The sequence below is a fragment of the Marivita lacus genome (assembly GCF_014637725.1).
GTDB classification, from domain to species: Bacteria; Pseudomonadota; Alphaproteobacteria; order Rhodobacterales; family Rhodobacteraceae; genus Marivita; species Marivita lacus.
This window is the reverse complement of record NZ_BMFC01000009.1, coordinates 56108-112807: the sequence shown is the minus strand read 5'-3', so window position 1 is coordinate 112807 and position 56700 is coordinate 56108. Positions and strand designations below refer to the sequence as shown.

General features: G+C 62.8%; 55 protein-coding genes, 1 pseudogene and 1 riboswitch (2 of these 57 only partly in view). Of the genes and pseudogenes, 24 read left to right on the top strand and 32 right to left on the bottom strand.

What is annotated here, in order from left to right:
• From IEV82_RS15980 to IEV82_RS15970, 3 genes are all read left to right on the top strand, one after another.
• Positions 1-946, top strand: partial view of a site-specific DNA-methyltransferase gene (locus tag IEV82_RS15980; RefSeq protein ID WP_188483032.1) — the 3' portion only. It extends 158 nt beyond the left edge of the window; only the last 946 of its 1104 coding nucleotides appear in the window; the start codon falls outside the window, past its left edge; its stop codon occupies positions 944-946.
• 254 nt (positions 947-1200) lie between these two features.
• Positions 1201-1935, top strand: a complete 735-nt coding sequence (locus IEV82_RS15975) for a fumarylacetoacetate hydrolase family protein (protein ID WP_229747864.1) — start codon at positions 1201-1203, stop codon at positions 1933-1935.
• Positions 1936-2128: 193 nt separating this feature from the next.
• Complete coding sequence (locus tag IEV82_RS15970; protein WP_188483030.1) at positions 2129-2773, top strand: L,D-transpeptidase; 645 nt, start codon at positions 2129-2131, stop codon at positions 2771-2773.
• An 11-nt stretch (positions 2774-2784) separates the two neighbouring features.
• Here IEV82_RS15970 and IEV82_RS15965 read toward each other — a convergent pair whose 3' ends face one another.
• A complete protein-coding gene (locus IEV82_RS15965; RefSeq protein WP_188483029.1) occupies positions 2785-3063 on the bottom strand; it encodes a hypothetical protein in 279 nt (92 codons plus the stop codon).
• A 266-nt stretch (positions 3064-3329) separates the two neighbouring features.
• Here IEV82_RS15965 and IEV82_RS15960 point away from each other — a divergent pair, with 266 nt between their 5' ends.
• Positions 3330-4202, top strand: a complete 873-nt coding sequence (locus IEV82_RS15960) for a DMT family transporter (protein ID WP_188483028.1) — start codon at positions 3330-3332, stop codon at positions 4200-4202.
• Between the two features lie 8 nt (positions 4203-4210).
• Here IEV82_RS15960 and aroC read toward each other — a convergent pair whose 3' ends face one another.
• Positions 4211-5311, bottom strand: coding sequence for a chorismate synthase (gene aroC, locus IEV82_RS15955; RefSeq protein WP_188483027.1), 1101 nt, complete (start codon positions 5309-5311; stop codon positions 4211-4213).
• Between the two features lie 183 nt (positions 5312-5494).
• Positions 5495-5596: riboswitch (TPP riboswitch) on the top strand.
• 35 nt (positions 5597-5631) lie between these two features.
• Between aroC and IEV82_RS15950 the strand changes: the two genes are divergently transcribed.
• Genes IEV82_RS15950 through IEV82_RS15940 form a run of 3 tightly spaced genes read left to right on the top strand, consistent with a single transcriptional unit; the run spans position 5632 to position 8814 of the window.
• The gene (locus tag IEV82_RS15950; RefSeq protein WP_188483026.1) at positions 5632-6621 is read left to right on the top strand and encodes a thiamine ABC transporter substrate-binding protein; all 990 of its coding nucleotides are present in this window, start codon (positions 5632-5634) and stop codon (positions 6619-6621) included.
• Positions 6597-8126: a thiamine/thiamine pyrophosphate ABC transporter permease ThiP gene (locus IEV82_RS15945; RefSeq protein WP_188483025.1), complete on the top strand. Its 1530-nt coding sequence runs from the start codon at positions 6597-6599 to the stop codon at positions 8124-8126. The genes IEV82_RS15950 and IEV82_RS15945 overlap by 25 nt, the downstream gene beginning before the upstream one ends.
• Entirely contained in the window at positions 8110-8814 is a 705-nt protein-coding gene (locus tag IEV82_RS15940) for a thiamine ABC transporter ATP-binding protein (RefSeq protein WP_229747863.1), read from the top strand. Before IEV82_RS15945 ends, IEV82_RS15940 begins: the two co-directional genes overlap by 17 nt.
• A 77-nt stretch (positions 8815-8891) precedes the next feature.
• On the opposite strand, the gene IEV82_RS15935 is transcribed toward IEV82_RS15940, so the two are convergent.
• Genes IEV82_RS15935 through petA form a run of 3 tightly spaced genes read right to left on the bottom strand, consistent with a single transcriptional unit; the run spans position 8892 to position 11635 of the window.
• Entirely contained in the window at positions 8892-9680 is a 789-nt protein-coding gene (locus IEV82_RS15935; RefSeq protein ID WP_188483024.1) for a cytochrome c1, read from the bottom strand.
• Positions 9681-9697: 17 nt separating this feature from the next.
• A complete protein-coding gene (locus IEV82_RS15930; protein ID WP_188483023.1) occupies positions 9698-11044 on the bottom strand; it encodes a cytochrome b in 1347 nt (448 codons plus the stop codon).
• Positions 11045-11056: 12 nt separating this feature from the next.
• On the bottom strand, positions 11057-11635 hold the full coding sequence (petA, locus tag IEV82_RS15925; RefSeq protein WP_188483022.1) for a ubiquinol-cytochrome c reductase iron-sulfur subunit: 579 nt from the start codon (positions 11633-11635) through the stop codon (positions 11057-11059).
• 216 nt (positions 11636-11851) lie between these two features.
• Between petA and IEV82_RS15920 the strand changes: the two genes are divergently transcribed.
• Positions 11852-12520: an outer membrane protein gene (locus IEV82_RS15920; protein ID WP_188483021.1), complete on the top strand. Its 669-nt coding sequence runs from the start codon at positions 11852-11854 to the stop codon at positions 12518-12520.
• Here the strand turns inward: IEV82_RS15920 and pssA are convergent.
• The 7 genes from pssA to fsa form a co-directional block, all read right to left on the bottom strand.
• Complete coding sequence (gene pssA, locus IEV82_RS15915) at positions 12517-13284, bottom strand: CDP-diacylglycerol--serine O-phosphatidyltransferase (protein ID WP_188483020.1); 768 nt, start codon at positions 13282-13284, stop codon at positions 12517-12519. The two genes, IEV82_RS15920 and pssA, sit on opposite strands and share 4 nt — an antisense overlap.
• Complete coding sequence (locus IEV82_RS15910) at positions 13281-13943, bottom strand: phosphatidylserine decarboxylase (RefSeq protein ID WP_188483019.1); 663 nt, start codon at positions 13941-13943, stop codon at positions 13281-13283. The genes pssA and IEV82_RS15910 overlap by 4 nt, the downstream gene beginning before the upstream one ends.
• 88 nt (positions 13944-14031) lie before the next feature.
• Positions 14032-14637 (bottom strand): glutathione S-transferase, encoded by a 606-nt coding sequence (locus IEV82_RS15905; protein WP_188483018.1) that lies wholly within the window; start codon positions 14635-14637, stop codon positions 14032-14034.
• A gap of 60 nt (positions 14638-14697) precedes the next feature.
• Positions 14698-15318: an FMN-binding negative transcriptional regulator gene (locus IEV82_RS15900; protein WP_188483091.1), complete on the bottom strand. Its 621-nt coding sequence runs from the start codon at positions 15316-15318 to the stop codon at positions 14698-14700.
• An 84-nt stretch (positions 15319-15402) separates the two neighbouring features.
• Positions 15403-16329 (bottom strand): tyrosine recombinase XerC, encoded by a 927-nt coding sequence (locus IEV82_RS15895; protein ID WP_188483017.1) that lies wholly within the window; start codon positions 16327-16329, stop codon positions 15403-15405.
• Positions 16326-17030 carry a DUF484 family protein gene (locus IEV82_RS15890; protein WP_188483016.1) on the bottom strand — a complete coding sequence of 235 codons (705 nt, stop codon included), beginning with the start codon at positions 17028-17030 and terminating at the stop codon, positions 16326-16328. Before IEV82_RS15890 ends, IEV82_RS15895 begins: the two co-directional genes overlap by 4 nt.
• A 122-nt stretch (positions 17031-17152) precedes the next feature.
• Positions 17153-17806, bottom strand: coding sequence for a fructose-6-phosphate aldolase (gene fsa / locus IEV82_RS15885; protein ID WP_188483015.1), 654 nt, complete (start codon positions 17804-17806; stop codon positions 17153-17155).
• Positions 17807-17885: 79 nt separating this feature from the next.
• Between fsa and IEV82_RS15880 the strand changes: the two genes are divergently transcribed.
• From IEV82_RS15880 to uvrC, 5 genes are all read left to right on the top strand, one after another.
• On the top strand, positions 17886-20084 hold the full coding sequence (locus IEV82_RS15880; protein WP_188483090.1) for a primosomal protein N': 2199 nt from the start codon (positions 17886-17888) through the stop codon (positions 20082-20084).
• Between the two features lie 261 nt (positions 20085-20345).
• On the top strand, positions 20346-21143 hold the full coding sequence (locus IEV82_RS15875; RefSeq protein ID WP_188483014.1) for a S49 family peptidase: 798 nt from the start codon (positions 20346-20348) through the stop codon (positions 21141-21143).
• A gap of 170 nt (positions 21144-21313) precedes the next feature.
• On the top strand, positions 21314-22267 hold the full coding sequence (locus IEV82_RS15870) for a calcium/sodium antiporter (RefSeq protein ID WP_373285238.1): 954 nt from the start codon (positions 21314-21316) through the stop codon (positions 22265-22267).
• Positions 22268-22282: 15 nt separating this feature from the next.
• Positions 22283-23062 (top strand): SDR family oxidoreductase, encoded by a 780-nt coding sequence (locus IEV82_RS15865; protein WP_188483013.1) that lies wholly within the window; start codon positions 22283-22285, stop codon positions 23060-23062.
• Positions 23063-23372: 310 nt separating this feature from the next.
• On the top strand, positions 23373-25241 hold the full coding sequence (uvrC, locus tag IEV82_RS15860) for an excinuclease ABC subunit UvrC (protein ID WP_188483012.1): 1869 nt from the start codon (positions 23373-23375) through the stop codon (positions 25239-25241).
• Positions 25242-25326: 85 nt separating this feature from the next.
• Here uvrC and IEV82_RS15855 read toward each other — a convergent pair whose 3' ends face one another.
• The 14 genes and pseudogenes from IEV82_RS15855 to trpS form a co-directional block, all read right to left on the bottom strand.
• A complete protein-coding gene (locus IEV82_RS15855) occupies positions 25327-25755 on the bottom strand; it encodes an acyl-CoA thioesterase (protein ID WP_188483011.1) in 429 nt (142 codons plus the stop codon).
• Positions 25755-26513 carry a TIGR02186 family protein gene (locus tag IEV82_RS15850; protein WP_188483010.1) on the bottom strand — a complete coding sequence of 253 codons (759 nt, stop codon included), beginning with the start codon at positions 26511-26513 and terminating at the stop codon, positions 25755-25757. Before IEV82_RS15850 ends, IEV82_RS15855 begins: the two co-directional genes overlap by 1 nt.
• Positions 26513-27427: a sulfite exporter TauE/SafE family protein gene (locus IEV82_RS15845; protein WP_188483009.1), complete on the bottom strand. Its 915-nt coding sequence runs from the start codon at positions 27425-27427 to the stop codon at positions 26513-26515. Before IEV82_RS15845 ends, IEV82_RS15850 begins: the two co-directional genes overlap by 1 nt.
• 161 nt (positions 27428-27588) lie before the next feature.
• Positions 27589-28554 (bottom strand): ABC transporter permease, encoded by a 966-nt coding sequence (locus tag IEV82_RS15840; protein WP_188483008.1) that lies wholly within the window; start codon positions 28552-28554, stop codon positions 27589-27591.
• Positions 28554-29645, bottom strand: coding sequence for an ABC transporter permease (locus IEV82_RS15835; RefSeq protein WP_188483007.1), 1092 nt, complete (start codon positions 29643-29645; stop codon positions 28554-28556). Before IEV82_RS15835 ends, IEV82_RS15840 begins: the two co-directional genes overlap by 1 nt.
• 498 nt (positions 29646-30143) lie before the next feature.
• Positions 30144-31704 (bottom strand): annotated as a pseudogene (locus IEV82_RS15830) (ABC transporter ATP-binding protein); the annotation flags it as partial.
• 96 nt (positions 31705-31800) lie between these two features.
• Positions 31801-32796 carry a BMP family lipoprotein gene (locus IEV82_RS15825; protein WP_188483006.1) on the bottom strand — a complete coding sequence of 332 codons (996 nt, stop codon included), beginning with the start codon at positions 32794-32796 and terminating at the stop codon, positions 31801-31803.
• Positions 32797-32891: 95 nt separating this feature from the next.
• Complete coding sequence (locus IEV82_RS15820) at positions 32892-33359, bottom strand: GNAT family N-acetyltransferase (protein WP_188483005.1); 468 nt, start codon at positions 33357-33359, stop codon at positions 32892-32894.
• Positions 33356-33931 carry a tRNA (adenosine(37)-N6)-threonylcarbamoyltransferase complex dimerization subunit type 1 TsaB gene (gene tsaB / locus IEV82_RS15815; RefSeq protein WP_188483004.1) on the bottom strand — a complete coding sequence of 192 codons (576 nt, stop codon included), beginning with the start codon at positions 33929-33931 and terminating at the stop codon, positions 33356-33358. The genes IEV82_RS15820 and tsaB overlap by 4 nt, the downstream gene beginning before the upstream one ends.
• The gene (locus IEV82_RS15810; protein ID WP_188483003.1) at positions 33921-34484 is read right to left on the bottom strand and encodes a NifU family protein; all 564 of its coding nucleotides are present in this window, start codon (positions 34482-34484) and stop codon (positions 33921-33923) included. Before IEV82_RS15810 ends, tsaB begins: the two co-directional genes overlap by 11 nt.
• 99 nt (positions 34485-34583) lie before the next feature.
• Positions 34584-35039: a universal stress protein gene (locus tag IEV82_RS15805; protein WP_188483002.1), complete on the bottom strand. Its 456-nt coding sequence runs from the start codon at positions 35037-35039 to the stop codon at positions 34584-34586.
• A 78-nt stretch (positions 35040-35117) separates the two neighbouring features.
• On the bottom strand, positions 35118-35981 hold the full coding sequence (locus IEV82_RS15800) for a branched-chain amino acid aminotransferase (protein WP_188483001.1): 864 nt from the start codon (positions 35979-35981) through the stop codon (positions 35118-35120).
• A gap of 83 nt (positions 35982-36064) precedes the next feature.
• The gene (locus tag IEV82_RS15795) at positions 36065-36547 is read right to left on the bottom strand and encodes a VOC family protein (protein WP_188483000.1); all 483 of its coding nucleotides are present in this window, start codon (positions 36545-36547) and stop codon (positions 36065-36067) included.
• A gap of 93 nt (positions 36548-36640) precedes the next feature.
• Entirely contained in the window at positions 36641-37687 is a 1047-nt protein-coding gene (gene trpS / locus IEV82_RS15790) for a tryptophan--tRNA ligase (RefSeq protein WP_188482999.1), read from the bottom strand.
• 78 nt (positions 37688-37765) lie between these two features.
• On the opposite strand from trpS, the gene IEV82_RS15785 reads away from it, so the two are divergent.
• Entirely contained in the window at positions 37766-38455 is a 690-nt protein-coding gene (locus IEV82_RS15785) for a rhomboid family intramembrane serine protease (RefSeq protein WP_188482998.1), read from the top strand.
• Here the strand turns inward: IEV82_RS15785 and murJ are convergent.
• Positions 38452-39996 carry a murein biosynthesis integral membrane protein MurJ gene (murJ, locus tag IEV82_RS15780; RefSeq protein WP_188482997.1) on the bottom strand — a complete coding sequence of 515 codons (1545 nt, stop codon included), beginning with the start codon at positions 39994-39996 and terminating at the stop codon, positions 38452-38454. The two genes, IEV82_RS15785 and murJ, sit on opposite strands and share 4 nt — an antisense overlap.
• Positions 39997-40290: 294 nt before the next feature.
• On the opposite strand from murJ, the gene IEV82_RS15775 reads away from it, so the two are divergent.
• Positions 40291-40593, top strand: a complete 303-nt coding sequence (locus tag IEV82_RS15775) for a type II toxin-antitoxin system Phd/YefM family antitoxin (RefSeq protein ID WP_188482996.1) — start codon at positions 40291-40293, stop codon at positions 40591-40593.
• 47 nt (positions 40594-40640) lie between these two features.
• Here the strand turns inward: IEV82_RS15775 and IEV82_RS15770 are convergent, their stop codons facing one another.
• From IEV82_RS15770 to IEV82_RS15760, 3 genes are read right to left on the bottom strand one after another with little or no spacing between them, the layout of a single operon-like run.
• Entirely contained in the window at positions 40641-42530 is a 1890-nt protein-coding gene (locus IEV82_RS15770) for a DUF4214 domain-containing protein (RefSeq protein WP_188482995.1), read from the bottom strand.
• 29 nt (positions 42531-42559) lie between these two features.
• Entirely contained in the window at positions 42560-45370 is a 2811-nt protein-coding gene (locus tag IEV82_RS15765) for a [protein-PII] uridylyltransferase (RefSeq protein ID WP_188482994.1), read from the bottom strand.
• Complete coding sequence (locus IEV82_RS15760; RefSeq protein WP_188482993.1) at positions 45330-46511, bottom strand: penicillin-binding protein activator; 1182 nt, start codon at positions 46509-46511, stop codon at positions 45330-45332. The genes IEV82_RS15765 and IEV82_RS15760 overlap by 41 nt, the downstream gene beginning before the upstream one ends.
• Positions 46512-46599: 88 nt before the next feature.
• On the opposite strand from IEV82_RS15760, the gene rsmI reads away from it, so the two are divergent.
• The 3 genes from rsmI to gshB all read left to right on the top strand — a co-directional run bounded on the left by rsmI (position 46600) and on the right by gshB (position 48918).
• Complete coding sequence (gene rsmI, locus IEV82_RS15755; protein WP_188482992.1) at positions 46600-47457, top strand: 16S rRNA (cytidine(1402)-2'-O)-methyltransferase; 858 nt, start codon at positions 46600-46602, stop codon at positions 47455-47457.
• A 39-nt stretch (positions 47458-47496) separates the two neighbouring features.
• Positions 47497-47919 (top strand): YraN family protein, encoded by a 423-nt coding sequence (locus tag IEV82_RS15750; protein WP_188482991.1) that lies wholly within the window; start codon positions 47497-47499, stop codon positions 47917-47919.
• Positions 47920-47985: 66 nt separating this feature from the next.
• Positions 47986-48918 (top strand): glutathione synthase, encoded by a 933-nt coding sequence (gene gshB, locus IEV82_RS15745; protein WP_188482990.1) that lies wholly within the window; start codon positions 47986-47988, stop codon positions 48916-48918.
• 30 nt (positions 48919-48948) lie between these two features.
• Here gshB and IEV82_RS15740 read toward each other — a convergent pair whose 3' ends face one another.
• Together IEV82_RS15740 and IEV82_RS15735 are read right to left on the bottom strand one after the other, a co-directional pair.
• Positions 48949-50460 carry a YifB family Mg chelatase-like AAA ATPase gene (locus IEV82_RS15740; protein WP_188482989.1) on the bottom strand — a complete coding sequence of 504 codons (1512 nt, stop codon included), beginning with the start codon at positions 50458-50460 and terminating at the stop codon, positions 48949-48951.
• Positions 50461-50553: 93 nt separating this feature from the next.
• Positions 50554-51240 carry a glutathione S-transferase gene (locus IEV82_RS15735; protein ID WP_188482988.1) on the bottom strand — a complete coding sequence of 229 codons (687 nt, stop codon included), beginning with the start codon at positions 51238-51240 and terminating at the stop codon, positions 50554-50556.
• Between the two features lie 207 nt (positions 51241-51447).
• Between IEV82_RS15735 and IEV82_RS15730 the strand changes: the two genes are divergently transcribed.
• The 6 genes from IEV82_RS15730 to IEV82_RS15705 all read left to right on the top strand — a co-directional run.
• Positions 51448-52326 carry an RNA polymerase factor sigma-32 gene (locus IEV82_RS15730; protein WP_188482987.1) on the top strand — a complete coding sequence of 293 codons (879 nt, stop codon included), beginning with the start codon at positions 51448-51450 and terminating at the stop codon, positions 52324-52326.
• Positions 52323-53102: a ChaN family lipoprotein gene (locus IEV82_RS15725; protein ID WP_188482986.1), complete on the top strand. Its 780-nt coding sequence runs from the start codon at positions 52323-52325 to the stop codon at positions 53100-53102. Before IEV82_RS15730 ends, IEV82_RS15725 begins: the two co-directional genes overlap by 4 nt.
• Positions 53103-53161: 59 nt before the next feature.
• Entirely contained in the window at positions 53162-54355 is a 1194-nt protein-coding gene (coaBC, locus tag IEV82_RS15720) for a bifunctional phosphopantothenoylcysteine decarboxylase/phosphopantothenate--cysteine ligase CoaBC (RefSeq protein ID WP_188482985.1), read from the top strand.
• 50 nt (positions 54356-54405) lie between these two features.
• Positions 54406-54864, top strand: coding sequence for a dUTP diphosphatase (gene dut, locus IEV82_RS15715; RefSeq protein WP_188482984.1), 459 nt, complete (start codon positions 54406-54408; stop codon positions 54862-54864).
• Entirely contained in the window at positions 54861-55937 is a 1077-nt protein-coding gene (locus tag IEV82_RS15710) for a HesA/MoeB/ThiF family protein (RefSeq protein ID WP_188482983.1), read from the top strand. The genes dut and IEV82_RS15710 overlap by 4 nt, the downstream gene beginning before the upstream one ends.
• Before the next feature lie 82 nt (positions 55938-56019).
• Positions 56020-56700: the 5' end (the start) of a M3 family metallopeptidase gene (locus tag IEV82_RS15705; protein WP_188482982.1), read on the top strand. Its footprint extends 1332 nt past the window's final position; only the first 681 of its 2013 coding nucleotides appear in the window; it begins with the start codon at positions 56020-56022; its stop codon lies beyond the right edge, outside the window.

Here is a 56700-nt window from a genome sequence, read left to right as displayed (position 1 = left end):
TCGCCCCGACAACTCCCTCGTCGATGCGGTGGATGACGATTGGGACCAGTTTTCCAGCTTCAAGGTTTATGATGAGTTCACGCGCGCCTGGCTCAAGGCGGCGCGCAGGCTGCTCAAACCCGATGGGGCCATTTGGGTCATCGGCTCATATCACAACATCTTCCGCGTCGGGTCCGCCCTGCAAGACGAAGGCTACTGGATCCTGAACGACGTGGTCTGGCGCAAGTCCAACCCGATGCCGAACTTCCGGGGCAAGCGGTTCACCAATGCGCATGAGACCATGATCTGGGCGTCGAAATCGGAAGGCGCGAAATACACCTTCAACTACGAAGCGCTCAAATCGCTCAACGAAGGCATTCAGATGCGGTCCGATTGGGTTTTGCCGATCTGCAACGGCGGTGAGCGGCTCAAGGATGCGGCGGGCGACAAGGCGCATCCGACGCAGAAACCGCAGGCGCTTTTGCACCGTGTGCTGGTCGGTTCGACCAAGCCGGGTGACATCGTGCTTGACCCGTTTTTCGGTACGGGCACAACCGGTGCTGTGGCCAAGATGCTCGGGCGTGACTGGATCGGCATCGAACGCGAGGCGAAATACCGCGAGGTCGCACAGCAACGCATCGCCTCGGTGCGCCGTCTGGACAAGGCCGCGCTCGAAACCTCGATCAGCAAGCGCGCCGAACCTCGGGTGCCCTTCGGCCAACTGGTCGAGCGCGGCATGTTGCGGCCCGGAGAAGAGCTTCTGAGCATGAACGGACGCCACAAGGCCAAGGTTCGCGCAGATGGCACTTTGATCGGCAATGACATCAAGGGCTCGATCCATCAGGTCGGTGCCCATCTCGAAGGCGCACCAAGCTGCAATGGCTGGACCTATTGGTGCTTCAAGCGCGATGGCAAGACGGTCCCGATCGACGTGCTGCGGCAGCAGATCCGCGCGGAAATGATCTGACATTTACCGAACACCGCCGGTGCCTGCGGCCATGATCCGCGCGGCACTACACCTTGCCCCGTCGTTCTTCGGCGGGGTTTTTTCAAAATCGGAGCCGTGACGGGCTTATGGCTGCGGATGTCGAATTCCGTGGAACCTCCTGAAAGGCGACTTATAAGACCGTGAACCTGCGGTTTTCCGAGACCGCACAGACCATGCCAGCGGGAGGACAGATCATGAAATGGGCCAGGGGAGCCGTCGCCGGAAGCGACGCAATGACAGGGGTCATTGAAGACGGGATGTTTCATCCGCGCGCGGGTCTCGGATCGGACATTGCAGCGGGCGACCCCGTACCGGTATCAGATGTAACGCTGCTGCCTCCGGTGGTTCCGGGCAAATTCATCGGGCTCTGGAACAATTTCAAGGCGGCTGCCGAAAAGGGCGGGCACGAACATCCGACACACCCGCTGTGGTTCTTCAAGGCCGACACGTCTCTGTCCGGTCCGGGGGCAGAGGTGGAACTGCCGGACTCCGCCGGTCGCGTGATTTTCGAGGGTGAGCTGGGCATCGTCATCGGACAAACCTGCAAGACTGTGTCGCCCGAAGAGGCACAGCAGGCCATCTTCGGCTACACCTGCATCAATGACATGACCTCTCTCGATATCCTCAACGCCGATCCGTCCTTTCCGCAATGGACCCGCTCCAAGAGCTTTGATGGTTTCGGGGTTGTCGGTCCGGTGATCGAAACCGATCTGGAGTGGCAAGACGTGACCGTCACTGTTCTGGTCAATGGCCGCGAACGCCAATCCTATCCGGCGTCCGACATGATCCTGCCGCCTGCGCACATCGTCAGCCTGTTGTCGCAGGACATGACCCTCAATCCCGGTGATCTGATCGCCTGCGGCACATCGCTGGGCGCGCGCCCGGTGAAGGCCGGGATGGAGGTCGAAGTGGTGATCGAAGGCATAGGCGGTCTGAGTGTGATGCTGGTTGCCCCTTCAGAGGCATGACCATTGATTGTGGCCTGTCCGCTGCGATAACCCGAGACGCGAGCGACTGTGTTGCACAACCGCACAAATGTCTGTGCAAGCGTCAATTTTCATTTGAAACCGGGATGAATTTGGCGGTTTCAATACATACCTGAAATCTTGCATATTGTGGGCCCTGCATCTTTGCAGACCCAACACGTTTGAAAGGCTGCCCATGTTCACCAGACGCCAGATGATCGTCACTCTCACCACCCTGGCCGCGCCCGCCCTTGTCGGACCGGCGTTTGCCGCCCCAAGAGACTGGGATGGATGGGACACGCAGATCACGCCTGCGAATTTCGATCTGGGCACTACCAATCCATGGGATCTGCACCCGCGATACCTGCCTCAGCGCGTTCAGGCCAATCCTGGGCTGACGCCGGGTGACATCCATGTCGATGCGGTGGCCCGCTATCTCTACCACATTGAGGCCGGCGGGACCGCGATGCGGTACGGCGTGGCCATCGGGCGTGACGGGCTGTACGAGCCGGGGGTGTACACGATCCGGCGCAAGGCAAAATGGCCGAATTGGACACCGACCCCCGCGATGATCGAACGCGAACCGGAGGTCTACGAGCGCTGGGCCGAGGGGATGCCTCCCGGACCTGACAACGCGTTGGGATCGCGGGCGCTTTATCTCTATGTCGGCAACCGCGACACGTATCTCCGCATCCACGGTACACCGGCACCGCGCTCCATCGGAACGCGCGCAAGCTCGGGCTGCGTGCGCATGGTCATGGCGCACATCAATGCGCTCTACGATCAGGTCGACACCGGGGTCACCGCCTATCTCTACCCGACAGACGGTGGCCCTCTCTGACGCAGTAGGGGTCAGCCCGCCGGACGCACACAGATCGGATTGCCGTTGCTGGTCCGCAAGGGCAGTTCGGTCGTCTCGACCGGGCCGCGATGGGTGTACCAGTAACACCCATCGTCTTCCCGCACCCGTGCCGTTGTGAGGTCTTGATGGGACGCCGCAATGGACGACACCGCCTCGGGCACTGTGACACGGCCCGCACCGCCCGGTCCACCTGAGGTAGGCACCGGTTCGCAGGCCGCAAGGATCAGCAATGTCAGGGGGGCCGCGAGGAAAGCCTTGGCTCTGGTCATGTCGCACTCATTCATTTGTGGTCGGTCATCTGTGACCGTTACACCAGTCTGGTAGCGCCGCAAGCCTGTGCGCATGCAAGCATTTCCATTCATGGCAAGGATGCCGCAACTTTGTTGCGCATCTCTCGAAACAGGGGCGGGCACCTTCGACGCGCCTAGGTGTATTGCATTGCAGACATTGCAGTTTCCGCCGCGCGATGTGTAGATGTGCCACGGTACCGCCCCTGACTGCGTCCGCAGCACAAAATCCCCGACCGGAGGACCTCTTGGACATACGCGCAATCCTGATGGGGCTGGCTTTTGCCGTCATGTGGTCTTCAGCCTTTACATCCGCCCGCATCATTGTTGCCGATGCGCCTCCTTTGATGGCGCTTGCGCTTCGGTTTGCCATTTCGGGGGCACTGGCGGTCCTGATCGCCCTCTGGATGGGCCAAAGCTGGCGGCTGACGCCACTGCAATGGCGCGCGACGATCATTTTCGGCATTTGCCAGAACGCGCTTTATCTCGGGCTGAATTTTGTCGCCATGCAAAGGATCGAGGCATCCTTGGCAGCCATCATCGCCTCGTCCATGCCGCTGCTCGTGGGGGTTGCGGGTTGGCTTTTCGCCGGACAGCGCATGTCGCCCATCGGTGTCGTCGGTCTGATCGCGGGCTTCTGCGGGGTGGTGATCATCATGGGCGCGCGCCTTGGTGCAGGGGCGGATTTGTACGGCGTCGGCCTGTGCCTGATCGGTGTGCTGTCCCTGACGGTCGCCACGCTGGCGCTGCGCAATGCAAGCTCAGGCGGCAATTTCATGATGATCGTTGGGCTGCAAATGCTGATCGGCAGTGCGGTGCTCTGGCCCGCGGGCCTGCTGCTCGAAACGGTCGAAGTCACGCTGTCCACAAAGCTGGTTCTGGCGTTCGTCTATACCACGCTGGTGCCTGGGCTGGCCGCCACGCTGGTCTGGTTCTGGCTGGTCAACCGCATCGGCGCGGTCAAGGCCGCGACCTTCCACTTCCTCAACCCGTTTCTGGGAGTCGCCATCGCCGCGCTGGTCCTGTCCGAAACCCTCGGAGCGACCGACATCATCGGTGTTGTCATCATCACCTTCGGCATCCTTGCGGTGCAATTGTCGCGGCAGACCGTGAAAGCCTGACCCGCAGGCTACCCGATCTTGCCCCGGTTCTCGCCCACCTGGCCCCGGTGCAGCAGCATGTGGTCAAGGATCACGCACGCCATCATTGCCTCTCCGACCGGCACCGCACGGATGCCCACGCACGGGTCGTGTCGACCCTTTGTGATGATCTCTGTTTCTTCCCCGGACTTGGTGATCGTCCGTCGAGTCGAGAGGATCGAGGAGGTCGGTTTGACGGCGAACCGCACGACGATGTCCTGCCCGGTCGAGATCCCGCCCAGAACGCCGCCCGCATGGTTTGAGCTGTATTCCGGCCCGTTCGGACCCATGAAGATCTCGTCGGCGTTCAACGTGCCGGTCAACATGGCCGAGGACATGCCCTCACCGATCTCCACACCCTTGACCGCGTTGATGCTCATCATCGCGGCGGCAAGATCGGTGTCCAGCTTGCCGTAAACGGGCGCACCCAGACCCGCAGGCACGCCGCGCGCCACAACCTCGATGATCGCGCCGACGCTTTCGCCCGACTTGCGCAGCCCGTCGAGATAGTCGGCCCAATCCGTCGCCGCCTGCGCGTCCGGCACCCAGAACGGGTTGTTCTCGATCTCGTCCCAGTCGAACCTGTCCCGGTCGATCTTGTGCGGACCCATCTGTGTCATGTAGCCGGTGATCTGCACACCGGGCAGCAACGCCCGGATCGCCTCGCGCGCGAGACCACCCGCCGCCACGCGCGACGCCGTTTCCCGCGCCGAGGACCGCCCGCCGCCGCGATAGTCGCGGATGCCGTATTTCTGCCAATAGGTTATATCGGCATGACCGGGGCGGAATTTCTCCATGATGTCCGAGTAATCCTTGGACCTCTGGTCAGTGTTCTCGATCATCAACTGCACCGGGGTGCCCGTGGTCTGGCCTTCGAAGACACCCGACAGGATCTTCACCTCGTCAGCTTCACGACGCTGGGTCGTGTACTTGTTCTGCCCCGGTTTGCGCCGGTCGAGCCAGTGCTGGATCATGCCTTCGTCGATCGGAACGCCCGGTGGGCAGCCATCGACGGTCACCCCCAAGGCAGGCCCGTGGCTTTCGCCCCAAGTGGTCACGCGGAAAAGATGTCCGAAAGTGTTCAGGCTCATGGCGGTCTCCTTGGCTCAGACGTGTCCTAGGACAGGGCGGGTCTGGTCTCAAGGTGTTTCGAATGGGCTGCGCCCATCCGATCCGTGGGGGGCTCTGCCCCCCAAACCCCCCGGAGGTATTTGGAACAAGAAGAAGCGGGCAGAGGTTTCGGCTTGAAGTGTCCTGCGCGCAAGGCTACCTCTGCGCGTACCTCGGGGTGCCAGGCAACTGGCTGAGATGCGTGATGCGAACCCGTTGAACCTGAACCGGTTAACACCGGCGGAGGGAAGGTCTGGATACGCTCCTGCTTTGCCCTCTCGTCGCAAAACAGGAGGATGCCATGAAACCGGCCCTTACATTTGCTGCGGGACTCCTTGCGTCGACCACGATGGTGGCGGCACAAGATACACCCGTTCTGACCGTCTATGCAGGCGATTACATCGTCTCGGAATGGGGTCCCGGCCCACGGATCGAAGAGATGTTCGAGGCGCAATGCGCCTGCGATCTGCAGTTCAAGCCGGGCGATCTCTTGCCCCGCATCCTGCTGGAAGGGGACCAGACCGATGCGGATATCGTGTTCGGCCTGAACACCGACGTCACCCGGCGCGCCCGCGAAAGCGGGTTGTTCGCGCCGCACGGGCAGGACACCTCTAGCCTGACCCTGCCGGTGGTTTGGACCGACGACGTGTTCCTGCCTTACAATTACGGGCATACCGCGTTCGTCTATAACGAAGAGCGGGTGTCGGATGTGCCCGAAAGCTTCGACGCGCTGCTCAATGCGCCGGATGACCTCAAGATCGTGATCCAGGATCCGCGCTCGTCGATCTCGGGGCTTGCGCTCGTGCTCTGGGTCAAGGCGATCTATAGCGATGAGGCGGAAGCGGTCTGGGAACGGCTGGCGCCCAAAATCCTGACCGTGACCAAGGGTTGGTCGGAAAGTTATGGCCTCTTCACCGATGGTGAGGCGGACATGGTGCTCAGCTACACCACCTCGCCTGCCTATCACATCATCGCCGAGGATGACCGCACAAAGAAGGCAGTGATCTTCCCCGAAGGTCATTACTTCATGGTGGAGTTGTCGGCCAAGGTCGCGGGCACCGATGTGCCCGAGCTTGCGGACCAGTTTCTCGAATTCCAGCTGTCCGAAGAGTTCCAGACCATGATCGCCACCGGCAACTGGTCCTTCCCGGCCAAGCTTGATCCGAGCAAGTGGCCGGACGGGTTCAAGGAACTGAACCTGCCCGAAAAAGTGCTGTTCTACACGGAAAAAGAGGCTGCAGCCTTGCGGGATGAAACGGTCGAGGAATGGCGTCGCGCCCTCTCTCAGTAGCGCCCGCACTGATTGCGGGACTGACCGTGGCCGGTCTTGTGATCGGCCCGGTCACGGCGGTGATCCTGCGGGCGGAGGCGTTCAGCGGCTTTCGTCCGGCGGATTGGCAGGCGTTGCGGTTCACGCTGTTGCAGGCCACGCTATCTGCAGCGCTGAGCGTGCTGTTCGCGATCCCCTTGGCGCGGGCACTGGCACGACGCACCTTTCTCGGGCGCGGGCTGTTGGTGGCGCTTCTGGGAGCACCGTTCATCCTGCCGGTGATCGTGGCGGTGCTGGGCCTGCTGGCGGTGTTCGGGCAATCGGGATTGCTCAACCGCATCCTGTCCCCGCTGGGCCTGCCGGAGCTGCAAATCTACGGTCTTCATGGTGTGGTGCTGGCACATGTGTTCTTCAACCTGCCCTTGGCGACGCGGTTGATCCTGCAAGGCTGGCTGGCTATTCCCGCAGAGCAATTTCGCCTCGCGGCAACATTGGGCATGGGCCGCGGGGCGATGTGGCGAGCGATTGAAATACCGATGCTGCTGCGGATCGCTCCAGGAGCCTTTGCGGTGATTTTCGTGATCTGCCTGTCGTCCTTCGCGGTGGCCCTGACACTGGGCGGTGGGCCGCGCGCAACGACGCTGGAGCTGGCGATCTATCAATCCATGCGGTTCGATTTCGATCTGGCGCGCGCCGCCGTGCTTGGGCTTGTACAGTTGGCGCTTGCGTTGACTGCGGGGTTGATTGCGCTGCGGGTCACCACCCTCCCGGTCGCGTCCAAGGGGCTCGACCGGCGCGTGCCGCGCTGGGACCGTACGGATCGCCTGTCCATCTGTACGGATGCGGTCTGGATCACCCTTGCCGCCCTGTTCCTGCTGACACCACTTGCGATGGTCACGTGGAACGGCTTGGCCGGGATCACCACCCTGGGCGCATCGGTCTGGCAGGCGGCCGGGCATTCGGTGATGGTCGCGCTGGGTTCGACTGTGCTCTGCCTGCTCTGGGCGCTGCCGCTGGCAACGCGCTGGGGTGAATGGCTGGGCCTTGCCGGGATTGCCCTGTCGCCGCTGGTGCTGGGCATCGGTCTTTTCCTGATCGTGCGCCCCTTCGCCAATCCGTTCGACCTGGCACTCTACGTCACGGCCACGGTCAATGCCTTCGTGAGCCTGCCCTTCGCCCTGCGTATCCTGCGCCCCGAAGCCGAAACCATCCGTGCCGATTACAGCCGCCTGCGGCAGGCGCTGGGGTTGTCGGGTTGGGCGTGGCTGCGCTGGGTTCTGGTGCCGCGTCTGCAGCGGCCCCTCGGGTTTGCGTCGGGGCTGACCGCGGCGCTGTCGATGGGTGATCTTGGGGTGATCGCGCTGTTTGCCAATCCGGATCACGCTACCTTGCCGTTGAAGGTGTATCAGCTGATGGGTGCCTATCGTATGGAGCAGGCCGCAGGTGGTGCTTTGCTGTTGCTCCTGTTGAGCCTGGGCCTGTTCTGGATGTTCGACCAGGGAGGGCGCGTTGGCTCTGCATCTTGACCATGTGCATGCCCGATCCGGGACGTTTGAGCTGACCGCTGACCTGACGGTCGAGACAGGCCAACGGGTGGCGATCATCGGCGCGTCGGGATCGGGCAAGTCCACGCTGCTGGACGTGATCGCGGGGTTTCTCGTGCCGCTGTCCGGAACCGTGCGCTGGGACGCTGAGGACATCACGCGGCGGTCGCCGTCGAACCGGCCCATCAGCATCCTGTTTCAGGACACCAACCTGTTTCCACATCTGACGATTGCGCAGAACCTTGCGCTGGCTCTCAATCCGATGACAGGACGTCTGCGCCCCGGCAACAAGGAACGGATCGACGCGGACCTGACGCGGGTGGGTCTCTCGGGGTTCGCTGATCGCCGTTTGTCCGAAATGTCCGGTGGTCAACAAAGCCGTGCCGCGCTTGCACGGGTTCTGGTACAGGCGCGACCGGTGCTGTTGCTGGATGAGCCTTTTGCGGCGCTTGGTCCGGCCTTGAAGGACGAGATGCTCGATCTCGTGGCAGAGGTGGCCGAGGCCGAGAGTCTGACGGTGCTGCTGGTGTCGCACGATCCCAAGGATGCCCGCAGGTTCGCGCGCCAGAGTATCCTTGTCGAGGCCGGACAGGTTTCACCGCCGCAGGACACGCAGGCGTTGCTGGAAGATCCACCACCCGCGTTGCGCGCTTACCTCGGAGGGGGGTAGGCGACCCCGAACCAGCTTGCCCCAACGAAAAAGCCCCGCCGGGTTGGCGGGGCTTTTCACTGTCTTGATCGCGAAGGCTACTCTTTTGCGCGGGCCTTGACCGGCGCCCAGAGGCGTTTGTTGGTCAGGTAGAGCAGGACCGACAGCACGGTGAGGAAGACGACGCCGACAAACCCAGCCTGCTTGCGGGCCATCAGCTTGGGTTCCGCCGCCCACATCAGGAACGCCGCCACGTCTTGGGACTGCTGTTCGATGGTGGCTTCAGTGCCGTCCGCGAAATCCACGTCATCCCCGTAAAGCGGCGGTCCCATCGAGATCCATCCACCGGGGAACGCTTCGTTCTCGTACAGGATCGTACCCGCTTCTTCTTTTTCTTCACCGGTGTAGCCGGCCAGCAGAGAGGCGATGTATTCCGGTCCGCCCATGCCTTTGAAGAACTGGTTGATACCAAGACCGTACGGGCCGTGGAAACCAGCACGGGCCTTGGCCATCATGCTGAGGTCCGGTGCGCCCGCGGCATTGTTTGCAGGGAAGTTGTCGGTCGGACGGGCCGGACGGAAGTCATCCAGTTCGTCGTCATAGACTTCGAAGAACTGCTCCGCATAGGCGCGGACCTGATCTTCGGGCATGCCGGGACCATCTTCGGCAGACAATGTGCGCAGTGGCACGTATTGCATACCGTGGCAAGCCGAGCACACCTGGGTGTAGACCTGAAGACCACGCTGCAATTGCGCCTGGTCAAAGGTGCCGAACGGGCCTTCGAACGAAAAGTCGTAATTCTCGACGTGACCCGAGGCTCCGGCGGCAAATGCGCCGGAGACTGGGGCCAAGGCCAATGTGGCCGCGAGGGCAAGTTTCTTAAGCATTGGTCGCTTGTCCTTTCTTACTCGGCCGGGGTCGCTGCAGGAGCGCCCGCATTGGTCGAGGACTTGCCATAGTTCGTCTTGTAATCGTCCTCGATCGTGTCGGGCTGCGGCAGCGGCTTTTCAAGCACGCCCAGCAACGGCAGGATCACGAGGAAATAGGCGAACCAATAGGTGGACCCGATCAGGGCGATGTAGGGGTAGATGCCTTCTGCCGGCATCGCGCCAACCCACATCAGAACGAAGAAGTTCACCACGAAGAGCCAGAACCACCACTTGAACATCGGACGGTACCGGCCCGAGCGCACCGACGATGTGTCGAGCCACGGCGCCAGCGCCATCACGGCAATCGACCCGAACATGGCCAGAACACCGAAGAACTTCGCATCGACGATACCGCCGGTCAGGAAGTTCGCAGCGATCACGACCCAGACTTCCGAGTCGAACGCGCGCAGAATGGCGTAGAACGGCAGGAAGTACCATTCCGGCACGATGTGTGCGGGTGTCACCAGCGGGTTCGCTTCGATGTAGTTGTCCGGGTGACCGAGGTAGTTGGGCATGAAGCCGACAACGGCGAAGAACACCACCAGAATGACCGCGAGGGCGAACAGATCCTTGATCACGAAATACGGCCAGAAGGGCAGCGTGTCCTTTTCAGCATCCGCTTTCGAGGTGCGGCGCACTTCGACACCGGTCGGGTTGTTGTTGCCCGTGGTGTGGAACGCCCAGATGTGCACGATCACGAGGCCGGCAATGATGAACGGCATCAGATAGTGCAGCGAGAAGAAGCGGTTCAGCGTGGCATTGTCCACCGCCGGTCCGCCCAGAAGCCAGGTCTGGATCGATTCACCGACAAACGGGATCGCACCGAAAAGGCCGGTGATCACGGTTGCACCCCAGAAGGACATCTGACCCCAGGGCAGAACGTAGCCCATGAAGGCGGTGCCCATCATCAGAAGGTAGATCAGCATGCCGATGATCCACGTGATCTCGCGCGGAGCCTTGTAGGACCCGTAGTAGAGGCCGCGGAAGATATGCGCGTAGACCGCGACAAAGAACAGAGACGCGCCGTTCATGTGCAGGTAGCGCAGCATCGCGCCGCCATTCACGTTGCGCATGATGTGTTCGATGCTGGCAAACGCCTGATCGACATGCGGCGTGTAGTGCATCGCCAAGACGACACCGGTGATGATCTGCAGCGCAAGGCAGAACGTCAGCACGATGCCCCAGATCCACATCCAGTTCAGGTTCTTGGGTGTGGGGAGCATCAGGGTGTCGTACATCAGACCGACAATCGGCAGCCGCTTGTGCAGCCACTTTTCGCCGCCGGTCGACGGCTCGTAATGGTCGTGTGGAATTCCAGACATTCGCGCGTCTCCTTATCCCAGCAGGATGGTTGTTTCGTCGACGAATTCAGCCGGCGGAACCGGCAGGTTCTCGGGGGCCGGTCCTTTGCGGATGCGGCCAGACGTATCGTAGTGCGACCCGTGGCACGGGCAGAACCAGCCGCCAACGCCGCTATCGACCGTGTAATCTCCCGCGTTGCCCAGGGGAACGCAGCCAAGATGCGTGCACACACCCATCTGAACCAGCCATTCGCCGGTTTCATCGAGGGCGCGGTTTTCGTCAGTCGCGTCGGCGCTCTCTTCGATATTCGCGTTGCGAGCGACTTGGTCAGGAAGGTCGGACAGGTCGACATTGCGGGCGGCTTCGATCTCGACCGGCGTGCGGCGACGGATAAAGACCGGCTTGCCGAGCCATTTGACCGTGATCTGAGAGCCTTCCGATACGCCCGACACGTCGACGCGAATCGAGGACAATGCCAGGACGTCGGCCGACGGGTTCATCTGATTGACCAGAGGCCAGACTGCGGCACCGGTCGCAACCGCGCCTGCGCCGGCTGTTGCGTAGTACAGGAAGTCCCTCCGGGTGCCTTCGTGGTGTTCTGCGTTGGACACGAGGTTATCTCCAATTAACGGCCGATCGTCTGGCCACAATACGGTTTGGGCCGCACCAAGCGGCGCTCCGAAAGGCTATTTAGCGGGCTACCCCCTAGTCGTCCACCTCCAGAACACCTAGGTTACGGATAAGCGCCGAAGTGTCGCGGTAAATGGCACTGACCTTGCAAGTTTGCCGTGTTACTCACGCGAAATATTTGAATTGGACGGCTCCTCATGCAGAAAACGATTCTGTCAGGTCTACTTACGCTCAGCTCCCTGACCATCGCCTCACCCGCGCTGGCAGAGATGGAGGTGTCGATCTATTCAGGATGGCAGACGTCGCCCCACAGCCGTGTCTATGGTGATTATCCGGGCACCGGAGCCGACATCGACGCGCTGATCGGCTGGGAAGGCCGGTCCTTCGAGATGCCGCCCTATTACGGTGTGCGCGGCACATGGTGGAAAAACGAACAGCTCGGCTTTGGGCTCGAATTCACCCACACCAAAGCGTATGCACCGGATGATGAAAAGGCGGCCATCGGCTTTTCCGATCTGGAATTCACCGATGGTCTGAACATATTGACCGTCAACGCCTACCGTCGGTGGCCAGGCCTCTGGGCCGAAGGCGCTGTGACCCCCTATGTGGGCGGCGGTGTCGGCATCGCGGTTCCCCATGTCGATATCGACACGACAACCGGGATCGAGGAATACGGGTTTCAGTACACCGGACCGGCAGCGCGTGTTACGGCAGGTGTCAGTTATGACCTGAACGATCGTTTTGCGGTCTTCGGCGAATACCAGTTCACCTACTCCAGCAATTCGGTCGATTTGCCCGAAAACGGATCGCTGGAGACCGACATCAAGACCAACGCCCTGAACGTCGGCCTCACGCTCAAGTTCTAATCGGGGGCTTGGGTGTCTGTCTTGGCCTGCGCGAGGGCGCGGCGCGATGATGGCAACATCCACACAACCGCGCAGATATAGGTAATGCTCAGCACCACCAGGGCGACCCATGTATAGATCGCCACGGCCGCGCCGATCGCGGCAAAGCCGACAAGGAACACCTTGACCCGGCGTTGGCTGATCCGCGTGGTCTTGAACGACCAGACCGGGAAGCGCCCGATCATCAGCATCCCGACCAGCGCGATGTAGATCGCCAGCAGCACATCCGGAATGATCTGCGGGCTGTTGAAGGCAAAGGATGCGTACATCGGCAGCATCACCAGAATCGCCCCCGCAGGCGAGGGGATGCCGATGAAATACGCGTTCTCCGCCGATCCGTTCTCGGACTTGCGCGCCACGTTGAACCGGGCAAGCCGGGTGACAGCGCAGACCGCGTAGACCAGCACCGCCAGCCAGCCCAGTTGCCGCGTGTCCTGCAAGGCCCAAACGTACAACAGAACGCCCGGCGCGACCCCGAAATTCAGGAAATCCGCGAGCGAATCCAGCTCCGCCCCCATTTTGCTGTCGCCGCCAAGCGCGCGGGCCAGTCGCCCGTCCAGCCCATCAAGGATCGCAGCCAGCAGGATCAACTGCACGGCCAGTTCGTAATTTCCCTGCAACCCGAACCGGATCGCCGTCATGCCTGCACAAATGGCAGTGACGGTCAGCATGTTCGGCAAAAGCTGAACCAGCGTCAGTTTCTCACCATTGCGGTCCCCGGTCATGGGTTCAGGTCCGCAATCACCGTTTCACCCGCCACCATTGTCTGGCCGATCATCACCAACGGCTCCACACCCTCGGGGAGATAGATGTCCAGCCGCGAGCCAAAGCGGATCAGCCCGAACCGTTCACCCCGGTCCAGAACCGCGCCTTCCTGCGTGAAGCTGACGATCCGCCGCGCCACCAGCCCGGCGATCTGCGTCACGGTCAGGATGCGGTCATCCTCCATGCGGATCACAAGCGAATTGCGCTCGTTGTCCTCGCTCGCCTTGTCCAGCGACGCGTTCAGGAACTTGCCCGGACGATAGGCGATCTTTTCGATCTTCCCGGCCACGGGCGCGCGGTTCACATGGCAGTTGAACACCGACATGAATACGCTGACCCGCGTCAACGGCACCTCGGGCAGGCCAAGCTCGCGCGGCGGGACCGCCGGTTCGATCAGCGATACGATCCCGTCCGCCGGGCTGATCACCAGCCCCGGCCTGTCGGGCGTGACCCGTTCGGGATCGCGGAAGAAATAGTAGCACCAGACCGTCAGGCCGACGCCGATCCAGCCCAGCACGTCCTCCATCGCGAACAGGACAAGGGTGATCGCGGCAAAGATCGCGACGAACTTGCGTCCCTCGGGATGCATCGGCTTGATGAATGTGTCGGTCATCCGCATCGCGGCAGGTTCCTTTCAAAGCGTTGCGTGTCGGTAAACCCGCGACACGCAACGTGCAAGGCATCCTGTGGTGACGTGCCGTCGCGGGTCACGGTTCGGGATGGGTCGCCACCATGCTGTCCCGCTTGGCAAAATCCTCGAACCACGCGGCCAGACCATCGCGCCCGGTACGCCACGACCGCGCGTCATGGCGCAGGTCAAGATACCCCAAAGCACAGCCCACGGCGATATGGCCCATGTCCATGCGCCCGTTCAGATGGCTCATCCAGCGCGTGTTCAACGCATCCAGCGCGCGCGAGACCTTGCCCCACTGGCCCTCGACCCATTCCATCATGACCTTTTCTTCAGGCCGAAAGCGCGTCTCGTAGATCATCAGCACCGACGCATCAAGAATACCATCCGCAGTCGCCTCAAGCGTCAGCGTGTCCCAAATCCGGGATTCGGGATACAACCCGGCACCCGCCCGCGCATCCAGAAACCGGCAGATCACCCGGCTGTCATAGAGCGTTGGCCCATCCGGACGCACCAGTGCCGGGATCTTGCCCACGGGGTTCGCCGCGACCAACTTGGCATCCGGGACAAGCGGCGATGTGGCCACATCCACATGTTCGACATCGTCGTACTGGCCGGTTTCATGCAATGTCACGACGACTTTGCGGACAAATGGTGATGGACCGGTGCGCAGAAGCTGCATGTCTGACCTCCCTCTTGGCGACGCCCCACGCTAAGGCAGCGCGGGACGATTGCAAAGATGCTAAAGCGCCGGAGGATCGGTCATCAACGCGGACAGCGCCGCAAGCTCGGCCCCCATGCCGCCAGCCACCTGTGCCGCAGCACTTGTGCGCACCGCGGCGTCCTTGTTCTGGCCAAGCTTCCATGTCGCCGCGATATCCCCGACCTGCATCCGGCAGGGCACGATCATGCGCATCATCCTGTCCAGCACATCGGGTGTCATCTTGTCGGTGGTCCAGGGCGTCTTGGGCGCAAGGCGGGTCTCGTAATGCGCTGACTGGATGTCCAGTATTTCCCGCATGTCATCTTGTGGCAAAAGTTCCAGAACACCCGTGATCTGCACCGCCACGTAGTTCCAGGTCGGCACTTGATCCGCGACCCCGTACCAGTCCGGAGAGACATAGCCATCCGGCCCCATCACCGTGATCCGCGCAGGCGCCGGCGCCGTCAGCGCCCGTGCGATCGGATTTGACCGCACCAGATGGATCAGCACGGCGCGCCCGTCCTCGGACAACAGGATCGGCACATGCGCCGCCAGAGGCACCGGATCGCCGTTCATCATCAACGTGCCAAAGCCGCGGTCACGCACAAAGGCGATGTCCTTGGCGTGGTCCTGGCTGTGGAAGATCGGGTTGGGATGCATGGCAAAACCTTCAAGGTACTGGAACTGTCCAATCAGTTGCACGATCCTGTGCGGAAATCCCGAGTTTGATTGTATCCGAAACAATCATCCCGCCTTGGGATGGGTCGCCTCGTAAACCTTCATCAGGTGGACGGTATCGACCGAGGTGTACGCCTGCGTCGTCGACAGGGACGCGTGGCCCAGCAATTCCTGGATCGTGCGCAAATCGCCCCCCGCCGACAGAAGATGCGTTGCAAAGCTGTGCCGCATCGCATGCGGCGTGGCCGTGGCGGGCAGGCCCAGTTGAAGGCGCGCCTGTTCCGTGACCTTCTGCACCAGACGCGCATTCAGCGCACCGCCGCGCGCGCCCCGAAACACCGGCGCGTTCGGCTCAATGTCGAACGGGCAAAGTTTCACATAGGTGGCCACCGCCTGCCGCGCGATGGGCAGGACAGGCACCACCCGTTCCTTGCCACCCTTGCCGAGGATCCGCATCGCCTCGCCCAAGGGCAGGTCGCGGCCCATCAGGCCAAGCGCTTCGGAAATCCGCAATCCGCAGCCATAAAGCAGCGTGACCACCGCCATGTCCCGCGCACCGACCCAGTGCTTTTGCGATTGCAGGCCCACCGTGTCGATCATCGCCCGCGCCGCGTCCTCGTTCAGGGGGCGGGGCAGTTTCTTCTGAAACTTGGGCGCACGGGCCGACAGCACGGCGGTCGGCTCGAACCCCTCGCGTTCCGCCAGCCAGCGGTAGAAGGACTTGACGGCCGACAGCTTGCGCGCGAGCGACCGTGCGCTGGCCCCGCCGCCGCGGATATGCGCCATCCAGGCCCGCATGTCGGGCACCGTGATCCGCGCCAGGGGGGCAAGCCCCTGCGCCTCGCCTTTGTATTCGGTCAGGAAAGCGATGAAATCGACCACGTCGCCCCGATAGGCGGTCAGCGTGTTCTCGGCCGTGCCGTTCAGCGCGCGGCTGCTGGCCAGCCATCCCTCCAGCGCGTCCCGCGCCGCCGGAGAGATCATCAGCGTCACGACAGCCAGCGCCGCATCTGGCGCTCGAACACACCGGTGAAAAAGGTCAGCAGATCGCTGCCTTGTTGCGGTGTGAACTGATGCGGGTCTTCGGCACCCATCACCAGCAGGCCGGGCAACCGACCGGGGCCGAAATCAAGCTTGAGACAGGCCTCGGAGCGGATCCAGTCGGCCTTGTCGCCGTAAATCTCGCGCGTGGCGATGTCGATCTGGCGCAATGTCACTTGTCGCGGCGGAGCATTGCGCCCTGTACTCAGATAGGCGTCGATAAAGCCGGGCGCCGCAACCGAAAGGACTGACCCCAGCCGCTTGATCGCCGGGTCTTCGTCGTTCTGCACCGATTCCAGCACCAGCTTGATCACGTCGACGCGCAGTATCTCGGCCACGTCACCGCCCAGATCGCGCAGGAAGGATTCGAATTCTACCGGGTCCAGCATCCGCAGGATCGCGCGGTGTATCTGGTTGGTGCCGGCAAGGTTCTCGTAGGCCGCGGCAATAACAGAGCGATGCGTGTCCTCGAGCCGGTCAAGACGCGCCTCGAGCCGGTCCATCGCGATGCCGCGCAGATCCACGATATTGCCGCCCATGGCGCGTTCATTCGCGGCGATCAGTGCGCGCATCAGGTCCTGATCCTCGAGAATCACGTCAGGGCGCGTCATGATGGTTTCGCGCAAATCGTCATCGATCCGGGGGCTGTTCATGCCGTCCTCGTGGTGAAGTATTTTTCGGGGATCCTATCAGTCACATCAAAAAGATGCCCGCATTTTTTCAATAAAATGCGGGCGATGTGCTGAGCTGTGGCAGAACGGACTGTCACCGAGCCTCAGAGAATCTTGATTTTTGCCTCTGCTGCGTCCTTGACGAACTGGTCCAGACCCTTGTCGGTCAGGATGTGGTTCGCCATCGCCTTGATCACGGCGGGCGGGGCGGTCGCGACATCTGCACCGATCTTGGCGCATTCGCTCATGTGGTTGGCAGTACGGATCGACGCGGCAAGGATGTTCGTCTCGAACCCGTAATTGTCATAGATCTCGCGGATATCCGCGATCAGATCGAGCCCGTCCATGTTCAGGTCGTCCAGACGGCCGATGAATGGGGAAATGAACGTCGCACCGGCCTTGGCCGCCAGAAGCGCCTGATTGGCGGAAAAGCACAGCGTGACGTTGACCATCTTGCCCTCGTCGCTGAGCACCTTGCACGCCTTCAGACCGTCCCATGTCAGCGGCACCTTGACGGCGATGTTCTCGGCAATCTCGGCCAGCTTGCGGCCCTCGGCGATCATGTCCTCGGCCTTGAGCGCGATAACCTCGGCAGAGACCGGCCCGTCGACCATGTCACAGATCTCCTTTGTGACTTCGAGGATGTCACGACCGGATTTCTTGATCAGCGATGGGTTGGTGGTCACGCCATCGACCATCCCCAGATCATTGAGTTCCGCGATTGCGTCGATATCGGCTGTGTCGACAAAGAATTTCATGGCTGTCACTCCTGTGATGGGTTGGCCTTTGCTACCGGTGGCTTTACCCCATGACAATGACGACGGAAACCCCGAAGCGATGGCGCTAACACCCAGCTATTTCGATGAGGGCATGCTGATCGGCGTGCTGACCACCCAGCCCTTGGACCGGGTGCTGGATTACCGTGCGCCCGAAGGCGGGTGCCATCTGGGGGCCTTCGTGGAAGTGCCGCTTGGGCCGCGCAAGGTGCTGGGTGTGGTCTGGGGGGCCGGGCAGGGCGATTACGACATCTCCAAGGTGCGGTCGGTGATCCGCGTTCTGGATGCTGCACCGATGCGCGAGGAACTGATGGCCTTCCTCACCCGTGCAGGGGATTACACGCTCACACCCATGCCCGCGATGCTGCGGCTGGCCACCCGCGCGCCGGGGCTGGGCGATCCGCCGTCGATGCGCAAGATCTACCGTCTTGGCGACACCACACCTGACCGCATGACCGACGCCCGGACCCGCGTTCTCGACGTGCTCCGGGACATGGGCGGTCTGTCGCTCACGCTCAAGGAACTGGCCGAGGCGGCGGGTGTGACGACCTCCGTGGTCAAGGGACTCGCCAAACAGGGCGTGGTCCGAGAGGAAGACAGCCCGCGCGACACACCGTTTCCGACGCTCGACCCGAGCTATTCGGGCAAGGCGCTGACCGAGGACCAGACCTCCGCCTCCGCCACCCTGCGCGCCGCCGTTGCCACGCGAGCCTATGGCACGACCCTGCTCAAGGGCGTCACGGGGTCGGGCAAGACCGAGGTCTATCTCGAAGCGGTGGCCGAATGCCTGAGCCAAGGCCGTCAGGCGTTGGTGCTCCTGCCCGAGATTGCGCTGACCGCCGAATTCCTCACCCGCGTCGATGCGCGGTTTGGTGCGAAACCCGCCGAATGGCACTCCGGCGTCACCATCACCGAACGTCGCCGCGTCTGGAAGATGGTCGCCCAGGGCGGTGCGCAACTGGTCGTGGGCGCGCGCTCCTCGCTGTTCTTGCCGTTCCGCGATCTGGGTCTGATCGTGGTCGATGAAGAACACGACACCTCCTACAAGCAAGAGGACGGCGTGCTCTACAACGCCCGTGACATGGCGGTGCTACGCGCCTCTATCTGCGGCGCACAGGTAATCCTTGCCTCCGCCACGCCAAGCCTTGAATCCTGGGCCAATGCCGATGCGGGGAAATATGCCAAGATCGAACTGACCTCGCGCTTTGGTGCTGCCGTCATGCCCGACATGCGCGCCATCGACATGCGGACCGAACAGCTTGCCGGATCAAGCTGGATCTCCCCCACCCTGCAACGCGCCGTGCAGAAAAGGCTCGACAACAAGGAACAGGCGCTTCTGTTCATCAACCGGCGCGGCTATGCGCCCGTCACCATCTGCCGCGCCTGCGGGCACCAGATCGGCTGTGACCATTGCGATGCACGCATGGTCGAACATCGGTTCCTGAAGCGCCTTGTCTGCCACCAGTGCGGCGAGACGAAACCCTTGCCGAACGTCTGCCCGCATTGCGCGGCCGAAGACAAGCTGGCCGCCGTAGGTCCCGGTGTCGAACGTCTGGCCGAAGAGGCACAAAGCCTGTTCCCCGATGCCCGTCTTGCCGTGCTGTCGTCGGACATGTTCGGCTCCGCCCGCGCGATCAAGGCCGAGATCGAAACGATTGCCAGCGGGGGCGCGGACCTGATCATCGGCACGCAGCTGGTCGCCAAGGGGCACAACTTTCCGCTGCTGACACTAGTGGGCGTGATCGACGCTGATCTGGGCCTGCAAGGGTCGGACCTGCGCGCGGCGGAACGCACGTTCCAGCTGATGCGGCAGGTGTCGGGCCGGGCCGGGCGTGCCGACAAACCCGGTCAGGCACTGATGCAGACCTACCAGCCTGAACATCCGGTGATCCGCGCGATCCTGTCCGGCGACGAACAGGATTTCTGGGCCGCCGAGGCCGGGGAACGCCGCGCCGCCGGTGTGCCCCCCTATGGCCGCCTTGCCGGGATCATCCTGTCTTCCACGGATGTGCAGGAGGTGTTCGACCTCGGCAATGCGCTGGCCCGCAATGACGGACCGCTGCGGCGTGTCGGCGCGCAGGTGTTCGGCCCGGCTCCGGCCCCCATCGCCCGCGTCAGAGGGCGGCATAGGGTGCGCCTGCTGGTCAAAGCCCCCAAGGGCACCGCGCTGCAATCCGCGCTGGCGGAATGGGTCGCGCCCTTCAGGCTCAAAGGCGAGTTGCGCATGGCCATCGACATCGACCCGCAGAGTTTTTACTGACCGCTGCCACCCGGCGCCGTTTCGGTTGACCGAAACCTCTGGATGCGTTGACGCATCCACCGCCGTGGCAGCTGACACCGCACCAGCCCGGCATCGATCTGTTAAAAAATGGTAAATGGGTCCGGTCCGGCCTTAATGTTTCGCGCGCGAAACACTGGGTCAGTCTGCGTTCCGATAGCCGACGCGTTTCGGGATCCTCAGGTCGGCCATATTTCACCCCATGCCTTGTATGCCTAGCACCCACATTCTACATCATCCGACATGAAGCGCTTTATCCCATTCATGAAATCCGACCCCACGGTCGCAGTGGTCCGGATGCAAGGCACGATCGCGGCAGGGTCACGTGGCACCCTGAGCGACGCAAGCCTGAGGCCCCTTCTGGAAAAGGCGTTTCGCAAGGGCAAACCCTCTGCCGTGGCGCTCGAGATCAATTCTCCCGGTGGCTCTCCGGTTCAAAGCTCGCTGATCGGCGCGCGCATCCGCCGCCTGTCCGACGAGACCGAAGTTCCGGTCTATGCCTTTGTCGAGGACGTTGCTGCGTCGGGTGGCTACTGGATCGCCAGCGCCGCCGACGAAATCTACACCGACCCGGCGTCGATCCTCGGATCCATCGGCGTCATCTCTGCAGGGTTTGGCGCGCATGTTTTCCTGCAGCGGCAGGGCATCGAACGGCGCGTCTACACCGCTGGCAAATCCAAATCGATGCTGGACCCGTTCCGCCCCGAAAACGAAGAGGACGTGGCGCGCCTGAACAAGCTGCTCGGTCAGTTGCACGACACCTTCATAAACCAGATCAAGACCAGCCGGGGCGCCAAGCTGGCTGACAACCCCGACCTCTTCACCGGCGAGATCTGGGTCGGTCAGGGCGCGGTTGATGTCGGTCTGGCCGATCACGTCGGCCACCTGGTTCCGGCGATGAAGGATCGCTTTGGCGACAAGGTTAAATTCCGCCGCTACGAACAGCGACGCCCCTTCCTCAGCCATTTCGGTGCGACACTCACCAGCGATGCGCTCAGCGCCATCGAAGAGCGCGCCGAGTTCGCGCGGTACGGCCTTTGATGTGATCAGCAAGATCGTAATTCTCTTCCTCGTGTTCATTGCCGTGCTCGCCATGTTCGGCAAGCTCCGCATCCCCGGTGCGAAGCGCCTGGCCAGTGCAAAGTGCAAGAATTGTGGCCGCTACCGGATCGGTAAAGGTCCATGTCCCTGTAGCGGAAAGGGTAAGTGACATGTTGATGATCTGGGGGGGCGTCGCCATCGGTCTGGTGATCCTGCTGCTGGCAGGGGATGCGCTGGTCAAGGGCGCGGTGAACCTGTCGCTGCGTGTGGGCATCCCGGCCCTGATCGTCAGCCTGACCATCGTGGCCTTCGGTACATCGGCGCCGGAATTGCTGATCTCGGTCAACGCTGCGCTGGACAATGTGCCGGGTATCGCACTTGGCAACGTGGTTGGATCGAACACCGCCAACATCCTGCTTGTTCTGGGTATCCCGGCGCTGCTGGCTGTCATGCACACCAGCGAATGCGACACGCGCAAAAGCTATGTCATCATGGTGGGAGCCTCGGTGCTGTTCATCGCGCTGGCGTTCCGGGGCATTTTCGATCCTCTGGCGGGGATCATCCTTTTGGCGGCACTTGTCCTGATCCTCGGCGACTCCTTTCGGGATGTGCTGGTGCATCGTCGCGCCGGGCAAGCCGCCCCGGAGGAGGAAGAGCCCGAAGGCGCAGATCCCGACATGCCGTGGTGGAAGATCGTGCTCTACCTCGCACTTGGCCTGATCGGTCTGCCGATCGGTGCGGACATGCTTGTCGACAGCTCTGTCGAACTGGCAACCATGTTCGGCGTGAGCGACACGGTCATCGGTCTGACGCTCGTGGCGCTGGGCACCTCGCTGCCGGAGCTCGCAACCACCGTGATGGCGGCGTTGCGGCGTCAGGCGGATGTGGCGCTGGGCAATGTCATCGGGTCGAACATGTTCAACCTGCTGGCCATCATCGGCATTGCATCCCTGATTGCGCCGATCCCGGTCGATCCCGAATTCCTGCGCTTCGACCTATGGGTGATGCTGGGTGCATCCCTGCTGATTTTCCCGTTGGTTTTCATGGGCCGCGACCTGACCCGCATCTGGGGTGTGGTCTTGTCGGCGCTGTATCTGGGCTACATTGCGCTTGTCATCCTATAGGCGCGAGGCATTCCGATGAGCAGGGCATTGATCACAGGCGCGGGCAAACGGCTGGGACGCGCGATGGCGCTTTACCTGGCGGACCGTGGCTTTGACGTGGCGGTCCATTACGCCAGTTCCGCAGAGGCCGCCGAAGAGGTTGCCGACTTGATCCGCGCCAAGGGCCGGGCCGCCTGCACCGTGCAGGCGGATCTGTTGAACGAGGACGCGACGCAAGGTCTGGTTGACGCGGCGGTTGCCGGGATCGGCGGACCGCTGACCGTGCTGATCAACAACGCGTCGATCTTCGAGTATGACAACATCGCCACCGCCACCCGCGAAAGCTGGGACCGGCATCTGGAAAGCAACCTGCGCGCGCCTTTCGTTCTGACCCAGCATTTCGCGGCGCAACTGCCCGAGCCGACAATAGACGACATGGAGGAGCCTGTCGCGTCCGGGCTGGTCATCAACATGATCGACCAGCGCGTGCGCAAGCTGACTCCCGAGTTCATGACCTACACGATCGCCAAGATGGGGCTCTGGGCCTTCACGCAGACGGCGGCGCAGGCGCTTGCCCCCAAGTGTCGGGTGAATGCCATCGGCCCCGGACCCACCCTGCGCGGCGGTCGCCAGAGCGAATCGCATTTCGCCAAGCAGCGTTCGGCCACCATCCTCGAACGGGGTGCCAACACGGGCGATATCACCGGGGCGCTGGGCTACTTTCTGGATGCTCCGGGGGTCACCGGGCAGCTTCTTTGCGTGGATGGCGGGCAGCATCTTGGGTGGCAGACACCCGATGTCATCGGTGTCGAATAACGCGAGCCGCAACGAGTTTTGCACCGTTCACGCGAGCGTTACAAAACTGTTAACAAAGTGCTAAAGATATCAATGACTTGTCTTTGGGTGTAAAAATAACCAAATAAAATCAGCCAGTTATTGTCGTGATTAAAATTTAGGCAAATCAGCGAAGCTACCGAAACACAAAGGAAAATACTGGCTGTCTATATTTTTTCCGCAGACTTATCCACAGAAACAGTGGATGCCTTAAAGCTTGCATAAGCAGGTTCGATCAGGCAGCGGATTGCCCAGAATCGAAGACGCAGCGAAGGTTTCAAAACAGACTGACATGGTCGAGCAAACCAACACCGAAACTCTGACAGGCCACGCCTGTATCCAGGGCTATCTCAGGACGCTCGACTCGAGCCCCGGTGTCTACCGGATGCTCGATGCGCAGGCGCGGGTGCTGTATGTCGGCAAGGCGCGCAACCTCAAGGCGCGGGTGTCGAACTATGCGCGGCCTTCGCCGCAGCATTCCGGCCGCATCGCGCGGATGATCTCGGAAACCGCGTCGATGATGTTCCTGACGACGCGCACCGAAACCGAAGCGCTGCTGCTCGAACAGAACCTCATCAAGCAGCTCAAGCCGCGCTACAACGTGCTGCTGCGGGACGACAAATCCTTTCCGAACATCCATGTCACCAACCACGCCTACCCGATGATCCACAAGCATCGCGGCGCGAAAAAGGACAAGGGCGCCTACTACGGTCCCTTTGCCAGCGCGGGCGCGGTGAACCGGACGCTCAACCAGCTGCAACGGGTCTTCCTGCTGCGCAATTGCACCGATGCGATGTTCGACAGCCGGACACGCCCGTGCCTGCTGCACCAGATCAAACGCTGCTCCGCGCCTTGCGTCGGCAAGATATCGGAAAAGGAGTATGCCGAGAGCGTGCGCGATGCCGAACGGTTTCTTTCGGGCAAATCGACCAACATTCAGGAAACGCTGGCCAAGGAAATGGCACAGGCCTCCGAAGAGATGGAGTTCGAACGGGCCGCCGCCTTGCGCGACCGGATTCGCGCCTTGACGCAGGTGCAGACGGCGCAGGGGATCAACCCGCGCGGCGTGACCGAGGCGGATGTGGTCGCGCTGCATCTGGAAAAGGGACAGGCCTGCGTGCAGGTGTTCTTCATCCGCGCGAACCAGAACTGGGGCAACCGTGATTTCTATCCGCGTGTCGGCCCCGATGTCGAAGAGGCCGAGGTGCTGGAAGCCTTCCTGGGCCAGTTCTACGACACCAAGGAACCGCCGCGCCTGATCCTGCTGTCGCACGCGATCGAAAACGAAGACCTGATGACCGAGGCGCTGTCGGACAAGCTGGGCCGCAAGGTCGAGATCGCTGTGCCACTTCGCGGGGAAAAGTCGGAACTGTTGGACGGCGCGCTGCGCAATGCGCGTGAATCCCTGGGGCGTCGGATGGCGGAAACCGCGACGCAGACAAAGCTGCTGAGCGGTCTGGCCGAGGCGTTCGATCTGGATGCACCGCCCCAGCGGATCGAGGTCTATGACAACAGCCACATTCAGGGGACCAATGCGGTGGGTGCGATGATCGTTGCGGGGCCGGATGGATTTCTCAAGAGCCAGTACCGCAAGTTCAACATCAGGGGGGAGGAACTGACCCCCGGCGACGATTTCGGCATGATGAAAGAGGTGCTGACCCGCCGCTTCAAGCGCTTGCTCAAGGAAGACCCCGACCGCGACAAGGGGCTTTGGCCCGATCTGCTGCTGATTGATGGCGGTGCCGGGCAGGTGTCAGCCGTGCGCGAGATCATGAAGGAACACGGGGTTGAGGATGTTCCGATGGTCGGTGTCGCCAAGGGTGTGGACCGCGATGCCGGCAAGGAAGAGTTTCACCGGACCGGCACACGGCCGTTCGCGCTGCGCCACAACGACCCGGTTCTCTACTTCGTGCAGCGCCTGCGCGACGAGGCGCACCGCTTTGCCATCGGCACCCACAGGGCCAAACGGGCGAAATCGCAGATGGCCAACCCGCTCGATGAAATCGCTGGGGTGGGCGGTGCACGCAAGCGGGCGCTTCTGGCGCATTTCGGCTCTGCCAAGGCGGTGAGCCGGGCGAACCTTGCCGATTTGAAAGCGGTGGACGGCGTCAGCGAGGCGCTGGCCGAACGGATCTACGCGTTCTTTCACGAGAAGGGATAGGTGTGATCCGATTGTGTGTGCTGCGCACACGCATGTTTGTTGATGTGCGTCCGGCGGAGGTATGTGTTGCCCAAATAAGCCGGGGTCAGGTCAGTTGTTCAAGAATCCTGCGGATCGGCTCTTCCAAGGGGGTCGGGCGGGTTTGCTGGTCGACATGGACCTGCGTGAAGAACCCTTCGGCCCCGGCGATATCGCTGCCGCCTGCGAACAGCGCGATCTCGTAGCGGAATGAGGACGACCCGATATGGGCAATGCGGATGCCTGCGGTCAGGATGTCGGGAAAGCCCAGTTCCGCGTGATAGCGGCAGCCGCTTTCGACGACGAGGAACCGGATGGCGTCAGCGCCGCGGATCTCGATTCCCTGCTCCATCTGCCAAAGGCTGACCGCAGTGTCGAACAGCGCGTAATAGGTCGCGTTGTTCAGATGGCCGTATTCGTCATTGTCCTGCCAGCGGGTGGGCAGGATGCGGAAGGCGCGGTAGTCGGCGCGGGTTCCGGGTGGTGTGCGCGGCATCAGCCGGACCGGATCAGTCGGAACGCGGCAGAGGCGCCCCAACCCGCAAAGATCGCGATGGCCAGCGACAGCAGTCCATAGACCAGTGGTTGCTCGCGCGACAGGTTGAACAGCCAGCGCTCGATACCAACCTTTCGCACGTCGATGCTGGTCTCGTATATCGACACCACCCTGCCACCTCGGGTCAGAAAAACGCGCGTTGCGTATTCGCCCTCGGTCAGGTTCGCGGGCATGTGGATCGCGGCATTGAACAGGGTGGATTCGCGCAGGTTGACCGCGCCCTCGTCCAGCACGTAAAGCCCGTTTTTCTTGCGGATGCGTACGAGACCGTCGATGAAGTCCTGTGGCTTGGCAACCTGTGACCACGCGCCGATGGACCGGATCGCCCGTGGAATGGAAATTGTGTGCCTCAGGTCTTCGGACTCGTTGATGACCTCGTCCCAAGGGGCGGATGTGGCAATGGCGTAAAAGCTTGGGGCTGCGGACACCTCCAGCGCATCTGTGTTGACCCAGATGCCGAGAACGCGGTCCTTGCGCCAGACGGTGATCGGTTCCTGCGGGCCTGCGATGGTGACGATGACCTGCAAAGGTTCGTCTTGCGGAATGGGCGTTTCGCGTTTGATTCCGCCATAAATGATGATCTCGGACCCGTCGAAATTGGTCGAGATCGATACCTGGTCCTGGCTAAGGCCAAGCACCACCTCCTCGGCCCGCAACGGCGTGGCAAGAAGCATGAGGATCAGAAGCAGCCCGCGCATCAATGACCTCCTGCCGTGCCGACCGAGAACAGCTCGGCGGGCTGGATCAGCAGGTCGAGCGCCAGCTTGCCGCAGACGGCAAGGACCATGATGGCCAGCAGGATGCGCAGCTGCTCGGCCTTGAGTCTGGCTCCGATCACCGTGCCGATCTGCGCGCCGATGACACCGCCGATCAGAAGCAGCACGGCCAGCACCATGTCCACGGTGTAGTTCGTCGTCGCGTGCAGCAGGGTCGTGAAGCCGGTCACGAAGATGATCTGAAACAGGGAGGTGCCGACAACGACCTTGGTGGGCATGCCCAGCAGGTAGATCATCGCGGGGACCATGATGAACCCGCCACCGACGCCCATGATCGCGGCAAGGATACCGACCAGAACCCCGACGATCACCGGCGGGATGACGGAGATATAAAGCCCCGAGGTCCGGAACCGCATCTTGAAGGGCAGGCCGTGAATCCAGTTGTGCTTTCTGCGCTTGGGCTTCGCGCCAGACCGGGTCTTGCGGATCGCGTTCAGGCTTTCGATGAACATCAGGGCGCCGATGACGCCAAGGAACACGACGTAGCAGAGTTTGACCAGCAGATCGACCTGACCCATGCTCTTGAGATAGTTGAAGACCGCAACGCCCAAGGCGGCACCGATCAAACCTCCGATGAGCAGAACCGTCCCCATCCTGAGATCGACGGTTTTTCGCCTGAGATGCGCGAGAACACCGGAAAAGGACGAGGCGACAATCTGGTTCGCTTCGGTCGCCACTGCAACTGCCGGGGGGATGCCGATGAAGAACAGAAGCGGCGTCATCAGGAAGCCGCCACCGACACCGAACATGCCCGAAAGCACGCCCACCATCCCGCCAAGGCCCAGCAAGAGGTAGGCATTGACCGATACTTCGGCGATGGGCAGGTAGATTTGCATGTTTGTGCATAGACCCAACCTTTGCCCCGTTTCAAGCGGTCCGGTGCCGCAGGTGCAAAAAGGACTTACGGATCGGGGTCAACTGGACCTAGGCCAAGGGTGGTGATGCGTTGACGCATCACCATGTTTCCGTTCACGGAAACTCCCGCTTAACCTGATCGTCAGCGTTCCTTGACGTAGGGCTCTCCACCTGCGCGGGGGGGAATCGCCTTGCCGACGAAACCGGCAAGGATCACCACCGTCAGGATGTAGGGCAGGGCGTCCATGAACTGCACCGGCACCACGAAGACACCAAGGTCGATGTTCTGATACCGCAGGGCCACGGCCTGCAGCAGACCGAACAGCAGGCAGGCGTAAAGTGCGTACCAGGGCCGCCACTTGGCAAAGATCAGCGCCGCCAGTGCGATGAAGCCGCGACCGGCGGTCATGTCCTTGACGAAGCCAGCCTGCAGAGCGGTGGCAAGGTACGCCCCGGCAAGGCCGCAGAGGACACCGCAGATGCCCACGGCCACGAAGCGAAGTCCGACCACCGAGATCCCTGCCGTATCAACCGCTTCGGGTGCTTCGCCCACGGCACGCAGGCGCAACCCGAAGCGCGTGCGGTAGAGCAGCCACCACGTGAGAGGCACCATCGCGAAGGCGACATAGACGAGGATGGAGTGGCCCGAAATCAGCTCTGCATAGATCGGACCCAAGAGCGGTACGCCCGCCAATGCCTCTGCCCCCGGCAGGACGATGGGTTCGAACCGCCCCGCGCCGATCAGCGAAGGCGTGCGTCCACCCTGGCTGAACCAGTCCTGCGCGATCAGCACTGTCAGACCGGCAGCGAGGAAGTTGATGGCGACGCCGGAAATGAGCTGGTTGCCTCGGAAGGTGATCGAGGCCAACCCGTGCAGAAGGGACAGCGCCAGCGATGCCGCGATACCCGCGCCCAGACCGATCCACACATCCCGGGTGATCGACGCGATCGCAGCGGAAAAGAATGCAGCGGCGAGCATCTTGCCCTCGAGGCCGATGTCGAAAATGCCAGCGCGTTCGGAAAAGAGGCCTGCCAGACAGGCGAGCAACAACGGTGTGGCCAGCCGCACGGTGCTGTCGAGCACCTGCAGAAGGGTTGCGAGATCCATCAGGCTTTCCTCCGGGTTGCGAGGAAGAGCTTTTCGAGCGGCATCCGCACCATGTTGTCGAGCGCGCCGGTGAAGAGGATCACAAGCGCCTGGATCACCACGATCAGTTCACGCGGGATATTCGTCCAGAGCGCCAGTTCCGCACCGCCCTGGTACAGAAAGCCAAAGAGCAGGGCTGCCAGCAGCACGCCCAGAGGGTGTGAGCGGCCCATCAGCGCAACGGCGATCCCGATGAAGCCAGCGCCTTCGGTGGCGTTCATCACCAGCCGTTCCGCTTCGCCCATCGTGGTGTTGAGCGCCATCATCCCCGCCAGACCACCCGAGATCAGCATGGCGACCACCGTGATCTTGACCGGGCTGATCCCTGCATATCTGGCGGCGGATTCGCTTTCGCCAAACGCGCGGATCTCGTAGCCCAGTTTGGTGCGCCAGATCAGAACCCAGACAGCAAGGCACATGAAGAGCGCGAGGAAGAAGGTGACATTGGCAGGGGCGCCCCGGAACATCGGTTCCGCAGCCGTCGAGAACATCTCCTGAAAGGTCGGCAGATGCGTGGGTTCGGGAAAGCGCGCCGTTGCCGGGTCCATCGCGCCTTGCGGGCGCAGCAGGTTGACCAGAACGTAGTTCAGAACAGCCGCCGCGATGAAGTTGAACATGATCGTGGTGATCACGATATGGCTGCCACGCTTGGCTTGCAGATAGGCCGGGATCAGCGCCCAGAGCGCGCCGAACAGCGCCGCCGACACTGTCGCCCCGACAAGCGCCACGTACCAGTTCGGCCAAGGGATGTAGAGACAGGCCAGCGCCACGCCCAGGCCGCCGATCATCGCCTGACCTTCGCCGCCGATGTTGAACAGGCGGGCGTGAAAGGCGATGGCCACGGCAAGGCCGGTGAAGATGAAGTTGGTCGCGTAATAAAGCGTATAGCCCCATCCCGACGACCGCATCAGCGCGCCTTCGACCATGAGGTTGAACGCTGCAATCGGATCTTCGCCGATGCCGATGATCACCAGCGCCGACAGGATCGCCGCGAGGATGAGCGAAATCAGCGGGACAAGGACCGCGTCGGCCCAGCCGGGCATCTTATCCATCTTTGTCGCTCTCCTCGGAGTCTTGCTTGGTTTCCGGCTTTGCAACCGGCTTGGGCTCTGGTGTCTTGGGCCGTTGCGGTGCGGATTGGGTGATCGTCGCGCTGAGGCTGCCAAGGCTGATCGACTCAGTTACCTTTGGCGGTGCTTCGACGCTGACCGGAGCGGTGGACACTTCGATCGAGGGCGCGACGGGTGCCGGAGGCGCGGGCTGTGGGGCCTCGGGGGCCTTTTCGGTTGCGATCTCGGTCTTGGTTTCGGATTTGTCGGGAACGTCGAACGGTTTGGCCTCTGGTACGGGAAGCTCAACCACGTCCGCGCTCTCGGCACTCTCTGGCTTTTTGGCCGCCGCGTCCGTTTCCTCGTTGACGGGTGTTTCGTCAGCGGGTGCCGTTTCAGCCTCAGCCTCAGCCTCAGCCTCAGCCTCAGCCTCAGCAGCCTTTTGTAACTCTTCTTCGGTCATCGCCATGGGCGCGGCTGGCATGTGGGCATGTGCCGTGTCGGTGATCCCGGCCATCAGCAACCCAAGCTCCTGTTCGCTGGTCTCGTCCGGCAGGCGTTCACCCATGATCTGGCCGTCGAACATCACCGCGATGCGGTCGGACAGGGAAAAGATCTCGTCGAGCTCAACGGAGACCAGCAGGATCGCCTTGCCCTCGTCACGCAGGCGGATGATCTGCTGGTGGATGAATTCGATCGCGCCGATATCGACGCCGCGGGTCGGCTGGCCGATCAGCAGGATATCGGGGTTGCGTTCGATCTCGCGGGCCAGAACGATCTTTTGCTGGTTGCCGCCAGAAAAGTTGCGCGCCGAAAGATTGGGGTTTGGCGGGCGCACGTCGAACCGCTCCATCTTGGCGGCGGCCTCGGCCTTGATCCCGGCATTGTTCATCAAGGGACCGGTCTGGATTTTCGGATCGCGATGATAGCCGAAGATGGTGTTTTCCCATGCGCTGAAGGACATGATCAGCCCTGCGCGGTGCCTGTCCTCGGGCACATGGCCGATGCCGCGCGCCCGGCGCGACTGGCCGTCCGAGCCTGCGCCGCTGAGCGGGAGCGGCTGGCCGTTGACCCGGACCGTTCCGGTGGCCTCCGCATAGCCGCCCAGCACTTCGAGCAGTTCGGACTGGCCATTGCCCGCCACCCCGGCAATGCCGAGTATTTCGCCAGCCCGCACCTCGAGCGATATGCCCTTGAGCCGTTCGACACCCTTGTCGTCGGTCAGGCGCAGATTTTCCACTTCGAGCACCGGTTGCGCGGGTTTGGCCGGGGTCTTGTCGACCCGCAACAGAACCTTGCGCCCCACCATCATCTCGGCCAGCCGTTCGGGGCTGGTTTCCGAGGTCTGGACCGTCGCCGTCATCTCGCCACGTCGCATCACCGACACGGTGTCGGTCACATTCATGATCTCGCGCAGCTTGTGGGTGATCAGGATGATCGTCTTGCCCTCCTTGCGCAGGTTGTCGAGGATGCGGAACAGGTGGTCCGCCTCGGCGGGCGTCAGCACGCCGGTGGGTTCGTCTAGGATCAGGATATCCGCCTGCCGGTACAGCGCCTTGAGGATCTCGACACGCTGCTGGTGGCCGACGCTCAGGTTTTCGATCACCGCGTCGGGATCGACGTTCAATTCGTATTCCTGCGCCAATTGCTTCAACACGCCGCGCGCCTTGTTCAGCGACGGACGGAGCAACGGGCCATCCTCGGCCCCGAGGATCACGTTTTCGAGGACGGTGAAATTCTGCACCAGCTTGAAATGCTGGAAGACCATGCCGATGCCCGCCTTGATCGCGGCCTGGCTGTCGGGGATCTGGGTTTCCTGGCCGTTGACGAAAATCTGGCCGCTGTCGGCTTTGTAAAAGCCGTATAGGATCGACATGAGGGTCGATTTGCCCGCGCCGTTCTCGCCGATGATGCCGTGAATGGTGCCGGGTTTGACGCTGATCGAGATGTTCTTGTTGGCCTGAACCGGGCCGAACGCCTTGGAAATGCCCTTGAGCTGGATCGCAGGCGGAACAGGCGCAAGAAGCGGGTCCGTTTCGGGGGCGGCTACAGCGGTATTCATGAACTATCCCTGCATCAGTCTTCGGGTCTGGTGCCCGATACATGGCGGAGCGGCCGTGACCGGCCGCTCCGTAACTCTAAGCGGGTCTTTTACGGATCAGAAGCTGAGCGCCGGGCAGCTGTCGTCGGACATGTAATCATGCACCTGAAGTTCACCGCTCGCGATCTTGGCCGACGCTTCATCAACTGCGGCCTGCATCTCGGCGCTGACCAGCTCTGCATTGTTCTCATCAAGCGCATAGCCCACGCCACCGTTCGAGATTCCCATGACGTTGATGCCGGTCTCCAGATCGGTGCCCGCCATCATCGCGTCATAGACCGCGTTGTCCACGCGTTTCATCATCGAGGTCAGAACCTGACCGGGGTGCAGGTAGTTCTGGTTGCTGTCGACGCCGATGGACAGGATGCCTTCGTCCGCCGCCGTCTGCAGAACACCAACGCCGGTGCCGCCTGCGGCCGCATAGACCACGTCAGCGCCCTGGCTGATCTGCGCCTTTGTCAGTTCGGAGCCTTTGACCGGGTCGTTCCAGGCGGCAGGTGTCGTGCCTGTCATGTTGGCCACAACCGTCGCGTCCGGGTTCACCGCCTTGACGCCCTGCGCATAGCCGCAGGCGAACTTGCGGATCAGCGGAATGTCCATGCCGCCGATGAAGCCGACAGTCCCGGATTCGGACGCCATCGCCGCCATCATGCCCACGAGATAGCTGCCTTCATGTTCGTTGAACACGACCGAGCGCACGTTGGGCTGATCGACCACCATGTCGATGATCGCGAACTTGGTGTCCGGGTAATCGGGGGCCACTTCGGACAGCACGTTGCCGAAGGCAAAGCCGGTCATCACGATCGGGTTGTTGCCGTTCTCGGCAAAGCGGCGCAGCGCCTGCTCGCGCTGGGCTTCGGACTGAAGCTCGATCTCTCGGAACGTCTCGCCGGTTTCCTCGGCCCAACGGACCGCACCGTTGAACGCGGCCTCGTTGAAGGATTTGTCGAACTTGCCGCCCAGATCGAAGATCAGGGCCGGTTCGGCAACCGCCGCGCCAGCGGTGAGCGCCAACGCAGCGGCGGCACCGTAAAGTTTGGTCATAAGGGTCATTTGCAGCTCCCAGGTGTTGGACTGCGACGACTTGATTGCGTCGCTGGAAAAGATCGGTTGATCGGATGCAATTAACGGTTAGGGACGCCAGAGGGTCAACCGCTTTTTGTGCTTGCGCCATGTGACGTTGGCGCAGGATCGGCTTCAACATGCCCAATGGCAAGCGAAAGCAGCAGGGCATCATCCTTTGTGCCGTCGCGCAAGGTGTAATAGGCGGGACGTGTGCCGATCCGGGCGAATCCCCTCGCGTCGTAGAACGACCGGGCCGCGTGGTTCCGGCCGGCCACTTCGAGCAGGATTTGGGAACATCCGGTGGCCCCGGCAAGGCTGACAATCTCTGCAAGGAGCGCGGAAGCGACCCCCTTGCGTTGCGCGTCCGGGTCGGTGGCGATGGCCAGTATCTCGCACTCACCAGCGACCACCTGCGCGATCAGTCCACCGCTCTCGCGGGTCAGGAAATGCACATGCGGACTGGCGAGCGTATCGGCGATGTCCTGTGCCGACCATGGCCGCATCTGGACATAGGCCCGGTCCATGATCGTCGCAAAGGCGTCGGGTGTCACGGCAGCATCACCGGCGCGGTGTCCCGTGCCGGGGCCGCATCGGCGGGTTTGATATAGAGCGGTTTGGGCCGTGCTGCGGTGTCGGCGTCTGCATCTGCCGCCACCTCGGCCATCGCGCCGATCAGCGCGTGCGGATCGTCGGCATAGACCGCTTGGGGCGCATCTTTGGCCGCGATGAGCGCGGGCAGGCTGCCGGGGCTTTGGGCATAGATCATGTCGCGCGGCGCGGTCACGGCGGTGGTTGCGTCTGGGTGCAGATGCTGCAGCGCGTCCAGTGTCGAGACGCCGATTGCCGGAACATCCAGTCCCAGAGCCAGACCGCGTGCTGCAGAGACAGAGATGCGAATGCCCGTGAAGTTACCGGGGCCAACGCCGACGGCAAGTCGCGTCAGGTCCGACCACGTCTTGCCGTGTTCCGCCAGAAAGGCCTCGAGCATCGGCATCAGGTGTTCAGCCTGTCCGCGCGCCATGTCGTCGACATGGGTGGCCACAACACGGGTGCCGCAAAACAAAGCGGCTGCGCAATGCGCAGCCGATGTGTCGAAGGCCAGAAGTGTCGTGTCAGACGGCAACCGGGCGCACCTCGGTCACTTCGGGAATGTAATGGCGCAGCAGGTTCTCGATCCCCATCTTGAGCGTCAGGGTCGAGGACGGGCAGCCTGCGCAGGCGCCCTGCATGTGCAGATAGACCACGCCGCGATCAAACCCGTGGAAGGTGATGTCGCCGCCATCCTGAGCCACCGCAGGACGCACGCGGCTGTCGAGCAGTTCCTTGATCTGGCCCACGATCTCGCCATCTTCGCCGGAATGTTCGGCATGGCCCGACGGGGCCTTGGCATCGCCCGCCATGACCGGATCACCGGACTGGAAATGCTCCATGATCGCGCCCAGCAGCGCGGGCTTCAGGTGGTCCCAATCGGTGTCGTCTTCCTTGGTTACGGTGACGAAGTCATGGCCAAAGAACACGCCCTTGACGCCCGAGACCGCGAAGAGCCGCGTTGCCAATGGCGAAACGGACGCACCATCCGCTGTCGGGAAATCAGCCGTGCCCATGTCCAGCACGGTCTGGCCGGGCAGAAACTTGAGGGTAGCGGGGTTGGGCGTTGATTCAGTCTGGATAAACATGGCGGCACCTCCTGATGCATTCGTCATATATGCGGTGCCGAACGCGATGCGTCAAGGTTTAGAACCGTTCTAAAACAGGTGATCCCTGTGTTGACCCTGTCACGTGATCGCTTCGAGCCGTTCCTTGGACAATTCGCCAGGTACGATGGTGATCGGGATCGGCAGGCTGCCTGCATTCTTGGTCAGCGCCGTGACCAAGGGGCCGGGGCCTTTCTTGCCGGTGTTCGCACCCAGCACGAGCACGCCGATCTCGGGATCGTCCTGCAGCTGCGCGATGATCTCGGTCACGGCCTCGCCTTCGCGGATCACCAGTTCGGGGTCGACGCCCTGCTTGTCGCGCATCCACTTGGCGAACACCTCGAAATGCGCGTGAATGCGCTCCCGCGCTTCTTCGCGCATGACCTCTCCGACGCCGATCCAGTGGTTGAATTCGTCGGCCGGGATGACCGACAGCACCTCTACCCCGCCGCCGGTTTTGGCCGCGCGCATGGCCGCAAAGCGCATGGCGTTCAGACATTCGCGGCTGTCATCCAGCACCACAAGGAATTTACGCATTTATGTTCTCCCGCCGGGGATCATGACGCAGGAAACGACCCCGCGCAATAGAACTCGGTTCCGTGTCAGCGCTCTGGTTCATTGGCTGGACTGCGCCCAATCCCAATACATCTCGCGGACTCGGCGGGTGATTGGGCCAACCTGGTACGAAACGTCCTCGAAGCCCACAACGGGTGTGACCTTGTTCATGTTGCCCGAAAGGAACACCTCGTCCGCCGCTTCGAAATCGGCAAAGCTGAGCACGGTCTCGTGCACGGGTGTGCCATCGGCGCGCAGGTTGGTCATGTGCCGCGATCGGGTGATCCCGGCAAGGAAAGTGCCGTTTGGGATCGGGGTGAACACCTCGCCATCCTTGACCATGAAGACGTTGGCGGTGGCGCTTTCCGCGACATTGCCCATCGCATCGGTCACAAGCGCATTCTGGAACCCGCGCGCGCGCACCTCGCGCAGCATGCGGGCATTGTTCGGATAGAGGCACCCAGCCTTGGCATTCACCACTGCGCTCTCCAGAACGGGACGGCGGAACTGTGTCTTGCCCAGCGACACGCTGGCGGTCTGCGGGGCCATCGGGATCTCCTCAAGACAGATCGCAAACCCGGTCTTGTCGGCCAGGGGCACGATGGCTGTCAGGTCGCCGTCGATGGCCCAGTACATCGGGCGGATGTAGACCGCGCTGTCCTTGGGATAGGCCTGCAGACCGTCCCAGACGATCTGGACCATGTCTTCGGCGCTGACGGTGGGCGTCACCATGAGAGCTTCGGCGGAGCGGTTCACGCGCTGGCAATGGGCGAGCAGATCAGGCGCCACGCCGTTCACGTAGCGCGCGCCGTCGAACACGCCGCTGCCCAGCCATGCGCCATGATCGGCGGCATTGATCACCGGCACATCGCCCTTGTGCCAGGTGCCGTTGAAATATGTATGGATGTTTGTTCCGGTTGCCATGGCGACCTCCTTTTTGCGGCGCAGGTTAGGGGCGCGTTTGGGGAAGGTCCAGAGCGTGTCGGAGCGAAGGGGACGTTGCGGCGTCAGGTCAACTCGCGCAAAAGCGCGTCGAGGTCCAATGGCGCGTTTACCATGTCCAGCCGACCCTGCGCATCGCGTGGCCATTCTGCCTCGGGACGGTCGCGGTAGATCTCGATCCCGTTGCCATCCGGGTCGCTGAAATAGATCGCCTCGCTCACGCCATGATCCGCTGCACCTTCGATCTCGACAGCGGCGTCCAGCACGGACTTGAACGCTTGCGCCAAGGCGGCGCGGTCGGGATAAAGAAAGGCGACGTGAAACAGCCCTGCGCTGCGCTGAGGGGCGGGCGGGCCATCCTTGCTGAACCATGTGTTCAGGCCGATATGGTGATGGTAGCCACCGGCAGACAGGAACGCGGCCTGGTCGCCGTATTTCTGGGTCACGTCCAGCCCCATCACATCGCGGTAAAAGGCGATTGAGCGGTAAAGGTCGGAAACCTTGAGGTGGACATGTCCGATGGTCATGCCGGGATGTGCCTTGGTCATGGTCTGTCCTTTCGACCGTTTTGACCAAGATAATCCTGCGCGTTTGTGCGGAAAAGACCTCGGAACGCGCAGGATGCGTGCGCGAGTGCGCCGTTACGACACCATTCCGATGATCTCGTAGGTCTGCTTGAGGATCGGCGCGGCGATGGCGCGAGCCCGTTCGGAGCCTTTTGCGAGGATCGCGTCGATCTCGTCGGGTTGCTGCATCAGCCGCGCCATCTCGGTCGAGATCGGCGCCAGCCTGTCCACCGCCAGATCCGACAGCATCGGCTTGAATTCCGAGAACGGCTTGCCGCCGACATCGCGCAGCACAGCGTCGACAGTCTGGTCGGACAGGGCGGCGTAGATGTTGACGAGGTTGCGGGCCTCGGGGCGATTCTCAAGGCCTTCAACTTCGGATGGCAGCGCGTCGGGATCGGTCTTGGCCTTGCGGATTTTCTGCGCGATCGTGTCCGCATCATCCGTCAGGTTGATCCGGCTGGCATCGGACGCGTCGGATTTCGACATCTTCTTGGATCCGTCCCGCAGTGACATCACCCGCGTGCCCGCGCCTTCGATCACCGGCTCGGTGACCGGGAAAAACTCGACGCCATAGTCATGGTTGAACTTGATCGCGATGTCGCGGGTCAGCTCGAGATGCTGTTTCTGGTCCTCGCCCACCGGCACATGGGTCGCATGGTAGACAAGGATATCCGCCGCCATCAGCGCGGGATAGGCAAAGAGACCCAGCGACGCGTTCTGCTGGTTCTTGCCCGCCTTGTCCTTCCACTGGGTCATGCGTTGCATCCAGCCCATGCGGGTGATGCAGTTGAAAATCCACGCCAATTGCGTGTGTTCGGCGACCTGGCTCTGGTTGAAGAGGATGGATTTCGCCGGGTCGAGGCCCGAGGCGATGTAGCCCGCCGTCAATTCGCGGGTCTGGCGGCGCAGCACGTCGGGTTCGAACAGGGTCGCGGTGATCGCGTGCAGATCGACGATGCAGTAGATCGTTTCATAGTCCTCGTCCTGCTTTTCGACGAAGCGCTTGATCGCACCGAGATAGTTGCCCAATGTCAGCCCCCCCGAGGGCTGAATCCCCGAGAAAACACGGGGCGTGAACGCGGGAGAGGTTTGGAGCCCCTCGGTCGGTGCCGCAGTCATGGCAAAACTCCATCTGGCAAATCTGCTGCTGGTGCCTTACCCATGACCCCAAGTGCCGTCAAGCAAGGGGCCAGAGCAGTGACCCATCCGCACAATGAATCCCCGTTGAACCCGCTGCCACCGGTGGTGATCGCGCTTTTTCTGGTCATCGTCGGGCTGGAGGTCGCGTTCACGCTTGGTGCGCGGGGTCTGGTCGGTGGGCCGGAGGCAGTCGGCTGGCGTCTGGGCACGCTCGAGCGGTTTGCCTTTTCGTCCGAGATCTTTGCGTGGATGCGCGAGACCGGGCGTTGGCCTGTCGAGCATGTTCTGCGGTTCCTGTCCTACCCGTTTGTTCATGCGAGCTTTACCCACGCGCTGTTTGCCGGTGTCATGTTGCTGGCGCTCGGCAAGATGGTGGGTGAGGCGATGGGCAGCCTCGCGGTGGTCGTTATCTTCTTTGCCTCGGCTGCGGGTGGCGCGCTGATCTATGCGCTGACCGTGGGCGGCACATTGCCGCTGATCGGGGCGTTCCCGCCGGTTTACGGGCTGATCGGAGGATTCACCTACCTGCTGTGGCTGCGGCTGGGACAGATGGGCGAAAACCAGGTGCGCGCCTTTACCCTGATCGGGTTTCTTCTGGGCATCCAGTTGATTTTCGGGCTTCTTTTCGGCCCATCGGCAGAATGGGTGGCGGACCTCGGGGGCTTTGCCATCGGGTTCATGCTGTCCACGGTTCTCGTGCCCGGCGGATGGGGAAAGCTGGTTCAGCGGCTACGCCAGCGCAGCTAGCGCCCGCGCCGGAACGCATCGCGGAATTCGCGCAGGGAGAACGCGCCGATGGCTTGGCCGATCAGCGCATAACTGACCATTCCCAGTGCGATCAGGGCAACAAGCGCGATGAAGCGGATGCCTGCCACGCCGAGGAATGGCCCCAGCAAAAGCGTGCCGCCCCAGAGCACCACGCCCATTGCCACAGAAGCAAGGCACACCCGCCAGATGCGACGGCGGAACCGGTCGTCGAACCGAGCGACATCCCCCAAGGTGCGACCGCCCCGCGCCAGCATCCAGACCATGACCCAACCTGCAAGCGTGGTGGCGATGGCAGGGGCGATCCAGCCGATGACAGGGGCCAATCCGATGGCCACCGCCGCGTTGACCACCATGGCCCAAACGGCAAAGTGGAACGGGGATTTGGTGTCCTCTCGGGCAAAGAACAGCGGCTGCAGAACCTTCTGCAGGACAAAGGCAGGAAGCCCCAAACCATAGACCGCAACCGCTGCAGCAATCGCTGCGGAATCGTCCGACCCCGTGGCGCCGCGTTCGAACAGGACAGACACCAGCGGCAGAGGGATCACGACAAGCGCGACGGCAGCGGGAATGGTCAGTGCAAGCGACAATTCCCCGGCGCGGGAAAACGCGTGTTTGGCGCCAGCGTCATCCTGTGCGCCAAGGCGTCGGGAGAGGTCCGGCAGCAGGACGATGCCCACGGCGATCCCAACCACGCCAAGCGGCAATTGGTAGAGCCTGTCGGCGGCATAGAGCCAGCCCACGGCCTTGTCGAAATGCGATGCAACCTGTTGACCCACCAGCAGATTGATCTGCATGACCCCACCCGCCAGCGCGGCGGGAATGGCGACGGCGACCAGCCGCTTCATCTCGGGGGTCCAGCGCGGACGCGAGGGGCGCAGCTTGATACCGGCGCGGTCGGCGGCGACCCAGACAAGGGCGAGTTGGGCGACACCCGCGACGGGCACTGTCCAGATCAGCCAGCGGATCACCTCGCCACCGGAATAGGCCGCCCAAGCCATTGAGATACATACGAAAATATTGAGGAACACCGGTGCGGCGGCAGCTGCGGCAAAGCGGCCCGTGGCGTTCAGCACACCCGAGAACAGCGCCGTCAGCGAGATCAGCAGGATGTAGGGAAAGACGATGCGGCCATAGTCCACGGTCAGATCGAACCGCGCGTCACCGACAAACCCACCGGCTGTCAGCCACACGAGGCCGGGCATGAAGACCATGGCGACTGCGCTCAGGATGAGCAGCGCGAAAGCCAGTCCGGACAGCGCCTGAGTGGCGAAGCCGATGGGGTTGTCATCGGTCTCCAACCGCTTGGAAAACATGGGAACAAAGGAGGCGTTGAACGCGCCTTCGGCAAAGAAACGGCGGAACATGTTGGGCAGGCGGAACGCGGCGACGAAGGCATCCATCACCGGGCCGGGACCGATGAAGGCGAGGATCATGACCTCGCGGAGAACGCCCAGGATGCGGCTCATCAGGGTCCAGAAGCCGACGGTGAGAACACCGGAAATGAGGCGGATGGGTTTCATGCGGGCTCCTTGCGCGTGCCCCGTGGCGTAGAGCAGAAATCGACCGGCGAAAAGTGCCTCTTGTCCGGTTCGAGCGTACGACCTGTACGGCTCAGACGGCAAAAAGCGCCGATTTCGGGGATTTGGGGGCGGTTTTGCCCTGCGCCGTTGCCAAGCGTACGGTTGGTACGGCGGAACCTGACGGTTGCGTTGCGAGGAGGGCGCTGCAGCGGTTCTGTGCAACGCGCAGGACGCTTACGATTTGTGAACGTTTTGGTGGCAGGGTTGTTGCATGTCAGACCAAGGGGCCGGCGCGTGTATATCTACAACCTGTCAGAGATCAACGACATCAGCACCGACTGGCTGCGCAGCCATCTGCGGCAGGTTCTGGACGAGGTGAGTTTTCATGGCACGCGCTATGCCGTGTTGCGACGGGGCAAGCCGATCGCGGGGATCGTGCCTGTCAGCGAGGCGCGCGCACTTTACGAGGCATCGCGCGTGGATCGCAGGTACCGGGACATCGAACGGGATTTGCGCCGGCAGGATGAGGACCGGTTGCGGCACGCCGTGGCCGAGATGGGTGAGCAGGCCCTGCGCAAGGTGGCTGGGCTGCGATGATCCCTTTTGTTGCCTGGCTCTTGAGGCAGATCATCGGCTGGCCTGGTCTAGGCGATCTCGGCAAAGGGGGTGTCGATCACGCCCACAACGGGCATCAGCAGGTCGGTGCTGCCCGCTTCGGCGGTGGCAAGGCTGGCATCCGACAGCGCTTGCGCAGTGGCGAGGCTTTGCGCACTGCCGTTGAACGCGTCCATCACGCTGTTGGCCGCATTCAGGTTGTTCTGCCCCTGGATGACCGCGAAATAAAGGCCCAGATCGGTCTTGCCTTCGATATAGGCGACATCGGCGGGCGATCCGGTCGCGGCGCGCGCACCGGCCAGCAGATCAAGGATGAAGCCGCTTTCCGTGACGTTGCCGTTGGCCAATTGGCCGGACCAGAAGTCAAACCCGGCCTGATCGGGGTCGCGGCCCAGCACGTTGTTGTAAACGGCGGTGACGAAATCGCCATCGCTGAACTCGGAATAAAGCGCGACGGTTTCAGGCTGGGTGAAGAAGAGGTCTGCAATCGCGTCGAACGAAAACCCGTTCGTCTGGAACGCGGTGGCCCAGAAGGACAGGCCCAACGCGTCGGGGGCACGATCGAAATAGGCGATGTAGAGCTCGGTCAGTGTGGTCAGATCAGCCGCCGAAATCAGGCCGATCCCGTCATGTTGGTCGAGGTTGAGCTGGACGCCGCCCGCGGTTTCGATGGTTTCCACCCGCAAGAGCGTGGCGCTGCCTTGGGTATTCGTGCGGTCGGTGACGGTGGTAACCGATCCGTTGAAGGTCAGCGTCATGTCGCCCTGTGCAGAAGGATCCAAGCGGACAAGATCGCGCCCGTCGCCGCCGTCGATGCTGTCGTCACCCAGCAGATCGGACAGGAAGAGGTCGTCACCTTCGTACAGCCGGACCAGCTGTGCCCCGGCACCGTCGGAAACCACGTCATTCAGATCGGTGGCAAAGAGCACGGTCAATTCGGGTGCGGTGCTGAAGGTGATGGTTTCGACGTTGCCGAACCCGTCATTGGCAACCACGCCGGTTGCGAAATCCAGTTCAAGCCCGGCGGTGACATCGCTGAAGAGGAAATCGAGGATCGGCAGGCCCGCACCGGCATCGACGGTGTAGACATCCGCGCCAGGGCCGCCGATCAAAGCCGCCACTTGGCCGGTTGTCAGACGGATGATGTAGGTGTCCGCCCCGCTTGTGCCCTTGAGGCCAAGATATTGTCCGAGCGCCGCATCGACATTCTGCAGGGTGTCGACAAAGCCCGCGGAACTGATCGTGCCGGTATTGGTGACACCGTCGATGTCGAAGGTCACCGGTGCGCCGATCGAGTCGTAATCGAGGAAAAATCCGGGGCCATCCGTGCCCGGTGGCACATCGAAGAGGATCGTGTCATCGCCGGTGCTGCCGACGATGCGGTCCCCGTCTTCGCTGCTGGCGCCAGTGCTGATGGTGTCATCGCCCGAACTGCCTTCGACGGAATCGTCGAACTGCGATCCGACAATGCTGATGGGCGAGGTGATGAGGAGCAGGAGGGCGGCCCAGGCGTCTTCCTGGTCGAAACCGGTCAATGCGCCGCTGGCATCAATGGAGATCTGCGGCGAATCGTTGAAAAGCGCCGCAAGTGTGGTGAAATCGGAGCTGTTGCCGATGTCGATCAGCGCGTCCTGAAACGCGTCGGCAGGCCAGTTTATACCGGTGATCGTTGCCTGTTCGATGTTCAGCCCGTTGAAGGTCATCGACGTGATGACGCCCGAGACAGCGTTCCCCTGATCATCCGCCGAAAGCCCCTGACCGCGCAGGACCACGTTGACGTTTGCCTGCGTGAACACCGTGTGGGTCAGCACGGCCTCGGTTGGCGAAATCGAGGTCAGCGCGATACTCAACGCACCGGTGCCGTCGTAGAACGACTGTTCGAGAAAACGGGAATTGTTGCCGGTAAATGTGAACTGCATGGACCTGTCCTGAAATGTGATTTGGGGCGCTATTCCTTGGCCCGCGCAGCGCCTTCGGAAATGGCGGTGCGCAGTTTGGTTTCAAGGGCTTTCTGTTTGCTTTCGGAATGGAATTTGAGGCCAAACATGTCTTTTACGTAGAACGTGTCGACCACCTGTTCGCCATAGGTCGCGATGAGGGCGGAGGAGATGTAGACATTGGCGTTGGCCAGCGTCCGGGTCAGGTCGAACAGAAGGCCCGGGCGGTCGCGGGTGTCGACCTCGATGATGGTGTAGATTTCCGAGCCTTCGTTGTCGAAGGTGATCGAGGTGGGCACCCTGAAGGCGCGTTCGCGTTTCTTGATCTTGTCGCGGGGTTTCATTGCCTCGCGCGGGACGATGTCGCCGCGCAGGGTTTTCGAGATCATGTCGCGCAGACGCGGGATGCGCACGTCCTCGTAAGGCGATCCGTCGCCATCCTGGATCCAGAAGGCGGCGGTGGCAAAGCCGTCTTTCGACGTGAAGGTGCGGGCATCCACGACATTGGCACCCACGAGCGCCAGCGCGCCGGCGAGGCGCGAGAAGATGCCGGGATGATCGGAGAGCGCGAAGCAGACGCGGGTCGCGTCGCGGTCTTCGTCGGGGTGGATGTCGATGCGGATTTCGTTGTTGCCGATATTGCGCAAGAGCTCGGCAAAGACCTTGTGGGCGGTGACATGCAGGCCCTGCCAATAGGGCGGGTAGTGGCGGCTGGTCTCGATGCGCAGGTCCTTGGCATCCCAGTCGGCGAGCGCGTCGCGCAGAGCCTTCTTGGCCTCGGTGCCGCGATTTTCGCGGTTGAGCGCCTCCATCCCGTCTTCGAGCGCGCGGCGGGTCTGGCGGTAGAGCGCGCGGATCAGCACCGCTTTCCAGTTGTTCCAGGTGCCCGGACCCACGCCGCGGATGTCGCAGACGGTCAGCACGCAAAGCAGGTCGAGCCGTTCGCGGGTCTGCACCGCCTTGGCGAAATCGCGCACGGTGCGGGGGTCGGCGATGTCGCGTTTCTGGGCCATGTCGGACATCAAGAGGTGGTAGCGGACCAGCCATTCGACCGTTGCGCATTCCTGCTTGTTCAGGCCCAGCCGGGGCGCGACCTTGCGGGCGATCTTGGCACCCAGGACCGAATGATCCTCGTCCCGACCCTTGCCGATGTCATGCAGCAAGAGCGCGATATAGAGCACCTTGCGGTTCACGCCGTTCTTGAGGATGGAACTGGCGACGGGCAGGTCTTCCTCAAGCTGGCCGTTTTCGATCTCGCTGAGGTGCCAGATGCATTGGATCGTGTGTTCGTCCACGGTGTAGTGGTGGTACATGTTGAACTGCATCATCGCCACGATCGGTTCGAACTCGGGGATGAAGGCGGCGAGCACGCCGAGTTCGTTCATGCGCCGCAGCGCGCGTTCCGGGTTGCCATGCTTGAGCAGCAGGTCGAGGAAGATGCGCTGGGCCTCTTTGTCCTCGCGCATGTCGCGGTCGATGAGGTGCAGGTTGGCGCTGATCAGGCGCATCGCGTTCGCGTGGATCAGCAGGCCGGTGCGCAGCGCCTCTTCGAAGATGCGCAGCAGGTTCATCTTGTCGGAAAGAAAGGTCGGGTCGTCGGCAATGGCGAGGCGGTTGTTCACCACCTCGTAGCCGTCGCGCGTCTTGGGAACGCGCTTGAAAAGCCGCATCAGCAGCGGCGGTTCCTTTTGCTGCGTCGCCTCGAGCGAGGTGAGGAAGATGCGGGTCAGGTCGCCGACCGAGGTGGCGTGGCGGAAGAAATCCTGCATGAAGATCTCGACCCCTCGGCGGCCTCCCTTGTCAACATAGCCCATGCGATCGGCGACATCGACCTGCATGTCGAAGGTGAGCTGTTCGGTGGCGCGACCGGAGGCGAGGTGCAGGTGACAGCGGACGGCCCAGAGAAAGTTCTCGGCCTTCACGAAGGTGGCGAACTCCTCGGCGCGGAACACGCCGGTGCGGACCAGCTTGCTCAGATCGTCGGTGTGGTGGATGTACTTGGCGATCCAGAACAGCGATTGCAGGTCACGCAGCCCGCCCTTGCCCTCCTTGACGTTCGGCTCGACCATGTAGCGCTGGCCCTGCTTGATGTGGCGGGCGTCGCGTTCGGCCAGTTTCGCCTCGACGAATTCGACCTCTGTGCCCTTGAAGAGCGTGTTCCAGAGCTTGCTGTCCAGCTCGTCGGCCAGAGGTTCGTAGCCGACCAGGAAGCGGTGTTCGAGCATGGCGGTGCGGATGGTGAAATCATCGGCTCCAAGGCGCAGGCAGTCTTTGACGGTGCGCGAGGAATGCCCGACCTTCAGTTTGAGATCCCACAGGATGTAGAGCATGGATTCGATCACGCTCTCGGCCCAGGCAGTGATCTTGTAGGGGGTCAGGAACAGCAGGTCGACATCCGAAAACGGGGCCATCTCGCCGCGCCCGTAGCCGCCGACCGCGAGCACGGACAGGCGTTCGCCCTCGGTCGGGTTGGGGTTGCGGTGGATGCGTTCGGTGACGGCCTCGAAGGTGAGGCTGATCACCTGGTCGGTGAGCCAGGTGTAGCCGGTGGTCACGGGCAGGGCATTCCGGGGCCGCGCGTGCAGTCGCGCCGCCACGGCGTCGCGGCCGGTTGTCTGCGCTTCCTTGAGCACCGAGACAACAGCGCTGCGCACATCGCGTTCGTCGCGCATGTCACCGATGGCCGCCCACATCGCGTCACGCAGGGGCGGCACATCGAGGATGTCTGAAAACGAGTCGGAGACCACCTGGGTCTCCGACGGGTTGGTCAGGCTCAGGGATTTAGAAGCCTGCGCCGCCGAAGCCGGATGGGGCTGGGTCAAGGATGGTCACCTGGTTGTTGCGCACGGTCGCCACGGCGAGGCCGCGCTCATTGGTTCCGTCGGGTCGCAGGCGGAACACGCCGTTCGCCCCCTGAAAACCCGAGCTTTGTGTCAGCGCCCGTGCGCTGAGGGCATCGGACCGCCCCTGGCGCACCAAGGCTCCGATGGCGGCGATGCCGTCGAAGGCGAGACCGGCCAAGGGGTGCGGTTCCTGACCGAACTGCGCGCGGTAGCGGCTGTTGAAGGCCGATTGCGCCGCCGTGTCGGGCAGGGTGAAGTAGCCCCCCTGCGCGCCCGGCATCGACAGGATCTGCGCAGGCACGTCCCAGCGCGCAAGGCCCATGTACTGGGTTGCGGAGGGGCTGATCCCGGCTTCGGGCAGCAATTGCAGCAGGATCGGCAGGGCTCCTGCGGCGTTGGACGTCAGGAAGAGCGAATCCGCCCCGGTGCTTTCGACAGAGTCCCGGATGCGCGGGACAGCCGAGGCCACACCTTCCTGCGAGAAGGCGAAGGATTCGATGGCGGCGACGCGCACGCCGCTCTCGCTTGCCGCGGCCTGGATCGCGGCCTTGCCGAATTCACCCTCGACGTTCTGCGGGTGCACGATGACCACGGAGGTACGGCCCTGGCGAGAGGCGTAGCCGAGCAGGCGGTTGGCCGTGTTGCGGAAGGTCGGCCCGAGCACGTAGACATTGCCGCCGGCGATCGAGGGGTTGTTCGAGAAGCTGAGCACGTTGACGCCGTTGTCGGCCACGGCGACGCCTGCGGCATTTGCCGCCTCGCCGAAAAGCGGGCCAAGGATGATCTGCGCGCCCTCGGCGACGGCGGTTTCGGCCTGAAGCGCGGCGCGCTGGGCATCGCCTCCGGTGTCGTAGACGCGCAGGTCGATCTGCACGCCGTCGAGCGAGGCCACTGCGAGGCGGGCTGCGTTTTCGAGGCTTGCGGCCACGGCACCTGCGCTGGGGTCGCTGCGCGGGATCAGGAGCGCCACCGGCACGGGGGCGCTGGTGTTGACGCTGGGTCCGGTCCCGCCAGCGGGGGCCGTCATGAGGGCCGGGTCACAGGCCGTAAGACCCATGAACGCGGCCACCGCCACGGCTTTGCGCAACAGCTTGCGGGGGGTGGACAAAACAGCCAACATAAAAGGTACTCCCTTGTCGCGCGCGGAACATCCGGCGCAAACTTTCGATTGGGGCTGATAATAAACAACGACAAAGGCGGGTCCAGACATGAAATGGCAGACACGCGAGATCGCGCCGGGCCTGTACCTTGTGGCGACCCCATTGGGCAATGCACGCGACATCACGCTGCGGGCGCTCGACCTGCTGGCGGGGGCGGATGTGCTGGCGGCCGAGGACACGCGGTCGCTGCGACGGTTGATGGAGATCCACGGCGTGGCCCTGGGGGACCGTCCGCTGGTGGCCTATCACGACCACAACGGCGAACGCGCGAGGCCGCGGCTGATGGCGGCGCTGGAGGCGGGACAATCGGTGGTCTATGCCTCGGAAGCGGGAACGCCGCTGATTTCCGATCCGGGATTCGACCTGATGCGGGCGGCCTTGCAGGCGGGCCTGCCCTGCACCACGGCACCGGGGCCGACCGCGGTGGTGGCCGCGCTGACCCTGTCGGGCCTGCCGTCGGACCGCTTCATGTTCGCGGGGTTCCTGCCCAACACCGCGAGCAAGCGGAAAACCGCGCTGGCCGAGTTCATCGCTGTGCCCGCGACGCTGATCTTCTACGAATCGCCCAAGCGGCTGGGTGCGATGTTGCGCGACGCGGCAGAGGTTCTGGGCGCGGATCGCGAAGCGGTGGTGTGCCGCGAGTTAACCAAGAAATTCGAAGAGCGTTGCGCGGGGAGTCTGGCGGATTTATCCTCGAAATATGCGGAGGAGACCCCGAAAGGCGAGATTGTCGTGCTCATCGATCGTGGTGTTGGGGCGGTGACAGACCAGGCCACGCTGGACGAGGCGTTGCAGGATGCCTTGACGCGGATGTCGGTCAAGGATGCGGCCAGCGAGGTGTCGAAGGTCTTCGGCGTGCCGCGGCGGGAGGCCTATCAACGGGCGATGGCGTTAGGGGAACGTTAGATGTTTTGCGGTTAGGGTGATGGGGAAAGGGGATGTGACATGCCATTCGATTTTCTGGGTGATCTTGACGCTGGTGGCCCGCGCCATGAACCTCAGGCTGCAGGCGATCTGCGGCGGACGAATTATCACGCCGGGCTAAGTGCAGAACTGCCAGTTGCGCGTCATTACCTCGACCGCGGTGCGCAGCTGCGCGAAACACGCTGGCGCGGCCGTTGCGGGGAGATCGACCTGATCCTGTCCGAAGGCGACAGGGTGGTCTTTGTCGAGGTCAAGAAAAGCCGGACCCATGCGGCGGCGGTGCAGCGCATCACCGCGCGGCAGCTTGGCCGTATCCTGCGCAGTGCCGAGGATTATCTCGGGCACTGTCCGAAAGGGGCCTTGACGGAGGCGCGGCTGGACGTGGCGCTGGTGGATGCGCAGGGGGTGATCGAAATCATCCCGAATGCCAGCATGGGCCTCTGACGCCGCGATCTTGCACCGCTGGATGGCTTGCGCCATTAGGAGGGCAGAGGTTGCAAGGGACAGCACATGAAAATCGCGTTTCAGATGGACCCGATCCAGTCGGTCAACATCACTGCCGACAGCTCTTTCCGGCTTGCCGAAGAGGCGCAGGCGCGGGGGCATGAGCTGTTTTTCTACAGTCCGGACAAGCTGGCCTTTGACGAGGGGCGCATTCTTGCCATCGGGCAGAGCTTTACCGTGCAACGGGTGCAGGGCGATCACGTGGCGCTCGGGCCGGAAGAGCAGGTCGATCTGGCGGAGTTCGACGTGGTCTGGCTGCGGCAGGACCCGCCGTTCGACATGCATTACATCACATCGACGCATCTGCTGGACCGTTTGCGCGGCAAGGCGCTTGTGGTGAACGATCCGTTCTGGGTGCGGAACTATCCGGAAAAACTGCTGGTGCTCGATTTCCCGGATCTCACGCCGCCGACGATGATCGCGCGGGATCTTGCGACGATCAAGGCGTTCAAGGCGCGGCACGGGGATGTCATTCTCAAGCCATTGTACGGCAATGGCGGGGCGGGCGTGTTCCGGCTGGATGCAAATGACCGAAACCTGACGTCGCTGCACGAGCTGTTCACCGGGTTTTCGCGAGAGCCGCTGATCGTGCAGAAATTCCTGCCGGATGTGTCGGCAGGAGACAAGCGCGTGATCCTTGTGGATGGCGAGGCGGTGGGCGCGATCAACCGGGTGCCGGCGGAGGGGGAAACGCGATCGAACATGCATGTGGGCGGACGGCCCGAGAAGATCGGGCTGACGGAGCGTGATCTGGAGATTTGCGCGCGGATCGGGCCGCTGTTGCGGGAAAAGGGGCAGGTCTTTGTGGGGATCGACGTGATCGGAACCTACCTGACCGAGATCAACGTGACCTCGCCCACCGGTATCCAGGAGCTCGAGCGGTTCGACGGGATCAACGTGGCCGAGAAGATCTGGCAGGCGATCGAAGCCAAGCTGTAAAGGCCGGTTCATCGCGCCTTGCGGCGCTTTTCACGGGGCGTTTGCAGGAAGTCGGTAGCTCAGGGCTTCGGCAACATGGTCGCGGGTGATGACCTCTGCCGTCTCGAGATCGGCAATGCTGCGGGCGACGCGCAGGACGCGATGATAACCGCGCGCCGAGAGGCCGAAGCGGTCGGCGGCGCTGGTCAAAAGCGTGCGGGCTGCCGTGTCGAGTGCGGTTGCCTGATCGAGGAGATCGCCCTGAAGGTCGGCGTTCTGGCGCATCTCGGGGTGATCCCGAAACCGCACTGTCTGGATGCTGCGGGCGGCGGCGACGCGGCTCGCCAGTTCGGCGCTGCTGGCGCCGGCGCTGGGCAGGTCGAGGTCACGGAACGCGACGGGCGGCACATCGACGCGCAGATCGAACCGGTCCATCAGCGGGCCGGAAATGCGGCCCATGTAATCCTCGCCACAATTCGGCGCGCGGGAACAGGCGCGGGCCGGATCGCTGAGATAGCCGCATTTGCAGGGGTTCGCGGCAGCCACGAGCATGAACCGGCAGGGATAGCGGATATGGGCGTTGGCGCGGGCGATCATCACCTCGCCGGTCTCGATGGGTTGGCGCAGGGTTTCCAGCACGGCGCGGGGGAATTCGGGAAACTCGTCCATGAAGAGCACACCGTTATGGGCGAGGCTGATTTCGCCGGGCTTTGCGGTGCGACCACCGCCGACGATGGCAGGCATGGAGGCGGTGTGATGCGGTTCCCGAAACGGGCGATGCCGCGAGATGCCGCCGGCTTCGATCAGGCCCGACAGCGAATGGACCATCGAGGTCTCAAGCGCCTCGGCCGGGGTGAGCGGAGGCAGGATGCCCGGCAGGCGGGACGCCAGCATGGATTTGCCCGACCCCGGCGTGCCGACCAGCAGGACATGGTGCCGCCCGGCTGCGGCGATTTCGAGCGCGCGCTTGGCGCGTTCCTGGCCTTTGACATCGCGCATGTCGCGGCAGTCGGGGGCGTGGCTGACCTCGCCGGGATCGCAGGGGGCGAGCGGCGTGCGCCCGGTCATGTGCTGGATCACATCCATCAGACCCTTTGCGCCGATCACCTGGCAGCCGCCGACCCAAGCCGCCTCGGCCCCTGAGGCGGCGGGGCAGATCAAGGTGCGGTTTTCCTCGGCGGCGGCCATGGCAGCGGGCAGCGCGCCGATCACCGGGATCAGCGCGCCATCCAGCGACAGCTCGCCAAGTGCCACGGTGTCGGCCACCGCATCCTTGGGCAGGATTTCCAGTTCGGCCAGCAGCGCCAGCGCGATGGGCAGGTCGAAATGCGAGCCTTCCTTGGGCAGGTCGGCGGGCGACAGGTTCACGGTGATGCGTTTCGAAGGCAGTGCGATATGCAGGGTCGAGAGCGCGCCGCGTACCCGGTCGCGGGATTCCGACACTGCCTTGTCCGGCAGGCCCACGACGGCAAAGGCGGGCACGCCGGGAGTGACCGCGCATTGGACCTCGACCATGCGGGCATCCACCCCTTCGAAGGCGACAGTATAGGCATGCGCAACCATGTGATCCGGTCCTCGTGTGCTGTGACCGTGAGGGGATCTTGGTTGCGAAATGGTTAACGGACTTTGGAAATCGGTGTCGTACCGGGGGTTTGTTCAGGCCGGTTCGGGCCAGGGCCGCGTGTCGAAGGGTTTGGCGTACCAGGGCAGGGTGTCGCCGATGGTCAGCGCCATGTCCCGCCACTCGCGGAACCAGGGATCGGCGAGATGCGTGTCGACATAGCGCTGCGCGCTGTCCGACAACGCCACGTCATAGCCCGCGAACCGTGCGGCGACCGGGGCAAAGGCGATGTCTGCAATGGAGTAGCGGCCCAGAAGCCATGGGCCCAGATCGGCGTAGCGGTCGCGCGCATGGGTCCAGAGGGTTTCGATGCGGGCGATGTCGGATTGCGTGGCGTCGGACAAGCGCACGTCGCGATAGGCGGTGCGCAGGTTCATCGGACATTCGCTGCGCAGCGCGGCAAAGCCGGAATGCATTTCGGCGGCGAGCGCCCGGCCCAGACCGCGCGCTGCCGGATCATCGGGCCAGAGCGCGCCTTCGGGATGACGGCTGTGCAGTTCTTCCGCCATTGCGAGCGAATCCCAGATCACCGTGCCTTCGGCGGTGCGCATCGCGGGTACGGTGCGGGCGGGCGCGATCCCGACGAGTTGGTCTGCCACACTGGTCTGGTTGAAATCGACAAGGTGAATCTTCGGCAAGATGTTGAGAGCGCGGAACAGCAGCCAGCCGCGCAGCGACCAGCTGGAATAGGCGTAATCGCCGATGAAAAGCTCATAACTCATGCAGGTGCGTCCCGTGTTGCATTGGTTCTGTGCAATGGTATCGTAGAGCTTGCCAAAAGCCCAATTTCGAATTGTGCGCGGCCTCATCACCGGAACGCATGAATGTGTCGGGGCGTTGTGACGGTATTGAAACTTTCTCGATGAATCTTTGATCCATGCGCGGGTGATCCCCGTAACACTTACAAGACATAAGATCAGGGGGCACCAATGGCACTGGACTCGTTTAACGACCAAACCCTGTCTCGCCGTGCGATGAAGGCAGAATTGCTGGACGCGGAGACGGAACTCAAGCTGGCCTATGCGTGGCGCGATCAGCGCGACGAAGTGGCACTTCACCGGTTGATCACCGCATACATGCGACTGGCCATTTCGATGGCGTCGAAGTTCAAGCGCTACGGCGCGCCAATGAACGACCTGATCCAGGAGGCGGGTCTGGGCCTGATGAAGGCCGCAGACAAGTTCGACCCCGATCGTGGCGTGCGGTTCTCGACCTACGCGGTCTGGTGGATCAAGGCGTCGATCCAGGATTACGTGATGCGCAACTGGTCCATCGTGCGGACCGGGTCGACCTCGTCGCAGAAATCGCTGTTTTTCAACATGCGCCGGGTTCAGGCGCGTCTGGAGCGCGAGGCGGCGGCAGAGGGCAAGACACTCGAGGCTCACGAGATGCGCCGGATGGTTGCCAAGGAAATCGGTGTTCCACTCCATGACGTCGAGATGATGGAAGGCCGGTTGTCGGGCTCAGATTATTCGCTGAACGCGACGCAATCGACCGAGGACGAGGGTCGTGAGTGGATCGACGCGCTGGAGGACGAAAGCGCGCAGGCGGATGAGCGGGTCGAAGAAGACATGGACCTTGCGCAGTTGCGCCAGTGGCTGATGATGGCGATGAACCAGCTCAACGAGCGGGAACGGTTCATCGTGCGCGAACGCAAGCTGCGCGAAGATGCGCGGACGCTGGAGAGCCTTGGGAACGAGCTGGGTCTGTCCAAGGAACGGGTACGCCAGCTGGAGGCGGCGGCGTTTGCGAAGATCCGCAAATCGCTTGAGGCGCAGAGCCCCGAGGTGCAACACTTCCTTTCATGAGACATGCGCTTGGTTTCCTGATTTTCGCCCCCACGGCCTTGGCTGCTGGGGGCGTTTTCGATGGGGCCGATGTGGTGTTTCTCGGAGAGTTGCATGACAACCCGGAGCATCACCTGCGACAGGCGGCGTATGTGACCGAGATCGGACCGACTGCGTTGGTGTTCGAGATGTTGACGCAGGCGCAGGCGGATCTGGTGACGCCGGATCTGGTTACGGATGAGGCGGCGTTGGAAGCCGCACTTGGCTGGAACGACAGCGGCTGGCCGGATTTCTCGATCTATTATCCGATCTTTGCGGCGGCACCCGAGGCCGACTATTTCGGCGCAGCGATCCCGCGTGACGTGGCGCGGCAGGCGATGGCCGAGGGCATGGCGGAGGCGTTTCGCGGTGATGCGGAAGCATACGGATTGACCGCGCCTTTGCCGGATGCCCAGCAGGCAGAGCGCGAGGCGCTGCAACTGGCGGCACATTGCGACGCGATGCCGGAAGAGATGTTGCCAGTGATGGTGAGCATTCAGCGGCTGCGCGATGCGGAACTGGCCTATTCGGCGGTGCAGGCGGTCGAGGCGCATGGCGGGCCGGTGGTGGTGATCACCGGCAACGGGCATGCACGGATGGATTGGGGTGCGCCGGTCTACCTGATGGCGGCCGAACCGGACTTGCGCGTGGCGGCCTTGGGTCAGGGTGAAGAGGGTGCAGCGCCGTCGGGGGTGTTCGATGTGGTCGAAACGTCGCCCCCGGTCGATCGGGGCGATCCCTGCGACGCGTTCCGCTGATTGAGTTTTGCCGGGCGGCCCCGTAACAAAGACACGGAACCCTGTCAGGACTGTGCCTTATGTTGAGCGGCAAACGTATCCTTCTGATCATCGGCGGTGGAATCGCGGCGTATAAAAGCCTCGACCTGATCCGCCGCTTGCGCGAACGCGGTGCTGTGGTGACGCCGGTCATGACGCGGGCTGCGGCGGAGTTTGTTACGCCCTTGTCCGTCGCTGCATTGGCCGGGGAAAAGGTCTATACCGACCTCTTCGACCTGACGGACGAGGCCGAGATGGGGCATATCCAGCTGTCGCGCGTGGCGGATCTGGTGCTGGTGGCCCCGGCGACGGCGGATCTGATGGCGAAGATGGCGCAGGGATTGGCGGGCGATCTGGCGACGACGCTTTTGCTGGCCACGGACACGCCTGTGATGATCGCGCCCGCGATGAACGTGCGCATGTGGGATCATCCGGCGACGCGGCGCAACCTTGCAGTGCTGCGGGGGGATGGCGTGGCGCTGGTTGGGCCGAACGAGGGCGATATGGCCTGCGGGGAATTCGGCCCCGGTCGGATGGCCGAACCTCTGGAGATTGTCGACGCGGTTGTCGGCGCTTTGGCGGATGGGCCACTGACGGGCAAGCGGATCATTGTCACCTCCGGGCCGACGCATGAGCCCATTGATCCGGTGCGCTATATCGCGAACCGGTCCTCGGGCGCGCAGGGGACTGCGATTGCGGCAGCGTTGCGGGCTTTGGGGGCGGAGGTTGTCTTTGTCACCGGCCCGGCATCGGTTGCACCGCCTTACGGCGTCGATCTGGTGCCCGTGGAAACGGCGCGCGAGATGCGGGCGGCAGTGCTGGCCGCTCTTCCAGCCGACGCGGCTGTCTTCGCGGCCGCCGTGGCGGATTGGCGGGTGGTCGGTGCGTCCGACAGCAAGATCAAGAAGGTCGCCGGGGCGTTGCCCGTGATGGAATTCGCGGAAAACCCCGACATCCTTGCCGAGGTGTCGCAAATGGCTCACGGACGGCCCGCATTGGTGGTGGGCTTTGCGGCCGAGACCGATGACGTGATCCGGAACGCCACCGCCAAGCGGGCGCGCAAGGGCTGCGACTGGATCGTGGCGAATGACGTGTCACCTGCGACGGGCATCATGGGTGGATCGGAAAACGCGGTGACGCTGATTTCCGACAGCGGGGCGGAGTCCTGGCCGCGCATGGGCAAGGATGCGGTGGCGCGTCAATTGGCAGCACGGATTGCCGACGCGCTGGTCTGACGGCGCGGTCGGGCCAGTTTGCATATTTGGAAAAAGAAGAAGGGCAAAACGTGGTCGCGATAGAATTGACGTGGGACGAGGGGGCGGACAGGTCTTTGGGTCTGCCGACCTATGCCAGTGCCGGCGCGGCGGGGGCGGACCTGCGGGCGAATTTCCCGGATCGCGGTGCAATGACTTTGGAGCCGGGAGCGCGGGCACTGGTGCCGACGGGGCTGCGACTGGCGATCCCCGTGGGGTTCGAAGTGCAGATCCGGCCGCGTTCCGGTCTGGCGTTGAAGCATGGGATCACATTGCCCAATGCGCCGGGGACCATCGACAGCGATTATCGCGGCGTGCTGGGGGTGATCGTGATGAATGCCGGGCAGGAGGCGTTCGAGATCGCCCATGGTGACCGTATCGCGCAGATGGTGGTGGCGCCGGTCCTGCGGGCCTCGTTTGTCGAGGTCGACGCGTTGAGCGACACGGCGCGGGGTGCTGGCGGCTTCGGATCGACAGGGGTGTCGCAATGATCGTCGTTTTTGCCATGGCTGCCGGCCTTTGGGGGTTGGGGGCGCTGATGAAGATGCCCCGCAAGGCGCGGCTTTACATGATCGGGCTTTTGTATGTGGGCGTTCTGTTTATCCAGATCGCGCTGCCGCTGGGGCATCCGTTGCGGATGGCGACCGGGGAAAGTGCCGCGCTCTGGATCCTGCTGGGCGTCTTTGCGGCGCTTGCCGTGCTCTACGGCAAGGTCGTCCAGGGGCTGAAGACCAGGGCGCTGGTGAAGGAACAGGCCGATGTCCCGGTCGTGCCGCGCGGCGAGCGATTTTCGGGTTCGGAACTGGAGCGTTACGCGCGCCATATCGTGCTGCGCGAGATCGGTGGGCCGGGGCAGAAGGCGTTGCGGGATGCCAAGGTTCTTGTGATCGGCGCCGGGGGGCTGGGGGCGCCCGCGTTGCAATACCTTGCGGCGGCAGGTGTGGGCACCATCGGGGTGATCGACGATGACGTGGTCGAGAATGCCAACCTTCAGCGGCAGGTGATCCACCGCGATCAGGATATCGGGATCCCCAAGGTGTTTTCCGCGCAATCGGCGATGGTGGCACAGAATCCTTATGTCGAGGTTCTGCCCTATCATCGACGGCTGACCGACGCGATGGCGGTGGATCTGGTGGCGGAGTACGATCTGGTGCTGGACGGGACCGACAATTTCGAGACGCGGTATCTGGTCAATCGCGTGGCCGTGGAGGCGGGCAAGCCGTTGATCTCCGGTGCCTTGTCGCAATGGGAAGGGCAGATCTCGGTCTTTGATCCGGCGTCGGGCGCGCCCTGCTACCAGTGCATTTTTCCCGAGGCTCCGGCGGACGGGTTGGCACCATCCTGTGCCGAGGCGGGGGTCATCGGGCCGTTGCCCGGTGTGATCGGATCGATGATGGCGGTCGAGGCGATCAAGGTGATCACCGGGGCTGGGCAGGCGTTGAGGGGCGAGATGCTGATTTACGACGCGCTCTGGGGTGAGACCCGCAAGATCGCGTTGAAGCCGCGCGCGGAGTGTCCGGTCTGCGGTGCCGGAGCGACGAACACGGCGGCTCTGGCGCGCTGATTGCCGGTGATCGCGTTGCGTTGGCCATTGTTGTTCGGCGCGCGGAGACCTAGGTTTTGATCAAACAATTCTGGAGTGTCCGATGACCAATCCGTTGCTTGAAACCTGGGAAACGCCGTTTGGCCTGCCGCCCTTTGACCGGATCGAGGATGCGCATTTCGCACCTGCGATCGAGGCCGCGATGGTGGAAGGGCTGGCCGAGGTCGAGTTGATAGCGATCAACCCGGAGCCGCCCACGTTCGAGAACACCATCGAAGGTCTGATGCGCACGGGGGCCAGTTTGGACCGGGTGCTTGGGGTGTTCTACAATCTTGCCGGGGCCGACAGCACCGATGCGCGCGAAGAGATCATGCGGGAGTTTTCCCCGAAGCTTGCGGCGCATTCGGCGGCGATCTACGGCAATCAGGCGCTGTTTTCGCGGATCGAACAGGTGTGGCTGGCGCGCGATGCGCTGGACCTGACACCCGAGAAGGCGCGTGTGCTGATGCTCACCCATCGCGGGTTCGTGCGTGCGGGCGCGGCGCTCATGGGCGGGGACGCGGCGCGGATGAAGGAGATCAAGGGGCGGTTGGCCACCTTGGGCACGCAGTTCGGTCAGAACCTGCTGGCGGATGAGCGGGATTGGCAGCGTGCGCTGTCGGAGGACGAGCTTGAGGGATTGCCCGGCTTTGTCATCAACGCGGTGCGCGCGGCGGGCAAGGAGCGTGGTGCGGGTGGTCCGGTGCTGACCCTGTCGCGGTCTGTGATTGTGCCATTCCTGCAG

Coding starts and splice junctions, on each gene's coding strand:
- IEV82_RS15880 (WP_188483090.1), top strand. CDS start 17,886: ATGGCGCTAACACCCAGCTATTTCGATGAGGGCATGCTGATCGGCGTG.
- coaBC (WP_188482985.1), top strand. CDS start 53,162: ATGTTGAGCGGCAAACGTATCCTTCTGATCATCGGCGGTGGAATCGCG.
- IEV82_RS15725 (WP_188482986.1), top strand. CDS start 52,323: ATGAGACATGCGCTTGGTTTCCTGATTTTCGCCCCCACGGCCTTGGCT.
- IEV82_RS15855 (WP_188483011.1), bottom strand. CDS start 25,755: ATGCCGCGCACACCACCCGGAACCCGCGCCGACTACCGCGCCTTCCGC.
- IEV82_RS15975 (WP_229747864.1), top strand. CDS start 1,201: ATGACAGGGGTCATTGAAGACGGGATGTTTCATCCGCGCGCGGGTCTC.
- IEV82_RS15730 (WP_188482987.1), top strand. CDS start 51,448: ATGGCACTGGACTCGTTTAACGACCAAACCCTGTCTCGCCGTGCGATG.
- murJ (WP_188482997.1), bottom strand. CDS start 39,996: ATGAAACCCATCCGCCTCATTTCCGGTGTTCTCACCGTCGGCTTCTGG.
- gshB (WP_188482990.1), top strand. CDS start 47,986: ATGAAAATCGCGTTTCAGATGGACCCGATCCAGTCGGTCAACATCACT.
- IEV82_RS15850 (WP_188483010.1), bottom strand. CDS start 26,513: ATGCGCGGGCTGCTTCTGATCCTCATGCTTCTTGCCACGCCGTTGCGG.
- IEV82_RS15735 (WP_188482988.1), bottom strand. CDS start 51,240: ATGAGTTATGAGCTTTTCATCGGCGATTACGCCTATTCCAGCTGGTCG.
- IEV82_RS15900 (WP_188483091.1), bottom strand. CDS start 15,318: ATGCATCCCAACCCGATCTTCCACAGCCAGGACCACGCCAAGGACATC.
- IEV82_RS15835 (WP_188483007.1), bottom strand. CDS start 29,645: ATGGATAAGATGCCCGGCTGGGCCGACGCGGTCCTTGTCCCGCTGATT.
- aroC (WP_188483027.1), bottom strand. CDS start 5,311: ATGAGCCTGAACACTTTCGGACATCTTTTCCGCGTGACCACTTGGGGC.
- IEV82_RS15905 (WP_188483018.1), bottom strand. CDS start 14,637: ATGCAGCTTCTGCGCACCGGTCCATCACCATTTGTCCGCAAAGTCGTC.
- IEV82_RS15795 (WP_188483000.1), bottom strand. CDS start 36,547: ATGACCAAGGCACATCCCGGCATGACCATCGGACATGTCCACCTCAAG.
- IEV82_RS15965 (WP_188483029.1), bottom strand. CDS start 3,063: ATGACCAGAGCCAAGGCTTTCCTCGCGGCCCCCCTGACATTGCTGATC.
- IEV82_RS15910 (WP_188483019.1), bottom strand. CDS start 13,943: ATGCGGATGACCGACACATTCATCAAGCCGATGCATCCCGAGGGACGC.
- IEV82_RS15930 (WP_188483023.1), bottom strand. CDS start 11,044: ATGTCTGGAATTCCACACGACCATTACGAGCCGTCGACCGGCGGCGAA.
- IEV82_RS15760 (WP_188482993.1), bottom strand. CDS start 46,511: ATGTTGGCTGTTTTGTCCACCCCCCGCAAGCTGTTGCGCAAAGCCGTG.
- IEV82_RS15935 (WP_188483024.1), bottom strand. CDS start 9,680: ATGCTTAAGAAACTTGCCCTCGCGGCCACATTGGCCTTGGCCCCAGTC.
- IEV82_RS15750 (WP_188482991.1), top strand. CDS start 47,497: ATGCCATTCGATTTTCTGGGTGATCTTGACGCTGGTGGCCCGCGCCAT.
- uvrC (WP_188483012.1), top strand. CDS start 23,373: ATGGTCGAGCAAACCAACACCGAAACTCTGACAGGCCACGCCTGTATC.
- IEV82_RS15810 (WP_188483003.1), bottom strand. CDS start 34,484: ATGTTTATCCAGACTGAATCAACGCCCAACCCCGCTACCCTCAAGTTT.
- IEV82_RS15890 (WP_188483016.1), bottom strand. CDS start 17,030: ATGAACAGCCCCCGGATCGATGACGATTTGCGCGAAACCATCATGACG.
- IEV82_RS15770 (WP_188482995.1), bottom strand. CDS start 42,530: ATGCAGTTCACATTTACCGGCAACAATTCCCGTTTTCTCGAACAGTCG.
- IEV82_RS15875 (WP_188483014.1), top strand. CDS start 20,346: ATGAAGCGCTTTATCCCATTCATGAAATCCGACCCCACGGTCGCAGTG.
- IEV82_RS15865 (WP_188483013.1), top strand. CDS start 22,283: ATGAGCAGGGCATTGATCACAGGCGCGGGCAAACGGCTGGGACGCGCG.
- IEV82_RS15805 (WP_188483002.1), bottom strand. CDS start 35,039: ATGCGTAAATTCCTTGTGGTGCTGGATGACAGCCGCGAATGTCTGAAC.
- IEV82_RS15740 (WP_188482989.1), bottom strand. CDS start 50,460: ATGGTTGCGCATGCCTATACTGTCGCCTTCGAAGGGGTGGATGCCCGC.
- rsmI (WP_188482992.1), top strand. CDS start 46,600: ATGAAATGGCAGACACGCGAGATCGCGCCGGGCCTGTACCTTGTGGCG.
- IEV82_RS15840 (WP_188483008.1), bottom strand. CDS start 28,554: ATGGATCTCGCAACCCTTCTGCAGGTGCTCGACAGCACCGTGCGGCTG.
- trpS (WP_188482999.1), bottom strand. CDS start 37,687: ATGACTGCGGCACCGACCGAGGGGCTCCAAACCTCTCCCGCGTTCACG.
- IEV82_RS15950 (WP_188483026.1), top strand. CDS start 5,632: ATGAAACCGGCCCTTACATTTGCTGCGGGACTCCTTGCGTCGACCACG.
- IEV82_RS15945 (WP_188483025.1), top strand. CDS start 6,597: ATGGCGTCGCGCCCTCTCTCAGTAGCGCCCGCACTGATTGCGGGACTG.
- IEV82_RS15845 (WP_188483009.1), bottom strand. CDS start 27,427: ATGCAAATCTACCTGCCCATCGCCGAAGTATCGGTCAATGCCTACCTC.
- IEV82_RS15710 (WP_188482983.1), top strand. CDS start 54,861: ATGATCGTCGTTTTTGCCATGGCTGCCGGCCTTTGGGGGTTGGGGGCG.
- IEV82_RS15870 (WP_373285238.1), top strand. CDS start 21,314: ATGTTGATGATCTGGGGGGGCGTCGCCATCGGTCTGGTGATCCTGCTG.
- IEV82_RS15920 (WP_188483021.1), top strand. CDS start 11,852: ATGCAGAAAACGATTCTGTCAGGTCTACTTACGCTCAGCTCCCTGACC.
- pssA (WP_188483020.1), bottom strand. CDS start 13,284: ATGACCGGGGACCGCAATGGTGAGAAACTGACGCTGGTTCAGCTTTTG.
- fsa (WP_188483015.1), bottom strand. CDS start 17,806: ATGAAATTCTTTGTCGACACAGCCGATATCGACGCAATCGCGGAACTC.
- IEV82_RS15800 (WP_188483001.1), bottom strand. CDS start 35,981: ATGGCAACCGGAACAAACATCCATACATATTTCAACGGCACCTGGCAC.
- IEV82_RS15825 (WP_188483006.1), bottom strand. CDS start 32,796: ATGACCCTTATGACCAAACTTTACGGTGCCGCCGCTGCGTTGGCGCTC.
- IEV82_RS15970 (WP_188483030.1), top strand. CDS start 2,129: ATGTTCACCAGACGCCAGATGATCGTCACTCTCACCACCCTGGCCGCG.